Annotated in this window: 39 protein-coding genes (2 of these 39 running past the window's edge); 19 read left to right on the top strand and 20 right to left on the bottom strand. The window is 73.1% G+C overall.

Annotated features, from left to right (window positions below):
- Together ACQPZA_RS30780 and ACQPZA_RS30785 are read right to left on the bottom strand one after the other, a co-directional pair.
- Positions 1-45 carry the beginning of a hypothetical protein gene (locus ACQPZA_RS30780; RefSeq protein ID WP_433275594.1) on the bottom strand. The gene continues 384 nt to the left of window position 1, outside the view, so only the first 45 of its 429 coding nucleotides appear in the window; the start codon lies at positions 43-45; its stop codon lies off the left edge, out of view.
- A gap of 42 nt (positions 46-87) precedes the next feature.
- Positions 88-15678: a DUF4781 domain-containing protein gene (locus tag ACQPZA_RS30785; protein ID WP_433275595.1), complete on the bottom strand. Its 15591-nt coding sequence runs from the start codon at positions 15676-15678 to the stop codon at positions 88-90.
- Here ACQPZA_RS30785 and ACQPZA_RS30790 point away from each other — a divergent pair.
- The 5 genes from ACQPZA_RS30790 (at position 15665) to ACQPZA_RS30810 (ending at position 21013) form a co-directional block, all read left to right on the top strand.
- Positions 15665-16198 carry a hypothetical protein gene (locus ACQPZA_RS30790; protein ID WP_433275596.1) on the top strand — a complete coding sequence of 178 codons (534 nt, stop codon included), beginning with the start codon at positions 15665-15667 and terminating at the stop codon, positions 16196-16198. The two genes, ACQPZA_RS30785 and ACQPZA_RS30790, sit on opposite strands and share 14 nt — an antisense overlap.
- Positions 16199-16207: 9 nt before the next feature.
- The gene (locus ACQPZA_RS30795) at positions 16208-17383 is read left to right on the top strand and encodes a hypothetical protein (RefSeq protein WP_433275597.1); all 1176 of its coding nucleotides are present in this window, start codon (positions 16208-16210) and stop codon (positions 17381-17383) included.
- A 51-nt stretch (positions 17384-17434) separates the two neighbouring features.
- Entirely contained in the window at positions 17435-18682 is a 1248-nt protein-coding gene (locus tag ACQPZA_RS30800) for a hypothetical protein (RefSeq protein WP_433275598.1), read from the top strand.
- A 21-nt stretch (positions 18683-18703) separates the two neighbouring features.
- Positions 18704-19486, top strand: coding sequence for a hypothetical protein (locus tag ACQPZA_RS30805; RefSeq protein ID WP_433275599.1), 783 nt, complete (start codon positions 18704-18706; stop codon positions 19484-19486).
- A 453-nt stretch (positions 19487-19939) separates the two neighbouring features.
- On the top strand, positions 19940-21013 hold the full coding sequence (locus tag ACQPZA_RS30810) for a hypothetical protein (protein ID WP_433275600.1): 1074 nt from the start codon (positions 19940-19942) through the stop codon (positions 21011-21013).
- A 586-nt stretch (positions 21014-21599) separates the two neighbouring features.
- On the opposite strand, the gene ACQPZA_RS30815 is transcribed toward ACQPZA_RS30810, so the two are convergent.
- Together ACQPZA_RS30815 and ACQPZA_RS30820 are read right to left on the bottom strand one after the other, a co-directional pair.
- Complete coding sequence (locus tag ACQPZA_RS30815; protein ID WP_211174154.1) at positions 21600-22070, bottom strand: DUF1772 domain-containing protein; 471 nt, start codon at positions 22068-22070, stop codon at positions 21600-21602.
- Positions 22067-22951 (bottom strand): NAD(P)H-binding protein, encoded by an 885-nt coding sequence (locus tag ACQPZA_RS30820; RefSeq protein WP_433275601.1) that lies wholly within the window; start codon positions 22949-22951, stop codon positions 22067-22069. The genes ACQPZA_RS30815 and ACQPZA_RS30820 overlap by 4 nt, the downstream gene beginning before the upstream one ends.
- A 143-nt stretch (positions 22952-23094) precedes the next feature.
- On the opposite strand from ACQPZA_RS30820, the gene ACQPZA_RS30825 reads away from it, so the two are divergent.
- Entirely contained in the window at positions 23095-24087 is a 993-nt protein-coding gene (locus tag ACQPZA_RS30825; RefSeq protein WP_433275602.1) for an AraC family transcriptional regulator, read from the top strand.
- Here ACQPZA_RS30825 and ACQPZA_RS30830 read toward each other — a convergent pair.
- The 3 genes from ACQPZA_RS30830 to ACQPZA_RS30840 form a co-directional block, all read right to left on the bottom strand.
- The gene (locus ACQPZA_RS30830; RefSeq protein WP_433275603.1) at positions 24074-24850 is read right to left on the bottom strand and encodes an enoyl-CoA hydratase/isomerase family protein; all 777 of its coding nucleotides are present in this window, start codon (positions 24848-24850) and stop codon (positions 24074-24076) included. The two genes, ACQPZA_RS30825 and ACQPZA_RS30830, sit on opposite strands and share 14 nt — an antisense overlap.
- Before the next feature lie 65 nt (positions 24851-24915).
- A complete protein-coding gene (locus ACQPZA_RS30835) occupies positions 24916-25464 on the bottom strand; it encodes a sigma-70 family RNA polymerase sigma factor (protein ID WP_433275604.1) in 549 nt (182 codons plus the stop codon).
- 146 nt (positions 25465-25610) lie between these two features.
- Positions 25611-28334 (bottom strand): AAA family ATPase, encoded by a 2724-nt coding sequence (locus ACQPZA_RS30840; protein ID WP_433275605.1) that lies wholly within the window; start codon positions 28332-28334, stop codon positions 25611-25613.
- 275 nt (positions 28335-28609) lie between these two features.
- Here ACQPZA_RS30840 and ACQPZA_RS30845 point away from each other — a divergent pair, with 275 nt between their 5' ends.
- The 4 genes from ACQPZA_RS30845 (at position 28610) to ACQPZA_RS30860 (ending at position 32161) form a co-directional block, all read left to right on the top strand.
- Entirely contained in the window at positions 28610-29386 is a 777-nt protein-coding gene (locus ACQPZA_RS30845; RefSeq protein WP_433275606.1) for a carbonic anhydrase family protein, read from the top strand.
- 28 nt (positions 29387-29414) lie between these two features.
- Positions 29415-30092, top strand: a complete 678-nt coding sequence (locus tag ACQPZA_RS30850; protein ID WP_169395908.1) for a VOC family protein — start codon at positions 29415-29417, stop codon at positions 30090-30092.
- A gap of 223 nt (positions 30093-30315) precedes the next feature.
- Positions 30316-31122, top strand: coding sequence for a hypothetical protein (locus ACQPZA_RS30855; RefSeq protein WP_433275607.1), 807 nt, complete (start codon positions 30316-30318; stop codon positions 31120-31122).
- Positions 31123-31324: 202 nt separating this feature from the next.
- On the top strand, positions 31325-32161 hold the full coding sequence (locus tag ACQPZA_RS30860) for a hypothetical protein (RefSeq protein WP_433275608.1): 837 nt from the start codon (positions 31325-31327) through the stop codon (positions 32159-32161).
- Positions 32162-32181: 20 nt separating this feature from the next.
- On the opposite strand, the gene ACQPZA_RS30865 is transcribed toward ACQPZA_RS30860, so the two are convergent.
- Together ACQPZA_RS30865 and ACQPZA_RS30870 are read right to left on the bottom strand one after the other, a co-directional pair.
- Positions 32182-34245 (bottom strand): PhoX family protein, encoded by a 2064-nt coding sequence (locus ACQPZA_RS30865; protein WP_433283063.1) that lies wholly within the window; start codon positions 34243-34245, stop codon positions 32182-32184.
- A 148-nt stretch (positions 34246-34393) separates the two neighbouring features.
- Positions 34394-34873, bottom strand: a complete 480-nt coding sequence (locus ACQPZA_RS30870; protein WP_433275609.1) for a hypothetical protein — start codon at positions 34871-34873, stop codon at positions 34394-34396.
- Between the two features lie 228 nt (positions 34874-35101).
- Here ACQPZA_RS30870 and ACQPZA_RS30875 point away from each other — a divergent pair, with 228 nt between their 5' ends.
- The 4 genes from ACQPZA_RS30875 to ACQPZA_RS30890 all read left to right on the top strand — a co-directional run bounded on the left by ACQPZA_RS30875 (position 35102) and on the right by ACQPZA_RS30890 (position 38634).
- Positions 35102-35659: an ATP-dependent Clp protease proteolytic subunit gene (locus ACQPZA_RS30875; RefSeq protein WP_433283065.1), complete on the top strand. Its 558-nt coding sequence runs from the start codon at positions 35102-35104 to the stop codon at positions 35657-35659.
- 38 nt (positions 35660-35697) lie between these two features.
- A complete protein-coding gene (locus tag ACQPZA_RS30880) occupies positions 35698-37044 on the top strand; it encodes a sodium:proton exchanger (protein ID WP_433275610.1) in 1347 nt (448 codons plus the stop codon).
- Positions 37045-37099: 55 nt separating this feature from the next.
- Positions 37100-38125, top strand: coding sequence for a 6-phosphofructokinase (locus ACQPZA_RS30885; RefSeq protein ID WP_169395905.1), 1026 nt, complete (start codon positions 37100-37102; stop codon positions 38123-38125).
- Between the two features lie 101 nt (positions 38126-38226).
- Positions 38227-38634, top strand: a complete 408-nt coding sequence (locus ACQPZA_RS30890; protein WP_433275611.1) for a hypothetical protein — start codon at positions 38227-38229, stop codon at positions 38632-38634.
- A gap of 15 nt (positions 38635-38649) precedes the next feature.
- On the opposite strand, the gene ACQPZA_RS30895 is transcribed toward ACQPZA_RS30890, so the two are convergent.
- From ACQPZA_RS30895 to ACQPZA_RS30905, 3 genes are all read right to left on the bottom strand, one after another.
- Entirely contained in the window at positions 38650-39630 is a 981-nt protein-coding gene (locus tag ACQPZA_RS30895; RefSeq protein WP_433275612.1) for an AIR synthase related protein, read from the bottom strand.
- Positions 39627-40232 (bottom strand): cupin domain-containing protein, encoded by a 606-nt coding sequence (locus ACQPZA_RS30900; protein WP_433275613.1) that lies wholly within the window; start codon positions 40230-40232, stop codon positions 39627-39629. The genes ACQPZA_RS30895 and ACQPZA_RS30900 overlap by 4 nt, the downstream gene beginning before the upstream one ends.
- Before the next feature lie 111 nt (positions 40233-40343).
- Positions 40344-41078 (bottom strand): LuxR C-terminal-related transcriptional regulator, encoded by a 735-nt coding sequence (locus ACQPZA_RS30905; RefSeq protein WP_433275614.1) that lies wholly within the window; start codon positions 41076-41078, stop codon positions 40344-40346.
- 154 nt (positions 41079-41232) lie between these two features.
- Here ACQPZA_RS30905 and ACQPZA_RS30910 point away from each other — a divergent pair, with 154 nt between their 5' ends.
- The 3 genes from ACQPZA_RS30910 (at position 41233) to ACQPZA_RS30920 (ending at position 44962) form a co-directional block, all read left to right on the top strand.
- The gene (locus tag ACQPZA_RS30910; protein ID WP_433275615.1) at positions 41233-42711 is read left to right on the top strand and encodes a GAF domain-containing protein; all 1479 of its coding nucleotides are present in this window, start codon (positions 41233-41235) and stop codon (positions 42709-42711) included.
- A 344-nt stretch (positions 42712-43055) separates the two neighbouring features.
- A complete protein-coding gene (locus ACQPZA_RS30915; protein ID WP_433275616.1) occupies positions 43056-43733 on the top strand; it encodes a GntR family transcriptional regulator in 678 nt (225 codons plus the stop codon).
- Positions 43730-44962, top strand: a complete 1233-nt coding sequence (locus ACQPZA_RS30920; RefSeq protein ID WP_433275617.1) for an MFS transporter — start codon at positions 43730-43732, stop codon at positions 44960-44962. Before ACQPZA_RS30915 ends, ACQPZA_RS30920 begins: the two co-directional genes overlap by 4 nt.
- On the opposite strand, the gene ACQPZA_RS30925 is transcribed toward ACQPZA_RS30920, so the two are convergent.
- Both ACQPZA_RS30925 and ACQPZA_RS30930 read right to left on the bottom strand, forming a co-directional pair.
- Positions 44959-46296, bottom strand: a complete 1338-nt coding sequence (locus ACQPZA_RS30925) for a serine hydrolase domain-containing protein (RefSeq protein ID WP_433275618.1) — start codon at positions 46294-46296, stop codon at positions 44959-44961. The genes ACQPZA_RS30920 and ACQPZA_RS30925 overlap by 4 nt on opposite strands.
- A gap of 22 nt (positions 46297-46318) precedes the next feature.
- Complete coding sequence (locus tag ACQPZA_RS30930; RefSeq protein ID WP_433275619.1) at positions 46319-47524, bottom strand: MSMEG_0565 family glycosyltransferase; 1206 nt, start codon at positions 47522-47524, stop codon at positions 46319-46321.
- 67 nt (positions 47525-47591) lie between these two features.
- Between ACQPZA_RS30930 and ACQPZA_RS30935 the strand changes: the two genes are divergently transcribed.
- The gene (locus ACQPZA_RS30935) at positions 47592-48758 is read left to right on the top strand and encodes an MSMEG_0568 family radical SAM protein (protein WP_433275620.1); all 1167 of its coding nucleotides are present in this window, start codon (positions 47592-47594) and stop codon (positions 48756-48758) included.
- Positions 48755-49303 (top strand): MSMEG_0567/Sll0786 family nitrogen starvation N-acetyltransferase, encoded by a 549-nt coding sequence (locus tag ACQPZA_RS30940; RefSeq protein ID WP_433275621.1) that lies wholly within the window; start codon positions 48755-48757, stop codon positions 49301-49303. The genes ACQPZA_RS30935 and ACQPZA_RS30940 overlap by 4 nt, the downstream gene beginning before the upstream one ends.
- Here ACQPZA_RS30940 and glmS read toward each other — a convergent pair.
- The 6 genes from glmS to ACQPZA_RS30970 all read right to left on the bottom strand — a co-directional run.
- Positions 49290-51116 (bottom strand): glutamine--fructose-6-phosphate transaminase (isomerizing), encoded by a 1827-nt coding sequence (glmS, locus tag ACQPZA_RS30945; protein WP_169399113.1) that lies wholly within the window; start codon positions 51114-51116, stop codon positions 49290-49292. The two genes, ACQPZA_RS30940 and glmS, sit on opposite strands and share 14 nt — an antisense overlap.
- Positions 51117-51141: 25 nt before the next feature.
- A complete protein-coding gene (locus ACQPZA_RS30950; protein ID WP_407692245.1) occupies positions 51142-51411 on the bottom strand; it encodes a hypothetical protein in 270 nt (89 codons plus the stop codon).
- Between the two features lie 89 nt (positions 51412-51500).
- The gene (locus ACQPZA_RS30955) at positions 51501-55262 is read right to left on the bottom strand and encodes an ABC transporter ATP-binding protein (protein WP_433275622.1); all 3762 of its coding nucleotides are present in this window, start codon (positions 55260-55262) and stop codon (positions 51501-51503) included.
- A 119-nt stretch (positions 55263-55381) separates the two neighbouring features.
- Entirely contained in the window at positions 55382-56215 is an 834-nt protein-coding gene (locus ACQPZA_RS30960) for a hypothetical protein (RefSeq protein ID WP_433275623.1), read from the bottom strand.
- Positions 56200-57114 carry an ABC transporter ATP-binding protein gene (locus ACQPZA_RS30965; RefSeq protein ID WP_433275624.1) on the bottom strand — a complete coding sequence of 305 codons (915 nt, stop codon included), beginning with the start codon at positions 57112-57114 and terminating at the stop codon, positions 56200-56202. Before ACQPZA_RS30965 ends, ACQPZA_RS30960 begins: the two co-directional genes overlap by 16 nt.
- A 14-nt stretch (positions 57115-57128) precedes the next feature.
- A protein-coding gene (locus tag ACQPZA_RS30970) for an SGNH/GDSL hydrolase family protein (protein WP_169399118.1) crosses the window boundary here: on the bottom strand, positions 57129-57671 show its 3' portion. Its footprint extends 213 nt past the window's final position; 543 of the gene's 756 nt are visible here — the last part of the coding sequence; the start codon falls outside the window, past its right edge — the gene reads right to left on this strand; its stop codon occupies positions 57129-57131.

Consider the following 57671-nt stretch of genomic DNA (forward strand, 5'->3'; position numbering starts at 1 on the left):
CTCGTCCGGCCCGGGCGCCACGAACACCTGCCTCGCGCCGGCCATCGCACACCTCCCGTGCCTCGGCATTCTTCCCCCCGCCGCCGCTCAGCCCTCCCTGGACTCGATCGCGGCGATGCGACGGCCGATGCCGGCGATGACCGCGTCGACCAGCTCGTCGCGCGTGAGGTCGATGTGGTGACCTCGGGCCTTCGGTCCCGCAGGGGTCATCATCTCGATGGCGACATCGCTCGCGTCGACGCCACGCACCCGGAGACGGCGGAACTCGGCCAGCGGGATCGCTCCGTCGGAGCCGCTCCAGGAGACCTCGACGCCGACGATGTTCGCCAGCGTGGCCGGGTTCAGCCGCAGGTAGGCCAGGTACGCCCGCAGTGCCTCCGGTGACTCGGTCGGGATCTCGGAGAACAGCTTCGCGAGCTTGGCGCGGTCCGCTCCCGGCGCGAACGTCTTCGGGTTGGCCTTCGCGCTCACGTACCGGACCGGTCCGGAGTCGTCCAGGAACAGGAAGTCGAACTCGACGAGGTCACCGGTGCTCCCGGACCCGTTGACCAGGCGCGCCACCACGTTCTTCAGCACCTGCTCGCCGCGCTCCGTGGCCAGCCGCTCCATCACCGGAGCGGCCAGGCCCTCCAGTACGTCGCCGACGACGGCCGCCACCCAGCTCGCCTCGCGCGCGTACCGGTGGGGGTCCCGCTGGAACTTGATGCGGGTCTGCGGGGTCTTCACGAGCTGATGCCCGTGCCTGAGCACCTCGCGGTCGATGATCTCGAGCTGCTGTGCGGTCAGAGGAGGCGCCGCGTCGGCGTCGCCGGTGCCGGCGCGCACCGGACCTGCGCCCGGGGGGATCGACGCGGTGACGCCGGGCGGGCCGAGGCGCGCGGCCGCCGTGGCGGTCACGCCTGTGGGCGCGGGGATCTCCGACGCAGCGCGGCCCCGCTCGACCAGGTACCAGCGGCCCGGGGTCCCGTCCGCCCGGCTGCCGAGGGAGACCCGGGCCGGCGCGGTGCCCGTCGCGGGGTGGACGAGCACCACGGCGTCTGCTCCCGCCACCGGCACGCCGAGGGTGGCGGCGAGGCTGCGCAGCGCCGCCTCGGTGTCCACGGCGATCTCGCACCCGCAGACGACCAGCCGGCCGGCCCCGTCCGTCCGGGAGTCGCGCCAGGCCGTGAACTCGGGGATGTCTGTCAGCAGCTGTGCGAGCTGGTCGTGGCCGATGCGGACGTCCGGGCCGGCTGCCGGGTAGCGGACCCCGCCGCGATCGGCGTGGGCGACCAGGGTGAAGTCACGCGGGTCGACCGGCAGGTCGAGCGCGTGCGCGCGCAGCGGGTCGGCAGGTGGGGCGAGGATGGCGCCGTGGCCGTCCGGGTGGACGGTCATCTCGGCCGCCACCCGACGCAGGTCCCCACTGGTCGCCGGGCGGGACCCGGTGATCGGCGGGCCGTGGCGCGTGAAGAGCCGCGCCATCCGCCGCGCGACGGCCGGTCCCGGCGAGGTCGGGTTCGGCTGGAGCCGGTTGATGTAGATCGGCGTGTCCCAGTCGATCGCCGATCCGGGGTCGTCCGCCCGCCTGATCAGCTCGTACCGCCGGTGGTTGCCCTGCAGGAGGATGCCCGGCGCGCTCGGATGGGTCGCGAGGAACTGGCCGTCGGCCGGGGCGAACACCGACGTCAGCAGCTCCTCGTCCGAACGAGCCGAGGACCTCGTGACCTTGAACCCCCGCGGCGGGTTCCCCGGCGCCAGATCGACGAGATCGCCGACGACCGCGTTGGGCACCGGCGACGTGCCGGCGCTGCGAAGCGCCATCGCGCGGTTGGCGACCCAGGACCGGGCGAGCGCGAGCAGCCGCGTGGCGGTCCGGGTGCCGGTCGGACCCGTGGCCGCCGGTGGCGCCCTGGCCTGACGCGGCGTCCACCACCCGCGCAGCCCGAGCACGAGCCCGACCGCGACCGTCACCCCGGCCACCGTGAGACCCGTCGCGCCGCCCCACCAGCCGCCGGTCACAGTGCCGCCGGCATCGGCGGTGCCGACCCGGGTTCCGGCCTGGGCGGCAGCGGCGCCGATCCAGTCCGAGGCCACCGCACCCGCGGTGAGGAGGCCGACCACCACCGGCGCGCGCCCGAGCAGCCGCAGCGCTGCCCGCAGCCGCTTCGCCCGCCCCACCGGCGCCGGGGGTACCAGCGCGTCCACCCCGGCCACGGCCGCGTCCACACGGGCGACCAGGTCGTCGATCCGGTACGCACCCGGCCGCGGTCCGCCACTCACCGCCCAGGCGTCCACGCCGAGCTGGCCCAGCTCGGCGTGCAGCCGCCGCCCGGCCCTCGACTGCTCGGCGGTCCACCCGGCCCGCGACGCGCCGGCGAGCCGCTCACGCGCTCGAGCGATCCGCGCCGACTCCACGACCGCGCGCTGCCGCTCGCCCACTCCGAGCAGGGCGAACCGCAGCCAGCCCAGCGACGACGCGACAACCGGGCGCAGTGCATCCAGCCCGTTCCACAGTGCGGTGCGCGCCGGACCGATGCGGTCCGCGAGTGCGCGGGCCGCATCCCCGACGGCGTGTCCGACCAGGCTCCCGGACCCGGTCATCACCACGATCCCGGTGACGACCACGCCCAGGCCGAGCACGGCCGGGCCTGCGGTCAGCCCGAGAGCGGCCGTGGTGGCCATCGCACCGAGCCCGAGGGCGAGCGGTACGACGGCTCCGGACCGCGCAGTCCCGGGCCTGCCGCTGCCTCCGCCTGCGCTGGGGCCGCCCGAGGGGCCGGAGCTGACGGATGTCGGGTTCCCGGGAGCACCGGAGGACGGTGGGCCCCTCGTCCGCCGGCTGCGCCAGGTGTCGAACGCCGACAGCGCCCAGGTTCCGACGAGCAGGACCCCGGCTCCGATGCCGAGCCCGACCACCTGGTCGGGCAGCATGCTCATCACCCCGAACGCCAGCAGGCTGCCGAAGAGAACGGCGTTCGCGCCTGCGCCCCGGCGGGGGGCGGGACGGCCGTGGCCCAGCTCGATGGTGATGCCCAGTGCGGAGAGGTAACCGCCTGCCGCGGTCAGCCCGAGCGCCGGCAGCACCAGGATGCTGTTGTCGATCACGCCGGTCTGGATCGTCAGCAGCAGGCTTCCCACCGTCACCGCGGGGATCGCCCCGAGGTGCACGACCCTGCGCAGCAGCGGGTGGCTGCTGAAGTCGATGCCGGCCCACCCCATGACCGTCACGGACAGCGCCTGCACCAGGAACAGCACCGACGAGAGTGCGAACGCGCCGTTGACCCAGACGGCGAGGCCGGTCCCGTTCGCCATTGCCTCCACCTGCACGGCCAGGTTGACCAGGTACGTGCCGGCCAGCACGGTGTTGACCACCCGGCCCAGCAGTCCGGCGTTCGGGGCGAAGCCCTGGAAGGACTGCGCCTGGGCGCCCAGCTCGACCGCCGCCTTGTCGAGGAAGAGCGAGAACTCCTTCAGCGCCGCGTGCTGGCGCCCCTGCGCGGTCTGGCCCGGCCGGAGCGGGGAGAAGACCAGAGCGTGCGCGATCACCAGGAACTCGTTGGCGACCTCGTCGAAACGCGCCAGCTGCTTCGGGGTCGACCCGTCGAGCGCTGCGTACTTGCGCATCACGCTGATCAGCACGCGGATGGTGCCGATGTCGAACTGGCCGCGTTCCATGATCGACTCGACCAGGACCCGCAGCTCCTGGTTGTAGGCGGTGCGGTGCAGGCCCAGCGCACCACGGACGGCGAACGCGGCGTAGTGCGCCGACGCCGCCATGGGCAGCAACGCCCCCGGAGCGACCGTCGCCGCGACCGCGCCGAGCCCGACCATCACAGCGGCAGCGACGATCGCCTTCGCCGTGTAGGCCCCGCGCAGCTCCCTCCGCCCGGCGGCGTCCCGGGTCTGCGCGAGCTGGGTGCGCTGCACCTCGCCCAACACCCACGCAGCCCTGGCCTGGTCCCCCATCGCCCCGCTGGTCTGGTGAGCGGCGACCAGCGCCTCCAACGTGTAGGCGTTGCCGTCGGCGTCGCGGAGACCCAGGGCGGCGGTGTCCGTGGTGCCGCCCAGACCGGCTTCGGCCCGGGCCGCCTGCTTCGCCGCGTGCCGATCGGCCCGGTCGCCCCGGCGGTCCGCCCAGATCGCACGCAGCGACGCAACGACCATGCGGGGGGTCAGCCTGCGCCCGTCCACCACTGCGAGGGTCACCGCGTTGTGCCAGCGGACCAGGCTGTGCATCTGCCGGGCGGCGGGACCCGTCTCCTCCCACCACCGGCCCGGGTCGGGCCTGCCGAGCTCGGCCAGGGTGCGCCGCAGCCCGTCGCCCTGCTCCAGCTCGTAGCGCTCACGCCAGTCGTCCACGATCCGGTTGCGCTCCGCGGAGAACGCAGCCCGGCGCCACGCGTCGAGCCCCGCGGCGTTCTGCTGCGCGTAGGCCCACGCCTGCACGTCCCGCTCCGCAGCGGCCAGTCGCCGCTCCAGGTTGGCGTGCCGCACATCGTGGAACGCGTCGTGGCCGACCTCGTCCCGGATGCGGACGAAGATCGGCTCCATGTCGTGGGCGTGCCGGGAGTTCTGGGCGACGCTTGCCGGGAACACCCCGTCGGACCCGTAGATGAGCCGGTCCGGGTGGTCGCGGACCAGCTGGATGAACCGGTCGGTGATCGCCTTGTCGGCCAGCAGGTGCCGGGCCACATCGTTCCAGGAGATGTCGAAACTGATGTGGCTGTAGCGCGGGTTCGAGAGGATCTCGTCGATCACGTCCAGGTGCTCCACCGACATCCGGGTGTACTTACCCACGCCCAGGTGCGCCAGGACGATCTTCGCCGTCGGGTACTCGGCCAGCAGGTTCAGCAGCGGCATCCCGAACCGCTCGTCCGGCGTCGTCTCGCCGACCCGGGCGTTGGCCAGGATCCGGGCCAACCCGAAGTCGTTGTGCAGCACCACGGCCAACCCGATCTCCTCGACCGCAGCCAGCAGCTCCCGCAGGTGCGCGTTGAAGACGTCGAGCTTGCTCTGCTCCGCGGCCGAGAGCAGACGCTTCGCGGCGGCACCGTGCCCCGTCCGCTCCAGCAGCGTCTTGATGTCGTCGAGATGACCCAGCAACGCCGGCAGCAACGCGACGGCCACGCGCTCCGGGTCGGTACGCGGACCTGTCACCACCTCGGCCAGCCCCGCGGGCAGATCCGCTGCGGTCAACGCCACGTCGGGATCCGCGACGGCGGTCCGCAGCAGGCCGGCCCCGGCGACCAGGCGCTCGATCTGCTCCAACCACCTCGGGTTGATCGTGTGGATCCCCTGCTCTCCCAGCAGGACGCGGACCAGTTCCTTCGCGATCGTGGTCTCCCCGATCAGCTTCAACAGGTCCGGGTTCATCACCGCCAGCAGACGCAGGTAGTTCAACGCGCCCGGAATGTCCATCCGGGCCCCGACCGACCCCATCACCGCGCGCCACCGCAGATCCGGTGGCAGCCGGCGGATCGTGTCCAGCATCCGGACGTCCGGGAACTGGCCCCACATCTCGAGGATCCGGACGTTGTAGACCAGCCCGAGGGTCACCACGTTGACGATCCCGTAGTAGAACGCCCCGCCCGAGCCGGCCAGACCCTTACCGCGCTGCGGGATCGGGTGGAACGTGATCACACCCTGGTGCCCGGAGTCGGCCAGCTTCCGCAGGTGACCCTCGATGTAGGCGCCGCCCCGCGGGTCGTCGTAGCCGATGGGATGGAAATGCCCGTCCGACAGGTCGAACACCGCCAGCCGGTCGCCGCTGACCAAGGCCACGACCCGGCCGTCCTTCAGCAGCGCCAGCGCCGCGTCACCGCCGGTGCCGAACTGCTCGGCCAGCCACGCCGAGGTCACCCGCCGCCCGTCGGGCAGGATCAGCTCGGCGGGCGGGTGCACCACACCCCACTGCCGCACCCACCACTCGCGCAGCGCGTCCACCCGTACCAGCCGCTCACGAGAGTCCGGCTCCCAGCCCTTCGCGAGCTCGGCGATCGTCCCCTGCGGGAGGCCGGTCCCTCGTTCGATGACCCGCTGCGGCACGCCGTCCCGCGCGGCCTTCTCCATCGCGGGGGTGACCGCCGTCACGAAGGCGGCGCGGGCGACGTCCCGAGCCGTCAGTGCGGCCGCCACCCGTTCGTTCGCGGGGGCCAGCCCGGCCAGGACCGCCGGGGCCCCGGCTCCGGCCATGATCGCCACCAGGCCACCGGCCTGCTGCTCGAGTCCCTCCCGCAGCAGACGACGTGCCGCCAGCGCAGCCTCAGCGTCCCGCTCCGCCACCTGCCAGCGCCGCCACGCCTCGACCTGCCCCGCCACGGCCGTCCGCAGCGTCCGGCCGGCGCCGTACCGACCGGCCCAGCCCATGTCCGGCGGCCCCCGGATCGGGTCGCCGGTCCGCTGAACCGCGCCGCGGGCTGCGGTGTTCGGGCGCGCCACCGCACCACCGCGTGCCAGACCGGTCGCCGGCGGAGGGACCGTCAGCGCCCCGATCCCGCCGCCGGTCACCGGGCCCGCGGGACCACCACCGCCGGCGATCGCTCGCACGTCCGCGGCGCCCAGCCCCGTCGCCCCGGCGACAGCGACCACCGGGGCACCCACACCCACCGCCGCACGCACGGCCACCGCCAGCTCGTCCCGATGGGTGGCCAGCGCGTCGTGCCAGTCCCGGACCGCCTGGTCCCGCTTGCGCTCGGCCCGCGTCAGCCGCTCCCGCGCCTGGGCGATCGTGCTGAACACCAGCGCGAGATCGGTCTCGAACTCCCGGTGCCGATCCGGGTGGCCTCCCAGCGCATCCGGGTAGGCGGCGATGCCCGGGTCGTTCTCGACCGCGTCCAGCCATGCCCGGGGCAGCCCCAGGGACGCGAGCTCCTCCGCGACCCGCGCCCGGTGCGCCTCACCACGCACCTCGCCCCGCCGCTGCGCCTCCGGCGGGTTCAACAACCAGCGAACCCCGGAGCGCGCCGTGTGCTCGACCTCCGCGCGGTAGCGGTGCACCCACCGCTCGGCGCGCGCCATCTGGTCACGAGCCGCCTCCACCGGCGCACCCATCGCGGCGACCACGTGGCGGTGGACGGACACCACCGGGCTCACGAGCCCCCACAGGGCACCCCACCGCGACGCCCGGCCGGTCGGCACCACCAAGGCGGTCCGCACGTCACCGGTCAGGACCCGCACCTCGTCCGGGCTGCGACCCAACGCCCGCGCGATCCGCCGGTCCGACACACCGAGCCGGACCGCGTCCCACACCGCCTGGCCCGCCGCGACCTCGACGGCCTGCCGCGCCTGCACACGGACCTGCTCTCGCGCCTGCACCGTCCCGGCCACCGCCGGATCCCGCTCCGCCTGCTGCCGCGCCTCGCGCCACGCCCGATCGGCAGCGACCAGCGCAGTCAGCGCCGCTTCTCCCGGGCCGGCCCCGAACGCGTTCACGATCCGGGCCACAGCCACCCGAGCACTACCGGCCACCGGACGCTCGTGCGCATCCGTCACGGCCGTCCGCACGCGGTCGCGGATCTGGAGCACGAGGGCCCTGCCCGCATGCAACGCGGTCAGCCCGCCCACCACGATCAACGTTCCGCGGCCCCACCCGAGGTCCAGCACCGGGAGCCAGAGCTCGCCCGCTGCACCTGCGACGCCGTGCATCTGCGCAGGCGGGACGGAGCCGATCACCGCAGGCACAGCGAGCACGGTCAGGAGCACCGCCGCCGTCACCGCCCGGCGCACCGTGCCCGGCCGACCCGGCATCGTGGCGATCTGCGCCTGCGCAGCCCCGCGCAACGTCACCTTCGCCGCGGCACCGACCAGCGCGCCGACCCCGGCCGCCACGATCATCGGGGCCGAGGCGTCCGCCACCGCCAGCAGGGCGAGCAGCACTCCCGCCGGTCCGGCGGAGGCGATCCTCGTCCCGAGCGCTGCGCTGCCTGTGCGGGCACCACGCGGCGTACCGAACACCGCCGAGCCGACGAGCGCCGTGACCGCCCCTGCGATCATCGCGACGCTGTCTCCGGCGCCAAGGGTGGCGAACCCACCACCCAGAACGGCCGACCCGCCGACGGCGAGGTAGGCCTTCACCAACGCCGGAGGCCCGCGCGCCCGGACCGGACCGAAGGCGGTCATCACGGCAGCCGCGCCGGCCATGGCCAGTCCCGTGGCAGCGACCACGAGGGGCACCGGCGCTGCGTGGAGCACTCCCAGAGCTCCACCGCCTGCGGCAGCCATCGCAGGAACGGCCAGCCCGAGGCGCGCTGCGGGACCAGGTCGGGGGCGGCCCTGCCCGATCGCCGCTGCCAGTGGCCCGTGCCGCGCGCGGAGTTGCCCGTGGAGCACGGCCAGGGCTCGCTCGCGGTCGGCACTCTCGGACAGGCCGACCCCGAGTGCCTGGCGGACCAGCGCCTCCATCGTGGGCCGGCCGAGCGCGCCGTCCCGAGCGGGCGCCAAGGCTCCGGCCACCGCCGACAGGCCGTCCTGCGGCAGCACCGAACGCAGCGCCGCGACGGTCGCCGCACTCACGCCGGCCTCGGCGAGCCGGGCGTCGCTGGTCGTCGCCAGTTCGCGCACGGAGACGATCCGGGCTGCGATCAGCTCGCGGTAGGCCTGGGACCGCCGCGGTGGCGACAACCGGTCGAGCCATTCCTCGATGCGGTCCGCGGTGTTCCACAGCGCGTCCCGCTCGGCGGGATCGAGGCCGGCCTCGATCTCGCGGAGCCGGTTGCGCACCTGCCACACACCGCTCCGCGCACCGCTCGCGAACTGCGCGGCGGCCTCGGCTCTGGTGCCGGCCTCCGTGGCCGGGAGCCGTCCGCCGTCGCGCCCGAGCTTCTCGACGGCCCGGTCCAGCGACCTCTTCGCCTCGGCCCGTCTCAGCCCGAGGTCGGCCGCGATGCGGCCCAGCGAACGCCCACTCCCGTAGGAAGCGAGTACCTGCAGCTCCTGTGGCTGCAGCCGGTCGAGCCGCAGGGCGTCCACCGGTTCCGGACCGGCCCGCGGGACCGCCGCGCCCGCCTGCAGCCGCTGCAACGCCACGCGCACCACGTCCACCACCTGCCCGGCGGTGAGACCGGTGCGGTCCGCCAGCCTGCTGATCCCGGTGGCCTCCGCCAGCCTGTGGTGCTGCGCCGCGCCCTGCTCGTCGCGGGCTCCGGGGGCGACCCGGGAGCCGCCACCGTGACCCATGACGCGTTCGGTCGGAGCCCGCCAGCCGAGCTTCGACACCTCGCGCAGCGCGTCGGCCACCTCACCCCGCTGGTCGGCCGTCCAGGCCAGTTGGTGGCGGCCGGCGAACAGATCGACGGCCGCGCGGGACTGGTCCGGGGACGGCAACCATCCACTCTGCAGCAACGTCTCGACCTCGGGCGGCGTCATCGAGCCCGTGTCCAGCCGCCGGAACAGGTCGCCGATCACCATGTCCTTGGTCCGGGTCGAGGAGGGCAGGTATGCGTCGGCGGCGGCGACAGCGGAGAACATCGCCCGCCGGCCGGCCGCCTCGGCCGCGAACTCGTACGCCAAGGGCCAGCCTCCGACCCCCTTGGCCTGCTGGGCGAAGGACTGGCCGAGGTCGTGCCAGAACCTGGCCTTCTCGACCGGGCCGGCGACCTCCCACTCCCGCGCCGACACCCCACGCGGGGCGCGCAACCGGCTCAGCGCCCGATTCGTCACCGGCACCGTCCGCATGGCACCCAACCGACCGTTCGCGAGATCCCGCTCCAGACCGGGCGTGATCGCGATCACCGGCCCGACCTCGGGCGCGGGCCGAGGGGACGGGGCGGACCCGCCCCGCGCCGAGCCCTCGGCGGACATGCCGAACGAGCCGAGCTCGAACCCGGACTGCTTCGCGGCGTGGGTGACCGCCGGTGCGGGCTGGTGGGGAGCGGGAGCGACCGCTCCGACGACGTCGGGTGCGAGCACGTGGGTGGCGAGCAGCACGGTCACCCCGATCACCTGCCGGGTCTCCCCGCCGCGTCGCGTCAGGTGGTCCAGCGCCGCCTCGGCCAGCGGCGACGTGGGCTTCGACCGGTAGGTCTCGACGAACTTGGTGGCCGGCAGCTCGTTCACGACCGGGTACTGCCATGCCGGGCGCTCGCTGACCGGCCTCGTCGTGACGTTCCAGCCGCCGTCGGGTCGTGCCGTGACGATGTAGTCGACGGGCGGCCCGTCCGGCGCCGTCCCGGCAGGCCGCTCGGGGGTCCGGAAACCGATGGTCCCGTCCGCGTTGCGCACGGCGGTGACGGTGGGGCGCGCCGGCACCTCACTCTCGGCGCCACGTCCGGGTCTGCCCGACGCGGCCGGCTCGGCGCGGCCGGCTCCGGCTCCGCTCGCCGGGGTCGCCGCAGGTGCCCGCACGACGACCTCGGCTCCGGTCGTGGGCTCCTGCGCCAGCTGGTACCGCCCTTGCCCGCGGGCCCCGGGTGTGGCCGTACTCAGCGCGTCACGTACTGCGGCGGGGCTCGTGTTCAGGTGGTCGGCGAGGGTGGCGATGTCGACCGCCTGGTTGCGCACCATCACGTCGTCGACGCGGTCGATCAACGGCCGCTTGACGCCGCTCGCCACCTCCGGGCGCAGGGGGACGTCGACGGTGCCCCGAGCGGATCCGCTCGGTGGCCGTGACACGGCACCGGAAGCGATGGCACCGCCCATTCCGAGCCCCAGCCATCCCATACCCACACCCGCGGCGGTCCAGGCCTTCCTCTCGCCCCCCATGACGTCCCAGTCCCGGACCAGCTGCGCGGTGGCGTTGATGTTCTCGTAGCCGAAGGCTGCGACGGAGCCGATGTTCGCGGCCTTCGCCACGCCTTCGGTGCCTGCGCGCACACCCACGGCCCGGTTCATCCCGGCGCGCAGAACCGCGGCCCTGCCGGCGCCGGCGGGCACAGCCGCGGCTCTCGCTGCTGCCGCGCCCGCCATCTTCGCGCCGGCCCGGGCGCCCAGTTTCGCCACTGCTCCACCGGCGAACGGCAGCACCGAGGCGCCGAGAACGAGGTAGTCGGAACGGGCGGCCGGGTTGGACCAGCTGTTGGACTGACCGTGCGCGCTGCGCTGGTAGATGTTGTGAACCGCGTTGCCGGCGAAGTAGGCCGCCCCGGCGCCTGCCGCGATCGCGCCCCCGGTCCACAGCGCCGGGGCGGCCGGGGGAACGAAGACGCCGGCCACGAACATCGCCCCGACCCCGACGAACGTGGCGACGCCCGCGCCGCGGTCCATCCACTTCTTGGTGGTGGAGACGTACTTGCCCGACGTCGTCCTCACGTCGAAGTTGCCGACGTCCTTGCTCAGGTCGGCCGGCGCGAGGAGCTTCGTCTCCTCGTTGAAGAGCTCGTTGTGTTCGCGGAAGTCCTTCAGGTCGCCGTAGTGGGCGCCCTTGACGTCGATGTACCGCGTGTCGCCGTCGGGGTTCGTCACCTTGTACAGCGGCATGTACCGGAGTTCCTTCGACTCCGGGTCCTGGAAGATCGTCATGATCTCGTCGTGCTTCGCCCCCTTGTCGGCGAACTCTCCGATGGAGTCCTTGACCGAGCCGTCGAGGCTTGCGAGCTGTTCGGCGGTCAGGCGCGCCGACATCGAGTTCAGGACCTCCTGCGGGGTGCCCCTCGCGGCGAACTCCGCACGCCGATCTGCTGCGGTCGCGCCCATGAAGGGGTCGCCGTCATAGCCGTCGTAGGCCTTGACGCCCTCGTCGAAGAACTTCCTCTGCACCGGGTCGGAGACACCGTCGTACAGGTGCTTGCCTGCGGCCGACTTGACCGTGAAGAAGATGTCCGGCCGCCCGCTCGATGGCAGCGGGAACGTCCCCAGGCTGCTGCCTGCGGCCCGCGAGCCCTGATCTCGCGCGAGCGTGTTGTAGTTCAGCTCGCTGACCCCGCTCAGCTGCTGGAACTTTTCCACGAACGGCTTCTGTCCGGGGTCACCTGACCTCTTCATCTGTCGGGCCAGCGCCGCGGCATCGTTCTGGAGTGCGTTCCAGCCCGTCAGGCGGTCGGCCAGCACCGGGTCCTTGCCCGCCTTGGTGAAGAGGACGTCCCACCGACGTTGGGTCCCGGTGTCCGGGGCAACACCCTGCGGCAACCCCATCGCACCGATCCGCTTCTCCACCCCTCCGATCGACGCGACCTCGGCGTTGATGTCGGCCCTGCGCTTGTCCATCCGCGCGACGTCCAGCGGCGTGGCGTTCCCGCTCTTCTCGAGCGCTGCGACGTCCCGTTCGTAGGCGGCCTTCTGTGCCTGGAGCGTCTCGATGCGCGGAACCAGGCTCAGACCCGCGATCTGGGCGGCGTTCGCCTTCGCCTTGTCCGCGGCACTCAGCTCGGCGAGGGGCTCACCCTTGGCGTTGCGGCCGTACGCCCCGAAGCCCTCCTGGTGACCGGGCAGGGTGGGGTCGGCGCCCATCTTCTGCGCCGCGGCGTCCACGTTCGGCCGGGTGTAGGCGATTCCGGTGATGCCGTCGATCAGGGCGCGCCCGTTGCGGAAGTCCTGGTCCATGGCGATCGCCTCGTCGATCACCTTCTGCTGCGGCTTCAGCGCCTTGATCTCACCGGGGGTGAGACCGCCCTTGACAGCAGCCCGGTAGTCCCCGACGGCGTCCCTGAGGCCCTCGATCTTCCCCTCGAGCTTGTCGCTGCGGTTCTGCAGCATGCTCAGGGTGCTGGTCACCTTCAGCGAGGCGCCGTCGCGCTGCGCCGTCGACAGCTCCGGCAGGGCCTTCCGGTACTCGTCGGCCAGGTTCGTGCCCTGCTTCTCGTCCTGCTCCTCCAGGTCGGCGAGCCCGGCACGGTTCAGCGGCGGCAGCGGGTCACCTTCCTTGAGCCCGAGTGCCTTCGCAAGCTCCTTGTCCACCGCGGTGTCCTGCGACGGGCGCACGTAGTCCGCGTCGATACCGGCCATCCAGGACTCGTCCGGGTCGCCGAGCCAGCCCAGGTTCTCGACATTGCTCTCGCAGGCCCCGCGGCAGGCCACGCCGACGTTGTCCGTGCCGTTCTTGCCGGGGTAGAGCAGCACGCCCTCACCCTTGAGGTACTGGCCCTTGGCGTTGGTGCCGCTGCAGTCCTTGCCGTGGCAGACCGCACCACCACCGGGGCCGTACTGCATGGTGATCCGGCAGCCGTCAGGCCCGTCGGCCTTGCACTCGTGCTGGTTGCCGTACGGGTCGACCCACTCCCGCTTCTTGTCGTCGATGCCTTTGTAGGTCATCTGACCGAGCTCGCTCGGGGTCTCACCCTTCTTGGCAAGCGGCTCGAAGATCTCGCAGTTCAGACACACCGGGGTCGGCGCCATTCCCGCAGGCCGGGTGAGGCCGCAGTCGCCGACGCAGGTGATCGAGCCGCCCTTGCCCTGACCGTTCGGCGTGACGACGGTGATCCCGTTGTTCGCGCCGGTGGTGATGGAGTCGGGCAGATGGCCGCCTGCGGCCAGCATGTCGAGCTTCTCCTTGTCGGAGAAGGTGTAGACCGCTCCAGCGCGGGTCTGGTCGATCCGCCAGCCCTCGATCAGCTGGACGCTGCCGGTCTGACCGCCGGTGATCTGGAAACGGCCGGAGTTCCCGAAGGCGTCCCGGGTGGTGGCGTAGGTCCATTCCTTGTCGAGATTCAGGCCGTCGCCGTCGGCAGTGATGACGTCACCCTCGGCCGTCGTGATCTTGCCCTTCCCCTGGAAGTCCAAGGTGGCCGCGTGACCGGCTCCGTCCCGTCCGACGAGGACGTTCGGGGTGCCGGCGAGGTCGATGTGGTCGGTGCTGCCCTTGCCGTTGCTGATCTCGCCCGTGCAGCCGCCGCGACAGGTGGTGGTGAACGGGGTGCCGTCCCGGTTCGCGAAGTGGCCCTCGTTCGTCACCGGACCCGACGTCGAGGAGGTCGGCCGGGAGTCCTTGTACTCGATCCTCGAACCACTGTTGCCGTCGCGGACCTCGCCCTTGCCCTTGACCCAGTACTCGCCATTGCCTGCCTTGTCGACGGCCACCCCACACCCCTCGGAGCTCCCGCAGGTGTGGGCCCGCTTGCCCGTGGCCGACGGACCTGAGGTCGTCACACCGTCGTCGGTGACCTCGACCCGCCGACCGTCGGCGCCGACCACCTTCGAGCCGGGCGAGCCGGGCTTGCAGGGAGCCGGGCACGTGGTGTCCACCGGCTTGCCCTTCGCATCCTTGCTGGTGATCGTGATGCTGCCGTCGTCGTTGCGCTTCCACCCGATGCCGCTCTTGCCCTCACCCAGCTCCTTCACCCCGGCGGTGGGGTCCTTCGGCTTCGTCGCGGCAGGCGGGGGGACCTTGCGGGTGAGGACGTTGCTCCCGCCCTGGGTGAAGTTCGCGCAGTTCCCGCTGCAGGTGCCGTACCCGCCCTGTTCGCCGCCCTTCGGGCCGGCCACCGCGACCGCGGTGACGCCGCACCCGCCGTTGCCGCTACCCGAGCAGCCGGCCCAGTGCTCCGCGTCCCAGGAGCCGTCCGCGGTCTCCAGGTGCGCGGCGTCGCGGGCGTGCGCCGAGTAGGTGGCCGTGCAGTTCGTCGCGCCCGAGCACGACGCCGACGCGTAGGCCTGGTTGCCCTTGGCGAAGGCCTGCGCGGACACCGCCACGCCGCCACCGCCCATGCCACCGCCGCCGGAGCCGTGCGCGTACGCCTCCGCATGCGAACCGGTCTTCGGGTCCCGTGCCTCCGCCGACGACGTCGCCTCGTAGGAGTGGCTGCATCGCGTGCCCGAGCTGCCCGTGCACGACGCCGACGCCTGCGCCCAACCCGGCCCGGCCGATGCCGACGCGGTGACGGAAACCCCGCCGCCGCCGATACCGCCGCCCCCGGAACCACTGGCCGACGCCCGTGCCGACGACCTACCGTTACCGGCCGCTGCCGACACGCTCGCCGAGTACGAGTGCCGGCAGCTCACACCCGCACTCCCCGTGCAGGACGCCGACGCACTCACGAACCCCGGGCCGGCCTGCGCCTGCGCGGTGACGGCAACTCCGCCGCCACCCATGCCGCCACCGCCGGACCCGCTGGCACTGGCCCGCGCAGCACCGCCACCGGCGACGGCAGCGGCCCGTGCCGAGTACGAGTGGCTGCAGCGGGTGCCCGCCGAGCCGGTGCAGGACGCCGAGGCCTGGGCGCTTCCCGGCCCGGCGACGGCGGCCGCGGTGGTGGCCGCCTGGCCGCCGCCGAAGCGCCCGGAGCCCGAGCCGGTCGCGCTGGCGCGAGCGCGCGTGCCGGGGCCGGTGTCGGCGGCACTGCTGTGCGCCCGGTAGCTGAAGGAGCAGCCCGAGCCCGTGCTGCCCTGGCATGCCGCGGCCGCCAGCGCGCTGCCCGTGCCCGTCCGGGCGACAGCGCTGGTGGCGCACCAGCCGTTGCCGGCGCCCCCGGCGGCGCCGCAGCGGGCGTTCGCCGTTGCGGTGCTGCCGCTGCTGCGGTCGGAGGCTGCGCTGCGGGCGGAGTAGCGGTGCGCGCAGTCGGCACCCGCGGTGCCGGCGCAGGCGGCGGTGACCTCGGCACCGGTGGGGGTGGCGCCCACCCGGCCGGTGCCCTGGCAGACGCCGTCGGCACCGGCGGTGCAGGCCGAGCGGGCGGTCGCGCTGTTGCCCCCGTAGCGGGCCTCGCCCTGGATCGCGGTGCGGCAGCCGGTGCCGGCGCAGGTGGCGGCGACCTCGGCCACGTTGTCGGAGGCGAACCCGTTGGTCGCCGACTCGCACGGCCCGTTGGCGGAGCAGGTGGCGGTCGCCACCGCCGTGGCGGTGCGGGCCCGCGCACCGGCCTTGCCGCTGCTCTGCGTGGCGGCGAGCGCGGCGGGGTCGTCGGTGCCGGTGCTGGTGGACCGGGTCGTGGTGGGGCAGGCGCCGGTCGCGGTCCGGCAGTCGGCGGACACCGAGGCCGAGGTGGTGCCGAACCGGCCGGCCGCGGCGGCGCCCCTGCCCGGGTGGACCGCGACGCTCGAGCCGGTGGTGATGCCGGCCTGGCAGCCGCCCTCCTGGCCGGTGCAGCTCGCCGCGCCGTGCGAGGTGGAGAGGCTGACCGGGTCGGTCCCGGCGCCGTTGCTCTTCCCCGTCGTCGTCGCGGCGGCCCGCGCGGCACCGATGGCGGCGGCGCTGCCCCCGTCGGGGCTCGCCGCTGCGGCCGAGTCGCCGGTGACGGTGCCCGTGCAGGTGCTGTCGGGGCAGTCGATGGTGGAGCTCGCCCGGGTGGTGCCGGACCGGCCGGGGACCATCGGCGACGTCGCCTCGGCACCGGAAGCCATGCCGGTGTGACGTTCGGTGGTGGCCGTCGCGCTGCTGCCGACCGTGCAGCCGGACCCGCTGCTGCGGCACTCCCCGCCGCTGCGCGAGGTGCTGGTGCCTGCCGGGTCCTTCTCGGCCCCGAGGGCCGCCGTCACGGTCGCGGTACCGGTGGTGGCCGCGTCGCACGAGCCGTCGCCTGCCGCGCACTGCGCGGAGGAGCTCGACTCCGACAGCGTTGCCGGGGCGTTCCTCACCGGCGCCGCAGCCAGCTTCGCGGCATCCGTTGCCGCCTTGCGGGCCTGCGTGGCGACCGAGGCCGCGTCGGTGGCCGCCTTCTTCTCCTCGGCGGTCGCCCCGTCGCGTGCCGCGGTGTCGCGGGCCTGCTCGGCGATCTGCTGTGCCTGCTCGGCCTGCTGTGCGGCCTGCTCGGCGGTCTCGTTCCGGGTCTCGGTGATGATGTCGGCCACGACCTGGCCCGACCCGGCGGTCGAGCTGGTGGCGGCCTGGCAGTTGCTCTCGCTGGTGGTGCAGCTGCCGCTGGAGGACGACTGGCCGCCCGGTGGGCCACGCGCACCCGCGCCGCCGGTGGTGGTGCTCGGGCCGTCGTCGCCGGCAGCCGAGCTGCGGGCCGTGCCCGAGCAGCCGCCCGGGGAACCGGAGCAGTCCAGCGTGGCCGAGGCACTCGTCCAGCTCGACGCACCCGGCACGGTCGGCGCACCCGAGGCGGCGGACGAGCCCGGCGCTGTCGGGGCAGGCGGAGTGGCGGGCTGGTCCGGTCCCGGCCGGTCCTGCGGCGCGTCGGCCGGCGCCCGGTCCTGCCCGTCCTCGCCGACCGTCGCACTGCTGACGGTCGCGTTGGACGTCGAGGTGGCCCGCACGAGCGGCCGGATGCTGCTCGCGTCCGGTCCGCTGGAGGCCCCGGAGTTCGTGACGGCCTGGCACCGGCCGCCCGACACGCCGTCACACGAGCCCGTGCCGTGCGAGCCGCGAGGGTCCGGTGAGGTGGAGGGGTCGGTGGCAGTGGCAGAGCTGGTGACCTTGCCGTCGCAGGCGGTCTGCCCGTCGCAGTCCAGCACCGCACCGGACCCCGACGCAGCCGAGGGGCCGGCGGGGCGCCGGGCGGAGTTCACCACCGGGTTCGCCCCGGCCTGGTCCGCCCCGGTCTGGTCCGCGCGGGCCTGGTCTGCGCGGGCCTGGTTCGCGTCACTGGCCTGAGTCGCACCGGGCAACGCCTGGACGGCACCCGGCGCGGTCAGAGCCACGGATGTGGTCTCGGCCCGGCAGGCCCCGCCGCCGGCCTCGCAGGTGGCCGAGCCGGCCGACGTGCGCGGCTTCCCAGCGGCCACGGCACCGTCCCACGCAGCCGAGCCGGTCTGCGCTGTGCCCGAGCAGGCGGCCCCGGCCGAGCAGTCCACCGAGGCGCTCGCCGACGAGATGCTGGACGGCCCGCTGGTGGGCTGGCCCTTCACCGGCTGCCCGGTCGCCGCGTCGAGCTGGACGTGGTCCGGGGCGCTCGATGCGGCCGAGCTGGTCTCGCCGCTGCAGCCGCCACCCGACACCGTGCAGTCCGCGCTGCTGGAGGAACCCCTCCGCTGCGGTGACACGGCGGTGTCGAGCGCGCTGGTGGAGGTGGCCGCGGTGCCGCCGCACGACCCGCTCCCGCCCGAGCAGTCGACCCGGGCGCCGGCGTTCGAGACGCTGACCGGGCCCGAGACCTGCGAGACCTGCGAGCCCGACGCGCCCGCCGGGGGGTCACGGTCCTCGACGGTGGTGTCGCTGCCGGCCGAGCAGGTGCCGCCCGCGCCGTGCGCCGAGCACGAGGCCGAACCCGAGCTGTCGCGGACACCCGTGATGTCGCCCGACGCCGAGCCGGTGGTCGCCGACTTCGCGGTGCCCGTGCACGCCGCGCTCGCGCAGTCGACCTCGGAACCGGCGGTGCTGGTGGCCGCCAGCTTCACGGGGCTGACCGTGGCAGCCGCCGCGACGTCGTTCCACGCATCGCGGCCGCTGTCGGTGCGGGCGGTGGCGTTCGACGTGGAGTCGGCCGAGCAGCCGCCCGCGGTGGCGGTGCAGGACGAGGAGCCGCTCGTCGTGCGGACGGCGGCCGTCTTGCCCGTCCCGCTCGAGACCGTGGCGTTCGTGGTGGTGGTGCCCGTGCCGGAGCAACCGGCGGCGCCGTCGCACCCGATCCGCGTGTCGGCGCGTGCCGTGCCGGTCGACCCGCCGTTGCCGGAGCCGTCGTCGGTGCTGTTGCCGGAACCGCTGCTGGTGTCGCAACCACCGGCGGTGACCGAGCACGTGGCGGAGCTCGTGGTCTTGTGGGTGATCGTGCGGGTCGCAGCCGCCGCAGCCGCCGCAGCCGTCGCAGTCGTCGCCGGCTTCGCGGCGGCGGCCTGCTCCGTGGTGGTCGAGGTGGTGGTGGCGCCGGTGCTGCTCGACGCCGTGCCGGAGCATCCGGTGGCGCCCCGCTCGCACTGCACGTCGGCGTTCGACTGCGGGCGGCCGGCGGAGTAGCCGTCCTCGGTCGCCGCGTCCGTGTCCCACGAGCTCTGGCGGGACCAGCGGTCCGAGCCGTCGTTCCCGAGGTCGGTGCTGCTGGAGGTGCGGCAGCCGCCTGCGGTGGCCGTGCAGTGCGCGGCGCCCGTGGCGGTCGCGGCCTCGCTCGTCTTCGTCGTCGTCGTCTTCGCCGCCGCCGGTTCGACGACGGCCGCGGCGCCCGTGCCGCCGGTGGGCGTACCGCGGGTCGTGCCGGAGCTGGTGGTGTCGCAGGTGCCGTTGCCGGTCCGGCAGTCGGCGCTCGCGTCACGGGCACTCGCCACGGTGCTGATCGCGCACTCGCGCTCACACGTGCCGCTCGCCGTCGACGTGTCGCCGTCCGGCGAAGCGGTGCCTGGAGTGGAGCTGGTGCTCGACGACCGGCATCCGTTCGCGCCCTCGCAGGCGGACGCGGCCCGGGTGCTGCCGGTGGTGCTCGAGCTGCTGCAGCCGTCGGGCCCGGTGGCACACGATGCGGTGGCCGACTTCTTCCCCGTCGTGGCGCTGGTCTCGCAGCCCTGCTTCGCGCCGGACATCGTGCACGTCCCCGAGGCCTTGTTCTCCCCGGAGCCCGCCGAGACGCTGCAGCCGGACGACAGGCCGGCCAGACCGATGCACCGCTCACCGCGCTGCTCATCGGAGCCGCGTTCTCCCGCGGCGGCGCTGCACTCGAAGAACACGCCGCTCGAGTCACAGGCGGCCTTCGCCCCGCGCGAGCCCGCGGCCTGCACATCGGAACCCTCGTGGCCCGTAGCGGCGCGCAGCTCGTCGGTGGCCTCGTAGACCTCGTCCCTGGTCGCCTCGTACTTGGCGACGTTGGCCTCGTGGACCGCGGCCTTGACCGTCCCGGCCTTGACCTTCTTCTGCTCTGCCGCCAACGCCGTCTCGGTCTTCGCCAGCGCACGGTGCCCGTCGACGACCTCGTCGACCAGCTCGGCCCGATCGGGCGACAGCTCGGCACGGTCGGCCTCGACCGACTTCACCAGCTTCTTGTGCGCCGCCTCGTGCTTGGCGTAGGTCGCCTTGCTCACCGTGCCGGCGGTGACCTTCTTCTTCTCGGCCGCGAGCGCCTTCGCGCTCTTGTCCACCTTGATCTCGCCGTCGAGCACACGCTCGGTCTGCTCGGGGGAGTCCTCGTAGGACCGCCACTGCTCCGAGCGGCTCGCCCCGTCACGCGGCGGCCCGCGCGGATCCGCAGCCGAGGCCACCCCGGCGCGCAGCGCGGCGGCATCGCCGGTGACCGGCAGGACCTGCCCAGCAGCGGAGGTCGCCCTCGCCGCAGCCGTCTTCGCCGCGGTCGCCGCCTTCGCGGCAGCCACCTTGGCCGCGGTCGCCTTGGTCGCGGCGGTCTTCGCGACGGTCGCCGCCTTCGCCGCGGCCTTCTTCGCCGCCGGAGTCTTCGCCGTCGCCGCCTTCGCGGCGGCCGACTTCGCCTTCGCCGCGGCCTCCTTGGCGGTGGTCGCCGTCCTGGCCTCAGTCACCTTCGCGGCAGCCGCCGCCTTCGACGCGGCCGCGGTGGTCTTCGCGTCCGCGGTCGCCTTGGCTGCAGTCGTCCTGGCCGCAGCCGTCCTTGTCTTCGCAGGGGTCGCATCGGAGGCGGTCGGCTCCGCTGCCGCCTTCGTCGCTGCCGTCTTCGCGGCAGTTGCCGCCTTCACCGCTTTCGCCTTCGCGGCGGCTGCCACCTTCGTCGCAGCCGACTTCGCGCTCGTCGTTCTCGCAGCGGTCACCTTCTCAGCAGCCGACTTCGCCCTGGCCGCTGCGGTCTTCGCCACATCCGCCGTCTTCGTAGCCGCCGACTTCGCCGCAGCCGCTTTCACCGGCGTCAGTTTCTCCGCGGCGGCTCGCACGGCCGTCCGCTTCGCCTTGGCCGCAACCGTTCCGGTGGCGGTCGAACCCTTCGCCGGCTTGTCAGCCGATGCCTTGTTCGTCGATGCCTTGCCGGCCGAAGCCTTCTCGGTCGATGTCTTAGCCTTGCTCGTCGAAGCCTTGCCGGCCGCCGCCTTGTCATTCGCCGAAGCCTTCTCGGCCGATGTCCTGTTCGGCGAAGCCTTGTTCGCCGAGGCCTTCTCGGCCGGAGCCTTCTTGGCCTTCTCAGGCGGCGCCTTCTTGGCCGGTTCCTTCTTCGCCGGTTCCTTCTTCGCCGGTTCCTTCTTCGCCGGTTCCTTCTTCGCCGGCTCCTTCTTCGCCGACTCCTTCTTCGCCGGCTCCTTGCTCTTCTTGCTCTCGGTGGCGGACTTCGCGTCACTTCCGCCACCGCCACTGCCACTGCTTCCTGCGGGCTTCTCCTTGCCTCCCTTCTGCGCGCCCTGAGCAGTTGTGCTGACCGGCACGGTGGCGGCGGCTGCAGTGGGCGCCGCGAGGAACGCCGCACCCACCCACAGCACGACGACCGCGACGGCAACCCCAACCACCCACCGCATCAACCGCACCAACATCTGCAGCGGGGACGGTCGCAGGCGCACGGCGGCATCAGCACGCACGACGGGGCCCATGGCCTCGCCGTCGTGAGCTGGATGCGCGTGCATCTGGAGTGCTCCCTGGAGTCGCAGAGAAGACGGATGACGTGGAACGAGGGGGATGACCAGCGAAAACGAGTTCGCGGACTGTCACACACGGCGCACGAGGACGCCACGGGCCATACACGTCGCGCCTGGGGCAGCGACCTGCGTCCGGACGGTTGTCGTCACGCCCGGAAACCCTGCGGCGGCAACCCCACCCTGTTGCGCAACGTCAGCAACCGAGAGGACCACCACCACAGCCCTGACCCGAAGATCAAGACCTTGGGCAGATTAGCAGGGCATCGCGGGGTTGACCAGAGACGTCCTCGCAGAGCGGGTGCGCTCATCGCAGATGCCGTAGACCCTGCGAGGAACACACCGCCTCTGCGAGGACGCCGTCACACCGCCAGGGCGAGCGCCGTCGTCGAGGCCGTGCACAGGACGGTGCGCACGTGGTTCCACGCCGTCCAGCGGACGAGGTACTCGCTCCAGGTGCCGGCGGCGGCGTCGGGATCCACGGCGTCGAGTCGAATGTTCAGCGGGACGTTCCATACCGCCGTCACGAGGAATGAGCCGACCACGTGGAGAACGGCACCGACGACGATCCACGCGGTTGCGTGCTGCGCCGAGAACGGTGCCGCCACCGCCAGCAGGACGCACAGCACGGTCGTTCCCCCGAACACCACGCCGAACAGGGGATTGAGGATCGCCCTGTTGACCGACTGCATTGCCGCCGCGCCTGCGGCAGGTGGCAGCCGCCGCAGAGCCGGCATCACGGCCACGGAGAAGGCGAAGAAGAGCCCCGCCATCAGACCGGATCCGACTGTGGCGACCAGAATGGCGCTGGGCAGCAACGCGTCGATCATCATGCCACCGGATCCTGGACGAGTTCGGCGACGACCGCCTCGAACGGGGTCGGGGTCGTCGTCGCGGCATTCCGGCGCTCGCGCGGAACGATCGTGCCGTCGGAGAGCGCCCGCCCCATCTCCACGTGCAATGTCGCGGTATCGGGCGAGAATCCGGCCTCCACGAGGGCCCTCACCATCTCCGCGTCGGGCAGCCGGACGTACTCGAGTGCCGGCCGGCCGATCGCCGCACCGAGAATTGCGGTGGCCTGGGCATAGGTGAGATCGCGCTGTCCGTGCAGTTCCCGCACCTGCACGCCCGACCAGTCGCGGGCGAGAAGTGCTGCGGCCGCCGCCTCCGCGACATCCCTGGTGGCGATCATGGGCACCGGCACGTCGGGGGCCACCGCGTCGGCGTTGACGCCCAACGCACGCACCAGGTCCACCGCGGCCGCGATGCTCTCGAAAAACACGCCGGGCCGCAGGACGAGCAGGTCGAGCCCGGGCACCCGGCGCAGCCGCTGCTCCTGCTCGTGCAGGCTGGCGATGAACCCGGTGCCCTCCGGGAGGTCCGCCCCGAGGCTGCTCAGCGCCACGACGCGGCGGACCCCCGCCGCCTGCACGGCGGTGACGATCGCCTCGCCGAGACGCTGCTGCTCCGCGCCGAAGTCGGGCCAGGTCGGGTCGTAGGGCAGCAGGGTGTGCACGGCGTCGGCCCCGCGGAAGGCACGGGTCAGGAACGCGGCGTCGGCGGCATCGCCTGCCCACGTCTCGGCGCCGGCGGCGGCGAGCGCGGCCAGCACGTGCGGGTTGCGGCCGATCGCGCGGACCGGTTCCCTCGCGTCCAGCAGTCGCTGCGTGATCTGCCGGCCGACGTGGCCGGTGGCGCCCATCACCGTGATCATGGCGTTCCTCCGAAGGTCCGTGGTGGCGTGTTCGTCCACCATCGGGCCGATCGGCCGGACCTTCCATGCCCGGGAGTCGCCGGTTCATGCTCGTTCGTCCCGATCCTCTGGACGCCGGCGACATCGGCATCCAGACTCGGCTCGTGTCGGTCACAGACCAGCTCCACTCCGAGGATCCGCTCGGGGAGGCGCTGCACTTCCTGCGCGTCACCGGCAGCTTCTACTGCCGTTCGGAGCTCACTGCGCCGTGGGGCCTCACCGTGCCTCCGTGGGAGGACTGCCTCTGGTTCCACATCGTCACGGCGGGCCGGTGCCGTCTCCACGTCGACGGTGCGGAGCCGCGCTGGATCCAGCAGGGTGACCTCGCGCTCGTGCCGCACGGCCGGGGGCACGTGCTCGGCAGCGGGCCCGACGTCATCGCTCCGGACGTGACCGGCCTCGAGCACGAGTTCCAGAACCGGTACGCGATCCTGCGCCACGGTGGCGGAGGGGCGGCGACCACGCTGGTGTGCGGCGCGGTGCGGCTCGACCACCCGGCCGCGCACCACATCCTCCCGTTGCTGCCGGTGGTGATCCACATGGAGCCCGCGGGGTCACCGCAGGCGGAGTGGATGCAGAGCACGCTGCGGCTGGTGGCCGCCGAGGCCGCCGAGATGCGCCCGGGCGGCGAGGCCGTCATCACGCGGCTCTCGGACATCCTGGTGATCCAGGCGCTGCGGGCGTGGATCGAGACCGACCCCGCGGCGCAACGAGGGTGGCTCGGCGCGCTGCGCGACCGGCAGATCGGACGCGCCATCTCGCTGATCCACCGCGACCCCGCCCGCGACTGGACGGTGGCGTCGCTGGCGAGCGAGCTGGCCATGTCGCGCTCGGCCTTCGCGGCCCGCTTCACCGAGCTCGTCGACGAGCCGGCGATGCGGTACCTCACGCGCTGGCGGATGCAGACCGCCCGCACCCTCCTCACCGAGGACGGCGCGACAGTGGCGGAGGTCGCGAGCCGGATGGGCTACCGGTCCGAGGCCGCGTTCAGCCGCGCGTTCAAACGGATCATCGGGCTCCCGCCCGGCGCGTCGTCCCGTGCCACCGCCACCACCGCCCCCGCGCCCGTGGCACCGGCGCTCGTCAGCGGACCCTGAACTCCGGGAGACGCTTCTCCAGGAACGCGCTGACGCCCTCTCGGTAGTCGTCGCTGGAGACGGCGTCGATCGGCAGCTCGGTGGCCTCGGTGTCGGGTACGTCCAGGCCCGCCATGATCTTCTGGATGAGCCGCTTGCTGCCCCGGACGGAGACCTGCGAGCGCGCACCGATGGTGCGGGCGAAGTCGGTTGTCGTCTTCTCCAGCGCGTCGGGGTCGACGAGTTCGTCGATGAGGCGCACCCGCAGCGCGTCCTGCGCGGTGATCCGGTTGGCCGAGAAGAGCAGGTACTTGGCGAACGCCGGCCCGACCACGGAGACGAGCTGTCGCGTGGAGGTGAAGCCGTAGACGATGCCGAGCTTCGCCGGCGTGATGGCGAACTGCGCGGTGGTGTCGGCGAACCGGAGGTCACAGGCCAACGCGAGCTCACAGCCACCGCCGATGCAGTAGCCCTGGATCATCGCGATGGACGGCTTGCGCATCTCCGCCAGCGCGTGTGCCGCCTGCTCGAGACGGTCGCCGTACCCGCGTGCCGCGTCGGCCGTGGCGCGTCGGGTGCCGAACTCGCTGATGTCGGCACCGGCACAGAAGTGCGCTCCGGCACCGCGCACCACCAGCACCGTCACCGACTCGTCGGCGTCGACCTCGGCGGCCAGTGCGGGCAGCGACCCCCACATCTCGTAGGACATCGCGTTGCGCTTCTCCTGGCGGTCGATCACCAGCTCGGCGATGTCGCCGTGCCGGTCGATCCGGAGTGCGGGCATCCGTTCACCTCTCCACAAGTGCCGACGTCACCTCTCATTCTCGCGGGAAACCGTCGCCCGGGCGGTCAGAGCGCCCTCTGCGTCTCCAGCACGACACGCAGCGCACGCAGGGCGTGGTGGGTGCGTGACTTCACGGTGCCGGTCGGGATGCCCAGCCGGCGGGCCGCATCCGCAACGGTGCGGTCCTCGAGGTAGACCACGGTCAGGGTCTCACGGTGATGCGGCTCGAGGCGGCGGAGGGCCGCGGCGAGGTCCCAGCACTGCACAGCCCTCTCGAACTGGTCGTTCGCCGGCACGGCGCTCACAACGTCGTCGTCGCTGACGATGACCGGCCGCGTGAGGTCGGAGCGCCACAGGTCGATGATGAGGTTGCGGGCGACCCGGAACAACCACGGGCGCGGCGTGGGGGCTCCGCGCGCCGACGCGGCGTGCCGCCACGCACGCAGCAGTGTCTCCTGCACGACATCCTCGGCCCGCTCAGTGTTGCCCGTCAGCCGCAGGGCGAAGCAGAACAGCGGGCCGGCCGCGTCGTTCACAGTGCGGACGAATGCTTCGGACGCATCCTCCTCCTTGTCGTCATCGGTGGGGCCCAGAAGTTGGTCGGCATCGTTCATCGAATGGTGATCACGGAGTGCTGGTCCGGCACGATTCGAACCTGTGTGAGGTCCACACCACGGAGAATGGGACGGAGATGTCGAGGTCGCGCCCGGATACGGACCCTGGTCCTGTCCCTGGGGGCCCCCGGGGACAGCTCGGGGACTCAGAGACGGAGCTGCGTGCGTGAGGTGATGCCCAGCTTCTGGAAGACCTTCCGCAGGTGCCACTCGACAGTGCGAGCGCTGATGAAGAGCCGGGCCGCGATCTCGGGGTTGGTGAGGCCCTGGCCGGCGAGCCGGGCGACCTGGGCTTCCTGGGCGGTGAGCTCGCCACTGACCTCGATGTCCCGTTTGCGGACCTGTTCGCCGGTGGCCTGCAGCTCGCGATCCGCGCGCGCGGCGAACGCCTCGGCGCCCATCGTCGTGAACATCTGGTGGGCGGTGCGGAGCTGCTCGCGGGCATCCACGCGGCGGTGTTCGCGGCGCAGCCACTCGCCGTAGAGGAGATGGGCGCGGGCGAGCTCGCTGCGGATGCGGGTGCGGCCCAGCCGGTCGATCGCCTCCCGATAGGCGGTCTCGGCGGCCTGGCCGTCGAGCACCAGGGCACGCGAGCGCGCCGCGACGCCCAACGCCCAGTCGGTGCCGCAGGCGTGGCTCACCTCGGTGAGCCGGCGAACAGCGGCGGTGGCGCGCTCGGGCCGCCCGCAGCGGACCGCTCCCTCGACCAGCTCGGCCAGCGCCCCCCGGGCCGCGGTCGGCAGCCCGATCCCCCCCGTGGCCTCTGCGGCCCTCGTGGCCAGGGCCACCGCCTCCTCGGACCGGCCCACGCTGTTCTGCAGGAGGGCCTGCGCCCAGCCCATCATGGCCAGCCCGCCACCCTCGCCGCGGCGCAGAACTCCCGCATTGGCGGTATCGACAAGGTCGGCGACCTCGGCCTCGCGCCCCTGCCATGCCGCGAGCGTCACGGCACCGTGCGGCGCAGGCGGGCAGCCGGTCGCTTCGGTCACCGCCGCGAGCTCGGCGCGCAACGACGCGGCCGCGGCCAGCTCACCGGTGAGCACGTGCGTGGTGATGCGCGCGGTCAGCGCGAGGGGGAGCTCACACAGCGCCCCGGCCTCCCGGGCCAGCTGGACGTAACGGGTGGCCAGCACGTCCCAGCTCTCGTCGTCCCCCAGGATCCCGGCGGTGACATGAGCGAGCAGGAACCAGCGCAGCCCGTCCTCTGCGCTGATGTCCGGGCTGCGGAAGGCGAGAAGCGCCCGCTTCAGCTCCGCCACCCCGGCGGCTGGACCCTCAGTGTACCACTTCGCCAGACCGTCCAGCAGGAGATCGACCGGCCGGGGCGGCTGCGGCGCAGGAGGCGCCGCCCGTGCGGCCTCGACCACCTCCCGCACGCTGGCACAAGTGGCCAACGAGCCGGCGAACACGGCGGCAGAGAGTGCATCCAGGTAGGTGTCGCGTGCCGACCGGATGTCGAGTGGCTCGAGCTGCCTGGCCGCCTTGAGCAGCAACGGAGGTGCTTCGCTGCCGCGGTTGGTGGTGAACGCGATCTGGGCGCGCAGCACGTCGGCCTGAGCGCGCTGCAGTGGGTCGAGCGGGCCCGTCACCGCGACGGACAGCAGTTCCAGAGCATCCTCGGAGGCGCCTGCCTGGTGGGTGGCCTGCGCGGCAGCCATCGCCCGCCCGGCCCGGCGCCCGGGTTCGAGGGTGAGCTGGGCGGCCCGTTCCAGGAACGCCGCAGCAGCGGCAAGGCCACCGCGCGCCCGCGCCCGTCCGGCAGAACGTTCGAGATCCGCGGCCACGTCCTCGTCGAGCCCGTAGGTCGCCTCGGCCCGGTGCCAGGCGCGGCGATCCGGGTCGGCGCGGGGATCGATGGCCTCGGCCAGTGCCCGGTGCGCGATGCGCCGCTGCTCGGCGGAGCCCGCCCGGTAGACCGTCGAGCGCAGCAACGGGTGTCGGAACCGGACTCGCGTGTCGATCTCGACGAGCCCGGCCGCAGTTGCCGGTGCGGCCGCATCGGGCTTGATGCCGAGCAGTCCGGCGGCTCGCCACACGAGCAGCGGGTCTCCGAGCGGTTCCGCCGCGGCGACCAGCAACAGCTGCCGGGTGGGCGTCGGCAGTGGCGCAAGCTGCCTGCGGAAGCTCTCCTCGATCCGCCGCTGCACCGGCGCGCGGGACGGCGACCCGAACCCGCCGGCGAGCTCCGCGAGTGTCAGCCCCCGGGGCAGCTCCAGCAGTGCCAGCGGGTTGCCGCGGGTCTCGGTGACGATCCGGTCACACACCCGCTCGTTCACGAGCCCCGGTAGCGCGGAGCGCAGGAACTCCCGCGCGTCGGCGTCGGACAGGCCCGCGACCACCAGCTCCGGCAAGCCGGTCGACGGCTCGTCCTCCGACTCCAGCCGTGATGCGAACACCACCGACACCGACTCGGCCACCAGCCGTCGCGCAACGAACGTCAACACCTCCGCGGAGGCCCGGTCGAGCCACTGGGCATCGTCGACCACACAGACCAGCGGCCGCTCCCGGGCGACCTCGGCGAGCAGGCCGAGCACGGCCAGCCCGACCAGCAAGCGATCCGGCGCCCGCCCGGCCGCCAGCCCGAACGTCGTGCGCAGCGCGTCGCACTGCGGCTCGGGCAACCGCCCGAGCCGCCCCAGCATCGGCGCGCACAGCTGGTGCAGCCCGGCGAAGGCCATCTCCATCTCCGACTGGACGCCCGCGATGCGCTCCACCCGGCAGCCGGACGCCTGTGCCACCACGTACTCCAGCAGAGCCGTCTTGCCCACACCGGGCTCGCCGCGCACCACCAGCGCTCGACTCCGACCCGCCCGAGCGGCCTTCAACAGCCGGTCGAGCACCTCCCGCTCATCGTGCCGGTTCCGCAGCATCGGACAGGACCTCGACTGTGCAGCTCGTCACGCCCCACAACTCGCCCGAAGGCGACGATAACCCCAGGTGTACACCGCTGCGCCGGTGCTCGACACCGACGATCGGCCCCCTCTCCTCCGGCGAGAGCGCGATTACCACCACGAGACGGCGGTCGGCGCGGCCTGCGTGACGGACAACGGGCCGGCGATCAGCACGAGTCCTTCTCGCAAATGATCTCTCGACGTATCCTCCTGACGGGCGACGAAGATCATTCCAAACAGGAGGAAACAGAGACGTGAGCCATTCCCGACGCTCCTTCTTGATCGGTGTCCCCACCGTCGCCGCCGCGGCGATGGTGGCGTCGTCCGCCTCGACGGCCGTGGCCGCCCCGGCGAAGGCCGCGGCGACCCCGTCCCACCAGAGCCCGATCGACATCCGGTCGCGGTCGGCCGTCGACGCCCCCAAGCTGCCCGAGCTCGTGGTCGACTACCCGCAGCACCTCGACCTGCACGTCCACTACATCAGCAAGGACGCCCCCGGCGACGCCGCGGGCTGCACCGTGCGCGGCCCGGAGGAGACCGTGGAGGCGGAGGTCCCGGCCGGCGCTGCTGCCGTGCACGTCGGCGGCGTCCGCTACGAGCTCGTCCAGTTCCACTTCCACACCCACTCCGAGCACGAGCTCGACGGGCACCGGTTCCCCCTCGAGCAGCACTTCGTCCACCGTGGACCGCAGGGGCAGACCCTCGTCGTCGGTCTCTTCCTCACCGGCGGTGGACCTGGCGGCACCCTGCAGGACGAGGTCCTCCGTGCCCGCGTCGAGGAGTGCGGGCCGACGAAGGAGGTCACCACCGACCTGCGCGCCGCGCTGCCCCACGACCTCTCCACGTTCCGCTACGACGGCTCGCTGACCACCGCCCCGTACACCGAGGGGGTGGCCTGGCTGGTGCTGCGCCAGCACCAGGCCATCTCCGACTCCGCCGTCGCGGACTTCCAGAAGCTCTTCCCCAAGGGCAACGCACGCGCACTGCAGCCGTTGAACGACCGGACCGTGCAGTACCGCCGGCAGCGCTGAACACCCTGAACCGTTCTATCGTTCCCCGGTGACCACCGCCGGCCCGCCCGCCGCCTACAAGGACCTCTGCCTCGATGCGGAGGACGCCGCGCGGGTGGGCCGGTTCTGGTCGGCGGCGCTCGGCCTGGAGCTCGACACGCACCGCGGGACGGTCGTGCGGCTCTCCGGCCCGACGCCGCAGGAAACCCTGTGGGTCAACGAGGTTCCCGAGCCGAAGGTCGCGAAGAACCGCCTGCACCTCGACATCCACACCGGATCGGTCGAGGAGCTCGTGGAGCTCGGTGCCTCCGTGCTGGACGACACGCTGCCGTGGACGCTGATGGCAGATCCGGACGGGGGCGAGTTCTGCGCGTTCGTCCGCGAGACCCCGCCCGACCAGTTGCTCTACGAGCTGGTGCTGGACGCGCACGACCCCCGCGCTACCGCGAGGTGGTGGGCGGAGCTGCTCGGCGGCCACCTCGTGTCGGAGGACGAGAAGGTGTGGGCGGTGGGTGACATCCCCGGGGCGCCCTTCGAGTGGTTCGTCGTCAGCCCCACCGAGGACGAGAAGGTCGGCAAGAACCGCGTGCACATCGACGTCACCGCCGAGGACCTCGACCGCGTGCTCGCCCACGGGGCGCGGCTGCTGCGCCCCCGCGGCGACGACATCGGCTGGCACGTGCTCGCCGACCCCGAGGGCAACGAGTTCTGCGCGTTCACCCCCTGAGCGCCGGCACCCCCTGAGCCGAGCGGGCGCTACCACGCCGCTCGCCGCTGCTCGCCGCACTTTCATCCCATTGGGCACCGCTGAGACGCACAAGTCCGGCCCGGGTTGCCTACGTTCGCTCTCGGATCAGTGACGGCACGGTCACGAACAGGACACGGGACTCCCCACCCGCCGGCTCCCCCGACCGGACGTCCAGCCGAAGCCGTCGATCCGGAGGCAGGTCGTGGCTCGGCATCGCTCCCCCCGGGGCCGGCGCGCGCACCAGAACTCATCGGGGATGGCCACCGGCCATCCCGCGGTGGGACGCAGCGCGCACCGGTCCGTACCCACCCCGATCTATCGGGGTGCCGCCGTCGTCGCCGTCACGGGTGGCGCGTTCTCCCTGGTCGGAGCCGCGTCCCCACTACCGGTGACGGCGGCGCCCGCCGCGCTGGCCGTCCCGGTCCAGAGCACCGACGTGCTGCTGCGCGCCGCCGTGGAGCCGGTCGTGCCGGATCCGGACGTGGTCGACGCCGGCGATCTCGTGAAGGCCGTGCAGCTCGCCGAGCAGCAGATCGCCCGGGTCGCGGCCGAGCGTGCCGCCGCCGAGGAGCGCGCCGAGCAGGCGCGGAGGAAGGCCGAGGAGGAGAAGGTCTCGTCCGCCGGGCTGTCGTCGCCGGACTGCGGCCTGGACACCTCGGGCCTCGGCGCGGTGAAGTCCTACGTCCGCGCGGCCGCCGAGGTCCTCGGTTGTCGGTTCGGCGAGCCCACGATGCACGGTGTGGCCGGCCGAGCAGGCACCTCCGACCACCCGTCCGGCAAGGCGATCGACTTCATGGTCGACCGGGCCACCGGCGACAAGCTGGCCGCATGCGCGCTGCGCAACCAGGACGCGCTCGGCATCTCGTACGTGATCTGGGAACAGCAGATCAACCACGGCAACGGCTGGCAGCCGATGGAGGACCGCGGCGGCGTGACCGCCAACCATTTCGACCACGTCCACGTCTCCTTCGGCTCCGGCAAGGGCAGCGGAGAACTCCGGGGCTGCTGATGGTCGCTGCGACACGCCCGCTCGTCGCACGCCACGCCACGTCCGTCTCACTTTGAGTAAGCGGATTGTTTCGGAGCGTGATCACTGGTTATCGTCGGTGCCGACCAGTCAGTGACCCGGCTCCCCCAGCGGACACGGATTCCCCGTCCACCGGTTCCCCAGCCGGATGCCCGCCCGGGTCACGAGGTCTGGAAGGCAGGTCGTGTCTCGGCACCGCTCCCCCAGCGGCCGGTACGCGCACCCGCGACCCGCAACCGGGGTCGCGTTCCCCGGTGCGCTCACCGAACCGCCCCGTCGTTCCGGCGCACGCCACCGCGTCGCCACTCCCACCGCCGTGCGCAACGGCATGAACGCGGCCGCCGCCGCGGGCGGCGTGCTCGCCGTCGTGGTGCCCGGGGTCGGGATGGCCACCGCCCCCGTTCCGGGGGCCGCGGCGGACGAGTCGTCGCTGATCCGGCTCGCCTCCGACGAACAGCCGGTCGACGGCGACGCAGACCCGAACCTCCGCACGCGCACCGGCGTCGTCCTGGTGTCCAGCGCACCCGACGAGCCCGAGCCCCCCCAGGTCGACGTCGCCGGCCTCGTCAAGGCCGCAGGCCTCGCCGACGTGGCACGCCGGATCGAGGACGAGCGCGCGGCCCGGGCGGCCAGTGCGAACTGCGACGCCGACCTCGACGGCCTCGGCCGCGTGAAGCCGTGGGTACGCGACGCCGCCGCCTTCCTCAGCTGCCTCTACGACGAGCCGCGCCTGGGCGGCGTGGCCCAGCGCAGCCGCAGCTCCGACCACCCGAGCGGGCACGCCCTCGACCTGATGGTCCGCGGCGAACGCGGCGACCGGATCGCCGAGTGCGCGCTCGCCAACCAGGACGAGCTGGGGATCACCTACGTGCTCTGGGAGCAGCGGGCGAACTACGGCGACGGCTGGGAACGCATGTCCGACCGCGGCAGCGACACCGAGAACCACAACGACCACGTGCACATCTCGTTCGAGCGGAGCGCCCCCGACGAGGGCGAGCCGCTGGCCGAGCGCTGCGACTAGCTGTACCCCGCCGACACGGGCTACTGGCCGATCCGGCCGGGACCTCCGTCGTCGCCTTCCCTCCAGATGTTCACCACCGACGGGCGCGGCTGGCTGCCCGGGCCGTCCGGGAACAGCGACGCAGGCGCCTCCGGGCTCGCGTCGTCCAGGTCGCCCGGATGCTGCGCCGAGATCAGCACGAACTCGTCGCCGATCACCGGGCCGCAGCACTCCGCGCCCACCGGGACGGTGGCGAAGAGCGTGGTCCGCCCCCGCGTCGGACCCTCCAGCGACACGCCGTACAGCCCGTCGTTGATGCCCAGCGCCTGACCGGAGTCGGTGGCGAGCCACAGGTTGCCGTGGCCGTCGAACGCGATGTTGTCCGGTGAGCTGATCGGGCTGACCTGGCTCTTGTCGAACCCGCCGAAGTAGGTGGCCGGGTCGTTCGGGTCGCCGCAGAGCAGCAGGATCGACCACCCGAACGTCGTCGCCGTGGCGTCGTTCCCCGCCTCGACCAGTTCGATGACGTGCCCGTGGGTGTTGACGGTGCGCGGGTTGGGCTCGTCGGCGGGAGCGGTGCGGGCCGCACCGGCCTTGCCGCGGTCGGTGTTGTTGGTGAGCGCCAGATAGACCTTGCCGGTGTGCGGGTGGGGCTCGACGTCCTCCGGCCGGTCCATCTTGGTGGCGCCCACCCTGTCGGCGGCCAGTCGCGTGAAGACGTAGACCTCCTCGGCCGTCATCCCGTCGACGAACGACTCGTCCCCCGAGGCCAGCCTGATCCACTCGCCGCCACCGTCGAACGCGTGGTCGGCCGGGAGGGTGCCGGTGCCGTCGATCTCCGCAGGCGGGCTGTCACCGGTGAACCTCGCGACGTAGAGCGTGCCCGAGGCGAGCAGGCTCCGGTTGTGCTCCCGGTCCCGGCGGCTGTTGCCGTTCTTCATGGCCTTGTCGGAGACGAACTTGTAGACGTACTCGAAGCGCTCGTCGTCTCCCATGTAGGCGACCGCGTGGCCGTTGCGGGTGAGCCGGATGTTGGCGCCCTCGTGCTTGAAGCGGCCGAGCGCGGTGTGCTTGACCGGCCGCGCCTTCGGGTCGTACGGGTCGACCTCGACGATCCACCCGAAGCGGTTGGGTTCGTTGGGTTCCTGTGCGATGTCGAAGCGGGGGTCGAACCGCTCCCACTTGCGCTCCGAGGCGCCCTTGGTCAGGCCGTAGCGCGCAGCGCGCTCCTGTCCGGCCGGGTCGGTGACGGCGGCGGCGTTCGCGAAGTACTGGTTGACGTTCTCCTCGCCGGTCAGGAACGTGCCCCACGGCGTGACGCCGCCCGCGCAGTTGTTCAGCGTCCCGAGGACCACGGTGCCCGTCTCGTCGGCCGACGTCTTCAGCAGGTCGGACCCGGCCGCCGGGCCGTCGAACACGAACTCGGCGCTGCCGCTGTAGCGACGGTTGTAGGTCTTGTCGGGCACGGGGGTGATCTGCCCGGTGCGCCGGTCGCGCTCCACCACCAGCACCGAGAGCCCGTGCGCCTCGATACCGATCCGGACCTGCTCCTCCGTCGGGTTCTCCGCGTCGTAGCCGCGGAACATCAGCGGCTCGATCGTGTACTCGTGGTTGTTGAACATCAGGTACGACTCGCCGCCCCCGCGGCGCAGCGGCACGAGCCCGCAGAAGTCGTTGTTGTAGCCGAACTGGCCGGCCTGCGCCTCGGCGCTCTGGTTCTCGAAGTCGAACTCGGGCGCGCCGGGCACCACGGGATCGCCCCAGCGGATCACCACCTGGCTGCGGTAACCCGGCGACACCGTGATCGCGTCGACGGTGTTGGGCGCCACCGGCTCGAAGTCGAGCCCTCGCGGAGCTCCCCCGGGTGCGCCGCCGGGCGCGGCGGCCGGGGACGCCGCCGCGGTGCCGGTGAACACGGTGCTCGCACCGGCGGCGACGGTGAGCACCGCGCCCGCCCGCAGCACGCCGCGGCGGCTCACCGAGCGGGCGAGCACATCGGCGAAGTACTCGTTGCCCGACGGGTTCGGCTCGTCGTGCGCGCAGGCGTTGCCACACCGGTAGAGGCAGGTGAGGCCGTGGCGTCGCGGGTGGCTGTCGGTGAGCATCGGCAGAGCGACGGGGCCGGGGCGGGCGCCGGCATGATCCGGGCAGGGCTGAGCCACGGTCATCCTCCTGGGTTCCGGACAAACGCGACGAACGTAAGTGATCAGCCCCAGTGCTGGGAAGAGCGAAGATGACCAGGAGGTGGCGGGCTCATGTCCTGTCGGGAGCAGGCTCATGCCCCGGACGGCCGTGGGTGCGCCGCCGCTGCTTCATCTCGGCCTCGAACACGTGCCGGCGGCCCAGCATGGTCTCGTCGCGCACCCGCTTCTCGAGCGCTGCGAAGGCGGCGTAGTAGCCGTCGTCGAACTCCTCGACGATCTGGAACGTCCACCGGCCGGGGAGCACGTTGGCGCCGAGCAGCTCGTCGTGGACCTGCGTGGCCAGATCGTCGTGTCCCGTGGCCCGCAGGCCGTCCACGACCTCGTCGAGCAGCAGGTCGGCGTGGCCGATGAGCTGGTGCAACGAGTAGAGGTGCCCGCGGGCGCGCTCGATGTACTCGATGGCCTCACCGAACTTGCCGACCGCCTCCACCAGCTCGTCGCTCGCGCCTGGGGGACGTTCGTGGGCCCCGTCGACGGACCGTGCGTCGTCCTGCACGCCGCGCAGTACCCCACCCGGCCCGGTGTCCAAACCAGCATCTCGCTGAGCGAACAGCACCCGCCGAGAGCGAACAGGGCTCCTCCGCCGGGCGCGCCGGCCCTACCGTCGGGGCTCACGCATTCGGGAGGAACCATCGTGTCGATCCAGCCCCTGCACCACCGAGCGGGTCCGCCGCCCCACCCCCGCCCCGTGCCCGAACCTCCCGGCCGGCCGGCGCCGCCGGCACCCCAACCGCTGCCCCCTGCGCTGCGCGGCCCCGTGCTGCGAGCCGCACCGCAGGCCGGCCCCGGGGCCGACCCGGTGCTCGACCGCCTCCTGGAGGAGCGCATCGTGTTCCTCGGCCGCGAGGTCGACGACGAGATCGCCAACCGGATCACTGCGCAGCTGCTGCTGCTGACCGCACAGGACCCGGACCGCGACATCACGCTGTACATCAACTCCCCCGGCGGCTCGGTCACCGCGGGAATGGCCATCTACGACACGATGCAGCTGATCACCCCGGACGTCGCCACGTGGGCCGTCGGGTTCGCGGCGTCGATGGGGCAGTTCCTGCTCTCGGCGGGGACGCCGGGGAAGCGGTATGCGCTGCCGCACGCGCGGATCCTCATGCACCAGCCCTCGGCCGGGGTCGGCGGGAACGCCACCGACATCGCCATCCGGGCCGGGGTGTTCGGCCAGATGAAGCGCGAGATCGCCGAGCTCACCGCCCACCACACCGGGCAGTCCGTCGAGACCATCACGGCGGACGCGGACCGGGACCGCTGGTTCACCGCGCAGGAGGCACGCGACTACGGGCTGGTGGACCAGGTCGCCTAGGAGGTTCGCCCTCGCAGCGTCCGGGGTACGACGGCGCAGTGCCCCCGAACCGGCCCCGGCCGCCGCTGCCACTGCTGATCGCCGTACTCGTCGCACTTCCGGGCACCTGCCTAGGTGGTGCGTTCTACCTCGGGCTCCCCCACCCGGTGCTACCGCCGCCGCTGGCCGCGGCCGTCTACGGGGTCGCGATCATCGGCGCTGCGTTCGTGCTGTCGTGGGCCGCAGAGGCCGCACAGGTCGACATCAGCGCCGGGTTCGCGCTCGCGTTGCTCGCACTGCTGGCCGTGCTGCCCGAGTACGCCGTCGACTTCGTCTTCAGCCTGCGGGCGGGGCACGTCTACGCCGAGCACGGAACCTGCCTGCCCGGCCCCGGCGGGGCCAACCCGTGCTCGCTGGCCCTGGCCAACATGACCGGCGCCAACCGGGTGCTGGTCGGCGTCGGCTGGCCGCTCGTCGTCCTCGTGGCCACGCTCGCCGCGGTGCGCGCCCGGCGCGCGGGTCGCCACAGCAGCGCCTCGACGGCCCCCGGCCGGGTCACGATGCAGCGCTCGATGTCGGCGGAGATCGTCTTCCTCGGCATCGCCACCCTCTACTCCCTGCACCTGCCGCTGCGCACGTCACTCACGCTGCTCGACGCCGTGGTGCTCATCGGGATCTTCGTGGTGTACGCGGTGCGGCTGGCCGGGGCACCGGCTACCGAACCGGACCTCATCGGCACCTCGGCCTGGGTCGCGGACCTCGGCCGCACCCCCCGACGCACCACGTACATCGCCATGTTCGTCGTGGCCGCCGTGGTCATCCTGACCTGCGCGGAGCACTTCGCCGAGGGCCTGGTGCAGACCGGCAGCCAGCTGGGCGTGGACCAGTTCCTGCTCGTGCAGTGGGTCGCCCCCCTGGCCAGCGAGGCACCGGAGCTGATCGTCGCGTGCCTCTATGCGGCCCGGCTCAAGGCGAGCGACTCGCTGGGCACGCTGCTGTCGAGCAAGGTCAACCAGTGGACGTTGCTGGTGGGCACGATCCCGATCGTCTTCGCGGTCGCGTCCCGCTCGACGAGCGGGCTCCCGCTCGACACCCAGCAACGCCTCGAACTGCTGCTGACCGCTGCGCAGTCGCTGTTCGCGGTGAGCCTGCTCGTCACGCTGGGGCTCACCGCCAGGGGCGCGATCACGCTGTTCGTGCTGTTCGCCGTGCAGTTCGTCGCCAGCATCACGCTGCCCACCGACGCCGACCGGCTGCTCGTCGTCGTCCTGGCGGGGGTGTATCTGCTCCTCGCACTCGCACAGCTGCTCCTGCACCGCCGTGACCTGCTACGGACCACCCGGGACGGGTTGGTCACCCCGTACGACGAGCTGGAGGAGGCGGACCGGGCGACCGCGGGACAATGACCACGGGTGCGACTAGCGTGTCCTCGACCTGAGCTTCTGCATCGATGGAGAGCCCATGCGTGTCGGCGTACTCACCGGTGGCGGCGACTGCCCCGGACTCAACGCGGTCATCCGGGCGGTCGTCCGAAAGGGCGTCCCGGAGTACGGCTACTCGTTCCTCGGGTTCCGGGACGGCTGGCGGGGGCCGCTCGAAGCGCTCACGAAACCGCTCGACATCCCCGCGGTGCGCGGCCTGCTCCCGCGCGGCGGCACGATCCTCGGCTCCTCACGCACCAACCCGTTCGCGCTCGAGGGTGGCGTCGAGAAGATCCGGCGCAACCTGCAGAACCTCGGCGTGGACGCGCTGATCGCGATCGGGGGCGAGGACACGCTCGGCGTTGCCACGAAGCTGCACGAGATGGGCGTCAACGTCGTCGGCGTCCCCAAGACGATCGACAACGACCTGTCCGGCACCGACTACACGTTCGGCTTCGACACCGCGGTCAACATCGCCACCGAGGCCATCGACCGGCTGCACACCACCGCCGAGTCGCACCACCGCGCGCTGATCGTCGAGGTGATGGGGCGCCACGCCGGCTGGATCGCGCTGCACTCCGGCATGGCGGGCGGGGCCAACGCGATCCTCATCCCGGAGATCCGCTTCGACATCGAGCAGGTCTGCAAGTGGGTCGAGTCGCGGTTCCAGCTCGACTACGCGCCGATCATCGTCGTCTCCGAGGGCGCCAAGCCGAAGGACGGCGACGAGGTGCTGCGCACGGGCGAGAAGGACGCGTTCGGCCACGTCCGGCTGGGCGGCATCGGGGACTACCTGGCCCGGGAGATCGAGGCGCGCACGGGCAAGGAGGCCCGGACGACCGTGCTCGGGCACGTCCAGCGCGGTGGCACCCCCACCGCCCGCGACCGCTGGCTCGCCACCCGGTTCGGGCTGCACGCCATCGACGCGGTCCACGACGGCAAGTGGGGCATGATGACCGCCCTGCGCGGCACCGAGATCGAACTGGTGCCCCTCTCGGAGGCCACCAAGGAGCTGAAGCTCGTGGACCCGGCCCTGTACGCGGAGGCCGAGGTCTTCTTCGGCTGACCACCCGCTCCCGGGTTCACCTCCACGCAACATCACCGCAACCGGGGTGAACGGCTGGATCGGTCAGCATCGGAGGGACCGTTCCTACCCGGGAGGCCTCCGTGTCGCGATCGCACCAGCCCGAGCGGCTCACCCGGCTCGCCTGCCACGGGCAGTGCCGCCCTGACCCGGCGCGCCATGTCCACCACGACCAGCTGTTGCGCGTGGAGAGCGACCCGGACGCCATGGTCGACCTGTTCGAGACGGCCGTGACCTGGGCCGAGCTGGAGTACCCCACCGACACCACGATCGCGCCGCACGAGTGGCTCGACTTCGCCCAGCGGCACCGCTGGCACGACCCGGAGCGGATGCTGCGGATCTTCGGGCTGGCCACCGACATCGCCCTGCGCGCGGCGCCCGCCCCCGCGCCCGCAGCGCTGGGCATGGCCATGGCTGCCGGCTCCGGCATCTGCCCGGCCCTCGACCCGGTCGAACCGCCGCGGCGACGCCTGCGAGTCGCCGGCCCCTGACCGGAGCTACCGGAGCTACCGGGGCAGCCCGGTCACCCGGAACTCGTCGAGCCGCAGGACGGTGGCCCGCTCCGCGCCAGAGCGGAGCGCGAGCTCGCCCGTGTCGTCCAGCACCCCGACCACGGCCGCGGCGAGGTCGCGGCCGGCGAACGCGCCCAGGCACTCGTCCTCGCGCCCGGGTGGCACGCAGAGCAGGAACCCGAAGCTCGGGAAGCAGTTCAACCAGCGGGTGAGCGCGACACCGGCCGGGGCGGGCACGGCGTCGAGGTCGACCGTGACGCCCAGGCCGTCGCACTCCAGGAGCATGGCGACCGACCCGACGAGCCCCGCCATGCTGATGTCCTTCGCGGCCACACACGTGCCGGCCCGGGCGAGCGCGCCGAGCAGCCGGACGTCGCCCGCGCACCGCTCGCCCCGGCTCCGGAACGCGGGGAAGAACGGGAAGTCCTCCCGCATCTCGCCGTCGAGCGCGGCCGCGACCACGAGCGACTGACCCGGCGCAGCGCGGGTGACCGACAGCGGGACCGCCGCGTGTCCCACCCCGAACGCCGACACCGCGGGTGGCCCGTCGTGAACGGTGAGGTGACCCCCGACGATCGGCACCCGGTAGAGCAGCGCGGCCTCCCGCATCCCGGCCAGCACCGCACGCGCCAGCGGTTCGGACGCCACCACCGTGTCGACGATGCCGAGCGGTTCGGCACCCATCGCGGCGAGGTCGTTGACGTTGGTGAGCACCGCGGCGAAACCCGCACCGTGGGGGTCGGCGCTGACGAACGGCGGGAAGATCGCCTCCCCGCACGCCACCACCTTGGTACCGGCCGCCTCCACCACCGCGCCGTCGTCACCGGGGCCGCCCAGCCAGTCGGTGCCCCCCGTCGCATCCGCGCCGAGGGCTTCGCCCACCAACCCGATCTCGGCCTTCGCCAGCAGCCCGGGATGGGCGAGCACGGCGTCCACGATCTCGGTGAGGGAGGCGGTCTCCGGTGCGCTCGTCACGACCGCACCGAGAACCAGACGGCCCGGGCAGGCGCCGCGTCGGTGTTGTGCCACTGGTGCGGGCGGTCCGTGGGGTAGTGCAACGAGTCCCCGGCGCTGAGCCGGTACCGCTCGCCCGCCACCTCCACCTGCAGCACGCCGTCCAGCACGAGCAGCACCTCCTCCCCCGGCCGCAGCGGCCTGGTGTCGCCACTGCCACCCCCGGGCGCGACCTCGGCCACCACACCGCTCGCGGGCAGGCGCGCCGTGGGAAGGGCGACCGCCGCTGCGGCCACCCCCTCGGCGGCGGGCGCCCACTCCGGCGGCGCGGCCGGGCGCTCGTCGGCCCGGATCAGCGTCGCCACCGGGGCGGGCGGGGCCCCGTCGTCGACGAAGTGCCCGATCGGCCTGCCCACCGCGGTCGCGAGCTTCAGCAGGGTGGTGATGGTGGGGACCATGTCGCCGCGCTCGACCTTGTGGATGGCCGCAGCCGACACGTCGGAGCGCGCCGCGAGCTGCTGCAGCGACAACCCGAGCTGCTGGCGTGCCTCACGGAGCTTGGGCCCGATCGCACCGACGATGGGCTCCCACGAACCACGCTCGGCCGGCTCCACGTCCAGCATCGTAAACGGCTACCGCGCATGGTGGACAGGAGAACGGCCCCCGCATTGCAGCAAAGCCACTTTGCGGCAACGAGGTTGCGTGAAAGTGGCTTTGCTGCAACTCGGCGAGCGCTAGACGATGCCCTGGCGCGTCGCCGTGTAGACGATCTCGGTGCGGCGGCGGACGTCGAGCTTGTCCCGCAGGTTGCGCACGTGGAACTTGACGGTGGCCTCGCTGATCACGAGCCGGCGCCCGATCTCCCGGTTGGACATGCCCACGGCCAGCAACCGGAGCACCTGGTTCTCGCGCTCGGTCAGCATTGCGGAGCCGAGTCCGCGAACCGGCGGCCGGTCGTCGTCCCGCGGAACGTCCGGGGAGACGACGCCGGCGCCGCTGCCCGAGTCGAACACGCTCTCGCCCCGCAGCAACGTGTGCACGGCCCGGAGGATGTCGGCGGTGTCGGCGCCCTTGCGCACGTACCCGTGCACTCCGAGACGGACGGCGCGCAGCATGATCTCGCGGTCGCGGCACCCGGTCAGCACGAGGATCCGCACTCCCCGGTGGCGTTCCAGCAACGTCCGCGCGAGGTCGACGCCCGCCCCGTCGCCGCGGCCGAGGTCGACGTCGAGGATCACAAGGTCGGGCGGGCAGCGGTCGGCCACCACGAGCGCGTCGCGCGGTGTGGCCGCCTCGCCGATCAGCGCGAGGTGCGGGTCCGGGGCGAACAGCTGGCGTAGCCCGAAACGGACGATCCCCTCGGCGTCCACAACCAGGATCCGCGCCGTTCGGCGCGGCGCGGGGGGCCTCCCGGCCACGCCTGGTTCCAGCACGGCGGGGCGGATGTCGAGCACGGCGTCCGTCGTCACAGGGAACCTCTCTGCCCTCGTCGTCGGATGGTGAGCCGAGGTTAGAACCGTTCACGTTGCCCGGACGTTGCACGCGCAACGGGCCGGTGTTGCTTGCAGGCGGATCACTGCGTGATGATGGGACGGTCCTGGGGCGATGACGCTCGGAGTGCTGATGACGACGCAAGAAGCGCACGACGCCGCCGAGCACGCCCGCCTGCTCCACAAGGTGTTCGACGATGTATTTGCCGGAGACGTGCCCAAAGTCCCGGCCCGCTCGCTGGTGTCCGAGTCATGGCGACGCAGCCTGGCCGCGCACGTCGATCCTGACCGGCGCACACCCCCCGTGGTGTTGCGCGACACCGACCTGCCCGACCTCCGTGCAGCCCACCCGCTCAACGCGGTGATGCCGCTGCTGCGCAGCACCCTGGTGAGCATCGCCGACGAGGCGATGCACGTGATGCTGGTGACCGACGCCGACGGCACCATCCTGTGGCGCGAGGGCGCGCTCAAGCTCCTGCACGCCGCTGACGGCGTCGGGCTCTCGCCGGGCACGCGGTGGACCGAGGACGCGATCGGCACCAATGCGATGGGCGTCACACTCGCCGTCGACGCGCCGGTGCAGATCCACTCAGCGGAACACCTCGTCCGCGCCTATCACACCTGGACGTGCGCAGCGGCCCCCGTCCACGACCCGGACACCGGCGACATCCTCGGTGCGATCGACATCAGCGGGGCGCTCGAATCCATGCACCCGGCGGTGGTGCAGCTCGTGTCGGCCACCGCCCAGCTCGCCGAGAACCAGCTTCGCGTGCGCCTCGCCATCGCCGACGAGCGGCTGCGCGTGCTCAACATGCCCCACCTCTCCAGCCTGCGTGGCGGCGCCGGCGCACTGGTCACGCCCACCGGACGCATCGTGGCGGGCGAGCCGTACGGCACCTGGCCGGAGCGCGTGGTGCTGCCACCGGGCGCCGACCGGATCCGGCTCGACGACGGCCGCGAGGTGGCGGTCGAGCCACTCGCCGAGGGTTACCTGCTGCGCGCACAGCACCGCACCAGCGCCGCTCCTCGGCGCAACGCGCTCTCGCTGCGCTTCCTGGGCCACGGCACGCCCGGGCTGCTTCTGAACGGGAAGCCGATCCCCCTGACGTTGCGCCCGGCCGAGCTGCTCACCGCGCTGGCCCTGCACCCCGACGGGCTCACCGCCGAGCGCCTCGCGCTGCTGCTCTACGGCGACGACGGGAACCCCACCACGGTTCGCGGGGAGATCCTGCGGCTGCGCACGCTCATCGGTTCCGACGTCCTGCGCACCCGCCCCTACCGGCTCGACGCCACCGTCGACGCCGACTTCGAGGCGGTCCGGCGGGCGCTGCGCGCAGGGCGCCCCGCCGACGCCCTCCGAGCCTGCCCCGGCCCCCTGCTTCCCCGGTCGGAGGCCCCGGAGATCCGCGCCCTGCGCGACGAGCTGGAGGCGAGCCTGCGCCGGGCCGTGCTCGACGCCGACGACGCGGACCTGCTCGCCGACTTCGCGGGCCACCTGCTCGGCCGCGGGGATCTCGAGGTGCACGACCGGCTCGTGGAGTGCCTGGCGCCGGGCGACCCCCGCCGTCCCGAGATCGAGTCCCACCGCGCCCGCCTGCTCGCCGACAGCTGATCACGCCGAAGATCATTCCGACAATCACCCTCCCGCCCCCACCAGGGCGGATCCGTGGCTCTCACGGCGATCACCGGCCGGCCTGCGCGCCCGCGCCCCATGATCATTCCGAGATGCGGGTTTCGGCCCCCGCGAGGGCGGATCCGCGAATCTCACGGCGATCACCTCGCCGGCCAGTGGACCAGCGCGACCATGATCGTTGCGAGACCCATGCTTCGGCCCCACCGGGGCGAACAGGCGGATCTCACAGCGATCAACCCGCCACACGGGCGGGGCCGGGGATCCGGCGCGGTGAGCGGCAGGTCATAGATACAAGCTTGTATCTCAGGCTTAGCCTCGGAGTCATGCCCCAGAGCTCCTCCGACTCCGCCACGGTGCCCGCCGCCGTTCGCGCCTACCTCGCCACGAAGGAGCTCGTGCTCACCGGCGAGCTGCCCGCCGGCCACCTGCTCAGTGAGGGGGACATCGCCGAGCGGCTCGGGATGAGCCGCACCCCCGTGCGGGAGGCGTTCCTGCGGCTGCAGGCCGAGGAGTTGCTGCACCTGATCCCCAAGCGTGGGGCGGTCGTCGCGCCGGTCGCGCCGGGTGAGGCCGACGACGTGCTCGACGCGCGGGAGGCCATCGAGACCGCCGCGGTGCGCCGGCTGGTGCGGGGGGTCAACACCGGAGCCTCGCTGACCGAGGCCGCCGCCGGGCTGCGCGCGATCGTCAGACGGCAGCACGAGCACGCCGCCTCGGATGATCTGGTCGCCTTCGCCGACGCCGACGAGGCCTTCCACCGCGCCATCGTGGCGGCCGGCGGCAACGCGCTGACCACCCGCTTCTACGCCACGCTGGCCGACCGGCAGCGCCGGATGAGCATCCACGCGCTGGGCCCGAACCGGGGACACGTCGAGGTCGTGCTGCGCGAGCACAGCGCGCTCGCCGACGCGGTCGCCGATGGGGACGCGGACGGTTTCGCGGAGCTGCTGCGGTCGCACCTCGACGGCACCCACCGTCCGGAACGGGGGTCGCGGCGATGAGGCGCTCCTGGCTCGCCGTCGCGGCGGCGATGTTCTGCTGCGGGTGGGGCGGCAACCAGTTCACCCCGCTGCTCGTGATGTACCGGGAGTCGGCCGGCTACTCGGTCCTCACGGTCGACGAGTTCCTCGGCGCCTACGTGGTCGGGCTGGCCCCCGCGCTGCTGGTGGTCGGCGCGCTGTCCAACCGGTACGGACGGCGTCCCCTGACCGTCGCCGCCGTGATCTTCTCGGTGCTCGCGAGCGGGCTGCTCGCGCTGGGCGAGGCCGGTCCGGTGCCGATCTTCCTCGGCCGGTTCGTGACCGGGGTGGCGGTGGCGATCGCCATGGCCGTCGGCACGACCTGGACGAAGGAGCTCTCGGAGCCACCCTTCGACACCGTGGCCAAGCCCGGCGCCGGGGCCCGGCGGCCGGCCCTCGCGCTGACGCTGGGCTTCGGGCTCGGCGCGGGAGTGGCCGGTGTGCTCGCGCAGTGGGGGCCGTGGCCGATGGTGACGCCCTACGTGGTGCACGTGGTCCTGACGGCCACGGTGATCCCGCTGCTGCTGCGCTGCCCCGAGACCCGTCCGCGGGCCGTCGGCGGGGTCGTCGGGACCGGGGCATCCCGGTTCAGCGTCCCCACCGCGCGCCACCCCCGTTTCCTGCGCGTCGTCCTGCCGATGGCCCCCTGGGTCTTCGGAGCGGCCGGAGTGGCCTACGCCACCATGCCGCAGGTGGTCGGTGGCCGGCTCGGTCACTGGGACCTGGCGTACTCGACGCTGCTCACGGTCTGCACGCTCGGTGCGGGCGCCGCGGTCCAGCCGATCGCCAAGCGCCTGGACCGGGTCACCGACGCACGTGCTGTCGTCATCTCCATGATCATCATGTCCTGCGGGCTGGGGATCAGCGTGGTCGGTGCCTACCTGCGCTCGCCGTGGCTGGCGCTCGTCGCCGCGGTGGTGCTGGGCTGCGCGTACGGGATCGCCGTGGTCTCGGGGCTGCTGGAGATCCAGCGCATCACGCCGGCCGCCGAGCTCGCCGGGATCACCGGCGTCTACTACGCGCTGGCCTACGTCGGCTTCCTGCTGCCGACCGTGCTCGCAGCGCTGTCCGGGCTGGCGAGCTACCCGGTGATGCTGGGAGCGCTGGCCCTCATCGCGCTGACGGGGACGGCGGTGATCGCCTCCTCCACCCGGGCCCATCTCCCGGTGGTCGTCCCGGCCACCGACGCAGCCGAGACGGTGCCCGGCTAGCCCCACCCGCCCTCGTCGACCCCGCCCGGCACCGGCGCCGCGGGGTCGTAGGGCGTGCGGGTGAAGACGAACGTCGCGAGGTTGAGCGTCACCGGGTCGAGCCGCAGCGTCTCCCCGGCGAAGTAGCCGTCGAGACCCACCCAGGTGCCGTCGGGGCCTGGCCGGAACCGGCTCGTGCGCCCCGGCCTGCCGAGGCCGCCCAGGTGCAGGAGCCCTCCCGGGATCGCGCGCAGCACGTACGGCGACGGGCCCCAGTACCAGGGGCCGAGCAGCTCCAGCGGCACCGGCGAGCTCTGCGGCGTCCACGGGTCGACGATCCGGGGTTCGGCGGCGCGCAGGTCGGCGAGCAACGCCGCCGTCAGACCGTTGTCCAGCCCCGAGGTCGTGTTGGCCAGCACGAGCGCGCCCGCGCCCTCCTCGCGGTCGACCCAGAGGCCGGCGAGGAACCCGGGCATCGACCCGCCGTGGCCGACCAGCACCGGGCCCGGCCGGGCCGGGTCGGTGCCCACGCGCTGGACCTGCACACCCAGCCCGTAGGACGACCAGGTCGCCGCCGACGAGTCGATGCCCGCCGGGATCGTCATCTCCTCGAGCGTGTCGGGCGAGAGCACGCCGCCGGTGTCGCCGAGCAGGAACGCGCCGAGCCGGGCAAGGTCGGTGGCGGTGGCCCACAGCTGGCCCGCCGGGGCCATCACCCCCGCGTCGTGCTCGGGCTCGACCTGCACGGCATCGGCCCAGGGGTGCACCGCGTAGCCCTGGGCGGCGCGGCCCGATGGACGGGTGGTCGTGCGGGTCATGCCGAGCGGGGCGAGCACCTCGTCGCGGGCCACCTCGGCCCAGGAACGGCCGCGTGCCCTGGCGACCAGCTCACCGAGCAGCCCGAACCCGAGGTTGGAGTAGTGGAACCGACGCGCGGCGGGCAGCACCACGTCGGCGGCCGAGAGCCCGAGGCCCTCCAGCGTCGTGCCCGGGGCCCGCTCCCACCACTGACCCGGGCTCTCCGACCCGGCGCCGGCGAGGTGCGAGAGCAGCTGGCCGACCGTCCGGCCGCCCAGCGGGGTCCCGGGCAGGTGCACGTCGAGCGCGTCGTCGAGGTCGAGCCGGCCTTCGTCGCGCAGCCGCAGCACGGTGATCGCGGTGACGGTCTTGCTGATCGACCCCAGCCGGTACTGGACGTCCTGGTGCGGCTCGGTGATCTCGCCGCGCCCGGTCGACCACACCAGCGCGCCGTCGCGGACGACGCCGGCGACCAGCGCGGGAACGCGACCGTCACGCTGGGCGCGAGCGGTGCGGGCGAGCAGCGTCCGGGCGGTGCTGGGGAGCAGAGACGGCATGCGAGCCACGCTAGCGGCGGGCTCAGACCGCCGGCGCGGGGACGGGCTCGGCGTAGATCTCGGCGTGGCGCGCCGCGGCGGCGGCCCACGTGTACCGCGCCGCCACCGCGGCCCCGGCCACCCGCAGGCGACCCCGCAGCGGGACGTCCGTGAGCACGGCGCGCAGGGCCGCGGCCAGTGCCACCGGATCACCCGCGGCGGGGAGCAGCGCGCTCTCACCGTGGGTCAGGTACTCGGTGAACACCGGCACGTCGCTGGCCACGACCGGCAGGCCCTGGCTCATCGCCTCGATGGTCACGAGCCCGAAGCCCTCCTTGAGCGACGGGTAGGCGAGCACGTCGGCGGCCGCGTACCAGGCACCGAGCTCCGCGTCGCTGACGGTGCCGAGCTCCACGACGTCCCGGCCGACCCGCAGCCCCAGGCCGGGCAGCTCGGCGAGCGCGGCCTCCCGGTAGGGCGCGAAGTCCTGGAACGAGTGGCCACCGACGACGGCGAGCACGGGACGCGGCGTGCCCGCCGTGTCGGCCTCGGCGGCCAGTTCGGCGAGCGCCCGGAACGCGACGAGGCTCCCCTTCCGCGGCTCGATCCCCCCGACGGCGAGCAGCAGCGGACCGCGGGCCCCGACCCGCAGGCGCAGCGCCGCCCGCTCCGCCTCCGGCACCGGCGGGAAGCGGCCCGGGTCGACCCCGTTCGGCACCACGGCGGCCGTGACGCCGAACTCGGCACGCAGGATCGCCCGCCACTGCTCGCTCACCACCAGCACCCGGTCCGGCTCGGTGATCGCCCGGCGCTGGCAGTCGATCAGCACGGGCGTGGTGAAGTCGTCGACGTGGTGAGCGGTGCGCAGCACGCGCACGGCCGCCCCGGTGACCGCGCGGGCCCGCAGCGCCGCGCGGGCGGCGATGCAGTCCTGGGCGTGCAGGACGTCGAACTCGGCGATGCGCTCCGCGAGCCCCGCCGCGAGCAGGTCGATCGCGCTGAGCACGCGTTGCTCCAACGTGGTGCCCTCGCGCGACGGTCCGCGCAGCACCGTGTGCGGCGCGTCCGTCGGCCGGTAGAGCCCCGCAGCGGGGTCACCGAGCGCCACGACGTGCACGGGATGCCCGCTGCGGTGCAGCGCCTCGGCGAGCCCGAGGGTGTGGACGTGCCCACCGCGCGGCGTCGTCGAGTGGCTGACGAGCGCTACCCGCGTGACGTCGGATGCAGCGACGAACCGGTCGCTTGACACAGCCGGGCCGAGAGGTTTCCTATGGGACACGAGCAGTTACTCTAGTGAACGACCCAGGGGGACGGGCATGACGGCGGTGGACGAGGGCACCACATTCGGGGTGGCCGGGCTGATCATGGAGCTGCAGAGCGTCGGCCTGCGGCTGGAGACCACGCTCGAGACGTCCCGCCAGGGCGGCGCCGGCCCGTCCGACTCGGGCATGCTCTGGATCGAGGGCGTGCCGGTGACGGTGCCCCCGAGCCCGACCTCGCCGTACTCGCTGCGCGCCGAGGACGACGGCCAGGCCATCTACCGCGACGGCGCGAAGGTCGCGTCGGTGGCGGGCACAGCCCGGCCGCGGTTCTACGACCTCACCACCGCCGACGGCGTCCCCTACCACCAGATCGCGCTGCTGCACCTGGACTCGCTGGCCTCCACCGTCGTCCAGGCGTGCAACTACTGGGGCAACTCCGACCAGTGCGGTTTCTGCGGCATCGGGCTCTCCCTCGCGGCCGGGCGCACCATCGCGAAGAAGACCCCGGAGATGCTGGCGGAGGTGGCCGTCGCCGCCAAGGAGCTGGACGGCGCCGTGGACGCCACGCTCACCACGGGCTCGTCGGTGGCACCCGACCGCGGCGCGCTGTACGTGGCGCGGTGCGGGCAGGCGGTGAAGGAGGCCGCCGGGCTGCCGGTCGAGGTGCAGTTCGAGCCGCCCCGCGACCTGTCGACGATCGATCAGGTGCACGACATGGGGGTCGACGCGCTCGGCATCCACGTGGAGTCGTTCGACCCCGCAGTGCTGGCTCGCATCGCCCCGGGCAAGTTCCGCACCGGCATCGAGACCTACTTCCGCACGTGGGAGCACGCCGTCGGGCTCTTCGGCGAGGGCCGGGTCTCCACCTACGTCATCCTCGGCATGGGCGAGGACCCCGAGCTCACCGTCGAGATGTGCCGCCGCGCCGTCGACATCGGCGTCTACCCGTTCGTCGTGCCGCTGCGGCCGGTGGCCGGCTCGCTGATGCAGGACGTGCCCGCGCCGTCGCGCGAGTACACCGAGCCGATCTACCGGAAGGTCGCCGGGTTCCTCGCGGAGCGCGGACTGGGCGCCGACACCGCCGTGGCGGGCTGCGCCCGCTGCCAGGCCTGTTCCTCGCTGAACCTCGTGCAGAACGCCGGGTCGCCCGCACCGTGCGGGCCGACCGGCGGCGCTCCGGGTGGAGCGCCGCTGCTGCAGATCGGCAGGCGGCCGGAATGACCGCGCCCGCGCTCTCCCGCCCGACCCGCATCCGCCCGGTACCGCCGGTGAACGTGCTGGTCGGCGTCGACCCGGTGCACTGCCGCCCGGTCCGTGACGCGGCCGGGCTCGCCGCGCACCACCGCATCCGCCACGCCGTGTTCGTCGAGGAGCAGAGCCTCTTCACCGGCACCGACGAGGACGCGCACGACGCCCGCACCGACGTGGTGCACGTGCTCGCGCTGCACGCCGGCCGTCCGGCCGGGACCGTGCGGCTCTACCCGGTCGGGCCCGGCGAATGGCTGGGCGACCGGCTCGCGGTGCTGCCCGAGTTCCGCACGGCCAACATCGGCGCACCACTCGTGCGGTTCGCCGTGGCCGCCGCCGGTGCGCGTGGCGGCCGGCTGATGCGGGCACACGTGCAGCAGGCCAACGAGCGGTTCTTCCACCGTCTGGGCTGGCGCACCGACGGGCCGGTGGAGACCTACGTCGGCCACCCGCACGTCCCGATGTGCGTCGAGCCGATCGCCCTCTGCCCGTGGCTCGCCGGGACTACTCCACGGTGACGCTCTTGGCGAGGTTGCGGGGCTTGTCCACGTCGCGCTCCAGCACGACAGCGGCGTGGTATGCGAGGATCTGCAGCGGGATCGACATCAGGATCGGGTCGAGCTCCGGCTCGTTCTTCGGGATCACCAGTGTGCGGTCGGCCAGCTCGGCGGGCAGCTCGCGGTGCGCGACCGCGATCACCGGGCCCTTGCGGGCCTTGATCTCCGACAGCGTTGAGGTGTTCTTGTCCAGCAGGTCGTCGTCGGGGACGATCGCCACGGTCGGCATCTCGGGGCTGATCAGGGCCAGCGGGCCGTGCTTGAGCTCGGCCGACGGGTAGGCCTCGGCGTGCACGTAAGAGATCTCCTTGAGCTTCTGCGCGCCCTCCCGCGCCACCGGCCACCCGCGGCGCCTTCCCACGAACATCACACTGCGGCTCTGCGCGATCTCCGCCGCCACCCCGGCGATCATCTCCGACCGCTCGATGATCTCGGTGATCTGGCCCGGCAGCGCAGTGAGGCCGGCGATGATGCGCCGCCCCTGCTCGGGCGACAGGTCGCGCATGCGGCCGAGGTGCAGCGCCAGCAGCGCGAACGCCGCGACGGTCGAGGTGAACGACTTCGTGGCGGCCACCGACATCTCCGGGCCCGCGTGCAGGTAGATGCCGCCGTCCACCTGGCGCGCGATCGTCGAGCCGACGACGTTGACGATGCCGATCACGCGGCCGCCCTTGCGTTGCAGCTCCTGGACCGCCGCGAGCGTGTCGATCGTCTCGCCGGACTGGCTGACGGCGACGTACAGCGTGTCCGGCTCGACCACCGGGTTGCGGTAGCGGAACTCCGACGCCGCCTCGGCGCTCGCCGGCACCCTGGCGAGGTCCTCGATGAGCTGCGCGCCCAGCTCCCCCGCGTAGCAGGCCGAGCCGCAGCCGAGGATCTTGACGCGCTTCACCTCGCGTGCCTCGCGCACGCTCAGGTTGAGCCCGCCGAGGTGCGCGGTCTCGAACCGCTCGTCGATGCGCCCCTTCAACGCGCGCTCGATCGTGCGCGGCTGCTCCTGGATCTCCTTGATCAGGTAGTGCGCGTGGTCGCCGATCTCGGCCCCGACGACGTCCCAGTCGATCGTGGACGGGCTCTTCGCCGTGGACCGGTCATCGAGGGTGTAGGTGCGGTAGCCGCCCGCCGTGATCGTCGCGAGCTCGCCGTCGTCGAGGTAGACGACCTGGCGGGTGTACCCGATGAGCGCGGCGACGTCGGACGCCACGAACATCTCCTTCTCCCCGACGCCCAGCAGCACCGGGCTGCCGTTGCGGGCGATGACGATCCGGTCCGGGTACTCCGCGTCCAGCACGGCGAGCCCGTAGGCGCCCACAACCTGGCGCAGGGCCTGCCGCACGGCCTGCTCGAGGTCGCCGGCCCCGGCGGCGAACGCCGCCGCGACGAGATGGGCCACGACCTCCGTGTCGGTCTGCGAGACGAACTCGACGCCGTCGGCGGTGAGCTTGGCCCGCAGCTCGTCGGCGTTCTCGATGATCCCGTTGTGCACCACCGCGATGCGGCCCGCGGCGTCGAGCTGGGGATGCGCGTTGACCTCGTTCGGCTCGCCGTGGGTGGCCCAGCGGGTGTGGCCGATGCCGGGTGAACCCTTGAACCTGGCCGGGAGCTCGGCGGCGAGGTCGGCCACGCGACCGCTCACCTTGCGCACCTTGAGCGCGCCCTTGGAGCTCAGCGCCACCCCGGCGCTGTCATAGCCGCGGTACTCCAGGCGGCCCAGACCCTCGAGCAGGATCGGGGCGGCGTCCTGGGGACCGACGTAACCGACGATGCCGCACATACAGTGTCCTCTCGGTTCTCGTCCACTAGCCGTAGACCATCCGCCGCAGCTGGCGGGCGGACTGCTGCGGCGGCGCCACGCGCCGCACCGCAAGCTCCGCAGCCACCACGGCGAAGATCTGGTCGTTCGTGAGCCCGCGGTTCTTCAGCTCCGCGTGCCGCCGCCGGACGAACTCCGGCAGCTCCTCGGCGAAGTAACCGACCACCTCGGCCACCACGCGTGCCGCCTCACCCGCGTTGAGCGGGGTGCTGCGAACCAGGTGCGCGATGAGGTCGTCGTACGGTCCGGCGGGCACGAGAGCTGATAGTGCCCTGCGGGCGCCCATACTCCAACTTCTGTGCCCGATATCGGGCAGGATTCTGAGCTTTCGCGACTCCAGGCCGGTCAGGCCGCGGGTTCGAGCTCTCCCGCCTCCCACAGCCTCGCGTAGAAGCCACCCGCGGCCAGCAGCTCGTCGTGGGTACCCGTCTCGACGATGTGCCCGCCGTCGAGCACGACGATGCGGTCGGCCCGGGCCGCCGTGGCCAGCCGGTGGGCGACGACGAAGGTGGTGCGCCGGGCCGCGACCCGGTCGCTCGCGGCGAGGACAGCGGCCTCGGTGGCCGGGTCGAGCGCCGCGGTGGCCTCGTCGAACAGCAGCAGGTCGGGATCGGCGAGCTCGGCGCGGGCCAGCGCCACCAGCTGCCGCTGCCCCGCCGACAAGCCCTGCCCCCGCTCCCCGACCAGGTGCCGGAACCCTCCGGGCAGGCTGCGCACCAGGTCGAGCGCGCCGACGGCCCGTGCGGCGCCCTCGATCTCGGCCGGCGTGGCGTCCGGACGGGCGTAGGCGATGTTGGCGGCGACGTCACCGGTGAACAGATGGGGCTCCTGCGGCACGATGCCGAGCCGGTGGCGGTAGTCGCCCAACGGGTACCGCCGGATGTCCACACCGTCGACGAGCACGGCACCGCTACCGGCCTCGTAGAACCGGGCGAGCAGCTTGACCACGGTGGACTTCCCCGCGCCCGTGGCCCCGACGAACGCGACCGTCTCGCCCGGCGCCACGCGCAACGACACGTGCTCCAGCGCCGGGCTGTCGGAACCCGCGTAGGCGAACCCGACGTCGCGCAGCTCGACCTCCCCGCGCAGCCGGGGCGGCACCGTCGCAGGCTCGCCGAGGGGTTCCGGCGGCACCGAGGTGGGCGTGCGCAGCAGATCGGAGATGCGGGAGAGACCGATCCGGGCCTGCTGGTAGCCGTCGAAGACCTGGGAGAGCTGCTGGACGGGCGCGAAGAACAGCCCGAGGTAGAGCAGGAACGCCGTGAGCACACCTGGCGTGAGCTCCCCCGACGCCACGCGCGCCGCCCCGACGCCCAGCACCACCGCCTGCGAGATGTCGGACAGCAGCGCGACGAACGGGAAGTAGGTGGCGATGTAGCGCTGCGCCCGCAGCCGGGAGTGCCGGTAGGCCGCGCTGCGCTCGCCGAACGTGGTGGCGCTGCGCTCCTCGCGGACGTAGGCCTGGGCGATGCGCACGCCCGTGACGTTCTCCTGCAGGTCGGCGTTGACGATGCTGACCTTCTCGCGAGCCTCCGCGTAGGCCATCGAGGACATCCTGCGGAACACGACGGTGGCGATTATCAGCACCGGCAGCGCGGCCAGCGCCACCAGCGCGAGCTCCATGTCGGTGACGAGCAGCGCCACGGCCACCCCGACGATGGTGAGCAGGCTGACCACCGCCTGGGTCAGACCGGTCTGCAGGAACGTCGACAGTGCGTCGACGTCGGTGGTCATCCTGGTCATGATCCGGCCGGAGAGCTCGCGCTCGTAGTAGTCCAGCCCGAGTCGTTGCAGGTGGGCGTAGCTGCGCACCCGCAGCAGGTAGAGCAGGCTCTCGCCGGCGCGGGCGGCCACCACGGTCTGCGCGGCCACCACGGCCCAGTCGAGCACCACCACCGCGAGCCCCACCAGCGCGGCGGTGAGCAGGACGGCCGGTGCGTGCGCGGAGATCCCCCCGTCGACGGCGAGGCGCGCGACGCTCGGGAACGCCAGGGTGGCGAGCGCGTCGAGCGCCACGAGCGTGACACCGACGATGAGCAGCGCGCGGACCGGCCGCAGCAGCCGCGCCAGGCGGAACTCGGGGTCGGGCGCCGTGGCGTCGGTGCTGCCGAGGCGGGGCTGCTCGGTGGCGGGCGGCAACGCCTCCACGGCGGCCATCAGCTCGGGTGTGGGCGGCATGGCACCTGCCATTGCCGACACGCCGCCCGCGCCCCCGCCGGCCGCTCCCCCACGGGAGGAACCACCGCCCCGCAGGCCGCGCGCCGCAGCCGCGGGCTCCGGCCAGAGCTCCGGGGTGGCCTGCGTCGTCCACGGACCGGCCGACGGCGACGCGACGGACTCCTTCGCCGGGACGGCTGCCGGGGACGCCGGCTCCGGCTCGGCCACCGCGAGGAGCTCCCGGAACAGGGCGCAGCGTGCGGTGAGCTCGGCCTCGGTGCCCACGTCCACGACCTGGCCTGCGTCGAGCACGACGATGCGGTCGGCGAGGGCGAGCGTGGAACGACGGTGCGCCACCAGCACCGTGGTGCGGGTGGCGGTGAGGGTGCGCAGCGTCTCGTGGATGGCGGCCTCGGTGGCGGTGTCGACCGCGGAGGTGGCGTCGTCGAGCACGAGGACCCGCGGGTCGGTGAGCACGGCCCTGGCGAGCGCGATGCGCTGGCGCTGCCCGCCCGACAGCGTGAGCCCCCGCTCGCCGACCAGCGTGTCGTAGCCGTCGGGCAGCATCTCGACGAACGACTCCACCTGCGCGGCCCGTGCCGCCGCCCGCACCTCGTGCTCGCTCGCGTCGGGACGGCCGTAGGCGATGTTGGCCCGGATGGTGTCGGAGAACAGGAAGGCCTCCTCGAACACCACGCCGAGCTCGCGCCGGAGGTCGGCCATCCGCATCCGGGGCAGTGGCACGCCACCCAGGCGCACCTCGCCCTCCTGCGGGTCGTAGAACCGCGGCAGCAGCAGCGCCACCGTGGACTTGCCGGAGCCGGGCGGCCCCACCAGCGCGAGGGTCTCGCCGGGCTCGACGCGCAGCGACACGTCGGCCAGCACCGGCTCGCGGTCGCCGTAGCCGAACCGGACGTGGTCGAACTCCAGCGACAGCGGGCCGGGAGGCAACGCGACGGGCACCTCGGGGTCGACGACGTCGGGCCGGGACTCGACCAGGTCGTACACGCGCTCGACCCCCGCCCGCGCGAGCTGGGCGCTCACCACGAGCGAGGCGAGCAGCCGCGCGGGGCCGACGAGCTGGGCGACGTAGGTGGTGAAGGCGAGGAAGGTGCCGAGGCTGATGGAGCCGTTGAGCGCGAGCCAGCCCCCGAGCCCGATCACCCCGACCTGCCCGAGCGTGGGCAGCGCGAGCAGCGTGGGGTTGAGCCGGGCGGTGAGCCGCGCGGCCCGCATGCGCTCGGCGAAGAGCCGCAGGGCGCCGCGCTCCAGCGACGCGACCTCGCGGCGCTCCTGCCCGAACCCCTTGACGACCCGGACCCCCGTGACCGTCTCCTCCACCTGCTGCGCGATGTCGGCCGCCCGCTGCTGGGCCGACCAGGTGGCGGGGAACAGCGTGGTCCTGGTGCGCAGGGTGATCCACGTGGCGGCGGGCAGGAGCACCAGCGCCACCAGCGTGAGCAGCGGTGAGAGCCACAGCATCGCGCCGATCGACACCACGACCAGCACCACCCCGCCGAGCGAGATCGGCACCAGCGACAGCAGCGACTGCACGAGCTGCAGGTCGGTGATCGCCCGCGAGACGACCTGGCCGGTGCGCAGCGCGTCCTGGCGCTCGCCGTCGAGCCGCTGCACGGCGGCGAAGACCTGGCGGCGCAGGTCGTGCTGCACGTCCAGGGCGAGCCTGCCGGCGAGGTAGCGCCGGAAGAAGGCCGAGACGAAGCGGACCACGGCCAGCACGAGGAAGGCCACCACGACGGCGGCGAGCACGGCCGTGGACCCCTGCACCGCGTCGTCGACGACCACCCGCGTGAGCAACGGGCCGACGGCGTCGAGACCGACCCCGAAAACCGACGCCACGAGCGCGCCGATGGCCACCCCTCGGTGGCGGAAACAAGCACTGACGAGTCGGCGAATCCAGCCAGGGGGAGCAGCGTCGGGCACGAACACACCGTAAGCCGCGGCCCCGACAGGTGGCGCCGACGAACATCACCTCACAAGCGACACATCACATGGCGGACGTCACAGCCCCGACATGTCGCAGCGGTTCCGGATGCGCCGTACCGGCGTCAGGTGACGTCGCGCCGAGAACCCACCACCCAACCCGTCGCGCCCACCGCCGCCGTCCACACCGCGAGCACCAGCAGCGCGCCCCACCACGGCGGTGGAGCGGTGACGCCGGCCAGCGTCTCGACCAGCCTGCTGCCGATCTGGGGCCCCGCGAGTACGCGGGCCGGGATGTCGTAGATCGCGATGTCGCCCGCGTTGCCCGGGAGGTAGGACGTGAGCCGCTGGAGCGTGACGGAGGCGGCGCTGTTGAGCAGCGCGGAGATCAGCAGCTCCCCGAGCAGCAGGTACACGAGTACGCCGACGAGCCCGCCCACCTGGTTGCCGACCACGACGCCCAGCGCGGCACCCAGCGCCGCCCAGAGCGCGGACACCACCATGCCGATCGCCGTGACGGCGACCAGCGCGCCCACCGAGGGGAACGCGCTTCCGGCCTGACCGGCGACTCCCGCCAGCACCCCCACCAGCGCCACCACCGCGCCGTAGCCGGCCCCGACGACGGCGCTGACGCCCATCGCGGCCAGCTGAACCTGCCACCGCCTCGGTCCCAGCAGGTAGGTGGTGGTGATGGTGCGGTGGCGGAACTCCCCCGCCGTGGCAACGACGCCGTAGCAGGCGGCGAACACCGCGGTCAGGCCGAGCGTGTAGGCGAGCGACCCCAGCAGCAGCGGCAGCCTGCCCCCGTCGTCGGGGATCGCCGCGGTGAACAGGCCGCCGAACACGTTGATGATGATCGAAAGCACCACCGCGGGCACGAGGAGTCCCCACCACAGCTTCGTGGAGGACACCTTGCGCAGCTCGGCGCGCAGCAGCCGCCCCATCAGCCCGCCCGCCACGGTCCGGCGGTGAGCTGGAAGAACAGCTGCTCCAGATCGATCTTCTCCTCGGCCAGGCCGTAGATCGCCACGCCCGCGGCGAGTGCCACGTCGCCGACGTGGACGGGGTCGGTGCCCGCCACCCCGAGGCGCCCGTCGGGCAACGTGTCGATCTCCAGGATGCCGGTGCGGGCCAGCGCGTCGGCCAGCCGGGCCGGCGCCGCACACCGGACCAGCACGCGCGCCCGGCGCGACCCCCGCAGCTGCGCGAGCGGTCCCTGGAACATGCAGCGGCCCTTGCTGATCACCACGAGGTGGTCGACGGTCTGTTCCACCTCGCCGAGCAGGTGGCTGGAGACGAGCACGCTTCGTCCCTGCGCGGCGAAGGCGCGCAGGAAAGCCCGCAGCCACGCGATGCCCTCCGGGTCGAGCCCGTTCCCCGGCTCGTCGAGGATCAGCACCTGCGGGTCGCCGAGGAGGGCCACGGCAAGGGCCAGCCGCTGCCGCATCCCCAGCGAGTAGCCGCCCACCCCCCGGTCGGCGTCAGCCGTGAGCCCGACCGTGCCGAGCACGTGGTCGACCGCGGCGTCGGGCACCCCGATCGCGGCCGCGCAGGCCAGCAGGTGCCTGCGCGCGGTGCGGGCCGGGTGGAACCCCTGGGCCTCGAGCACCGCGCCGACGACCCGCGCCGGATCGGACAGCTCGGCGAACGGCACGCCGTTGACGCGTGCATCGCCCGTGGTGGGCGTGATGAGCCCGACGATCATCCGCAGGGTCGTGGTCTTGCCCGACCCGTTGGGCCCGAGAAAGCCCGTGACGACCCCGGGCTCCACGGAGAACGTCACCCCGTCGACGGCGACGACCGAACCGAACCGCTTGCTCAGCCCCTGGACGGTGACGCGCCCGCTCCGATCGTTCATCCGATCGGAGCGGACTAGCTGGGATCGGGCAGGGCGGGCACCACGGGAAGGGCGGGGTCGGTGGTCGAGGCGATCTCGGCGGGCGGCCCGTCGATCGCCGCGATCACGGCCTTGGCCCATGCGCCGTGCCCGACGTCGCCGAGGATCGCGTGGTCGCGGACGCGTCCCAGGTTGCGGGAGGGCAGCTCCGCGATGCGCAGCTGGTGGCGCGCGGCCTCCTCGCGGATCACGGCGTCGAGAGCCGCGGTCGGCGCGCCGCGCCCGGTGCGCGGGATGGTGCCGATGACGGAGCCGGTGGGCAGCGCGGCGATCACCTGGCGCAGCGAGGTGTCCAGCCCCGGGGTGTGCCGGGCGACGTCCTCGGCGCCGATGATGCAGCTGACGAGCGCAGCCGGCTCCTCGGCGGTGAGCGAGGCCAGCTCGGGGAGCTGGCGGGCGAGGACGTCCGCCACGTCGGCGCCCGCCCGGGACAGGTTCACCACGCGCCAGGCGTCGCGGCGGCGCAGCATCTCGTGGACGACCCCGACGTAACCCACCTCGCGGGTGGTGGCGCCGAT

This window comes from Pseudonocardia xinjiangensis, assembly GCF_050948425.1.
Lineage (GTDB): Bacteria > Actinomycetota > Actinomycetes > Mycobacteriales > Pseudonocardiaceae > Pseudonocardia > Pseudonocardia xinjiangensis.

Coding starts and splice junctions, on each gene's coding strand:
- ACQPZA_RS30815 (WP_211174154.1), bottom strand. CDS start 22,070: ATGATGATCGACGCGTTGCTGCCCAGCGCCATTCTGGTCGCCACAGTC.
- ACQPZA_RS30820 (WP_433275601.1), bottom strand. CDS start 22,951: ATGATCACGGTGATGGGCGCCACCGGCCACGTCGGCCGGCAGATCACG.
- ACQPZA_RS30830 (WP_433275603.1), bottom strand. CDS start 24,850: ATGCCCGCACTCCGGATCGACCGGCACGGCGACATCGCCGAGCTGGTG.
- ACQPZA_RS30835 (WP_433275604.1), bottom strand. CDS start 25,464: ATGAACGATGCCGACCAACTTCTGGGCCCCACCGATGACGACAAGGAG.
- ACQPZA_RS30840 (WP_433275605.1), bottom strand. CDS start 28,334: ATGCTGCGGAACCGGCACGATGAGCGGGAGGTGCTCGACCGGCTGTTG.
- ACQPZA_RS30865 (WP_433283063.1), bottom strand. CDS start 34,245: ATGCTCACCGACAGCCACCCGCGACGCCACGGCCTCACCTGCCTCTAC.
- ACQPZA_RS30885 (WP_169395905.1), top strand. CDS start 37,100: ATGCGTGTCGGCGTACTCACCGGTGGCGGCGACTGCCCCGGACTCAAC.
- ACQPZA_RS30900 (WP_433275613.1), bottom strand. CDS start 40,232: ATGCTGGACGTGGAGCCGGCCGAGCGTGGTTCGTGGGAGCCCATCGTC.
- ACQPZA_RS30910 (WP_433275615.1), top strand. CDS start 41,233: ATGACGACGCAAGAAGCGCACGACGCCGCCGAGCACGCCCGCCTGCTC.
- ACQPZA_RS30915 (WP_433275616.1), top strand. CDS start 43,056: ATGCCCCAGAGCTCCTCCGACTCCGCCACGGTGCCCGCCGCCGTTCGC.
- ACQPZA_RS30920 (WP_433275617.1), top strand. CDS start 43,730: ATGAGGCGCTCCTGGCTCGCCGTCGCGGCGGCGATGTTCTGCTGCGGG.
- ACQPZA_RS30925 (WP_433275618.1), bottom strand. CDS start 46,296: ATGCCGTCTCTGCTCCCCAGCACCGCCCGGACGCTGCTCGCCCGCACC.
- ACQPZA_RS30935 (WP_433275620.1), top strand. CDS start 47,592: ATGACGGCGGTGGACGAGGGCACCACATTCGGGGTGGCCGGGCTGATC.
- ACQPZA_RS30940 (WP_433275621.1), top strand. CDS start 48,755: ATGACCGCGCCCGCGCTCTCCCGCCCGACCCGCATCCGCCCGGTACCG.
- glmS (WP_169399113.1), bottom strand. CDS start 51,116: ATGTGCGGCATCGTCGGTTACGTCGGTCCCCAGGACGCCGCCCCGATC.
- ACQPZA_RS30965 (WP_433275624.1), bottom strand. CDS start 57,114: ATGAACGATCGGAGCGGGCGCGTCACCGTCCAGGGGCTGAGCAAGCGG.